We start from the raw sequence: 55954 nt of genomic DNA on the forward strand, positions 1-55954 counted from the left end.
GCGCTGATCTTTAGAGTGCCTAGACAACATGGAAAAACCTCCAAAAACTAGATTTCACTCACATTTTAACAAAAAAAGCTTGTCGATCAAGCCACTTTTTGTGGCTTTGTCGACAAGCTGAAAAGAGCTGCATGACAGCTCTTTTTTTGTCATGATGATCAGGCTTCATTCAATTCTTTTCCTAATATTTTTAAGTCGTACCGGATTCCGTCCATCTCGGCGATTCCGGGAAAGTGTCCCCATTCGGTGAAGCCGTATTTTTTGAAAAGCTTCATGCTCGGTTCATTGTGAGCGAAAATAAACGCCATTAAAGAACGGATTCCAAGCTTTGGAGCAGCTTCAAGCGCTTTTTCAAGCACCGCAGAACCCGCCCCTTTGCCGCGGTGGTCTTTATGAAGGTAAATGCTGACTTCGGCGGTTTTGGCGTAGGCGGGTCTTCCGTAAAATGATTCGAAGCTGATCCAGCCGATGATATCCCGTTTTTCATTTTCTACAATATAAAGAGGCCTTTCCTCGGTATGGCTCAAAAACCAGCTCAGCCTTTCTTCAGGTGTGACGGGTTCTGTATCTGCCGTAACCATTCGCGATGCAATGGTGGAGTTGTAAATATCGACTACTGCGGGAAGGTCTTCCCGGTTGGCGATCCGTAATTTCATTCTCTCTATCCTTTCTTCATATGTTATATCTTCGGCGTTTTTTCCGTTATCATGCATACCGGTCAATTTTCAGGTTTTAGGGCGGTTTTTACATAAAAACGAAGCAGCCGGTGCAGACTAATTTGAAAAAAAGTTTTTTGTAAATGTATATATTTTCTGAAAAGTGTTCAGAATGTTGCTGAGGTGATGAGTTATGAAAGAGGAAGAAAAGAATCGTACTTCCAAAATCACAAAGCTGCAACAGTTTTTTCGTAAACGCTGGGTATTTCCGGCCATCTATTTGACAAGTGCCGTCGTTGTATTAACCGCCGTACTTTGGTATCAATCGGCTTCTAACAACGATGTAAAAGACCAGCTTGCAGACGATGGCAAGAAATCAGCCTATGATAACCGGGATGATGCGGTAGAAGTAGGCAAACCAGTCGAAAATGTCGCAATGCCGGTTGCTGATTCTGAAAATGTTTCCGTCGTTAAAAAGTTTTTTGAAACTGACGCAACTAAAGAAGAGAAAGAAGCAGCACTTGTAAACTATAATAACACGTACAGCATGAGCAAAGGTATCGACTTGGCTGAGAAAGACGGAAAAACATTCGATGTTTCCGCATCTCTCAGCGGTACGGTCATCAAAGCTGCAAAAGACCCTGTACTGGGCTACGTTGTTGAAGTTGAACATGAAAATGGTTTATCAACTGTGTATCAGTCTCTTTCTGAAGTAAGCGTCAAACAAGGTGACAAGATTGAACAAAATCAAGTCATCGGAAAAGCAGGCAAAAATCTTTACAATGAAGAAGGCGGAAACCATGTGCATTTTGAAATCCGCAAAGACGGTGTTGCACTAAACCCGCTGAACTTCATGGACAAGCCGGTCTCCAGCATTGAAAAAGCAGTGGAGGAACAAGCGTCTGAAATGAAAGAACCTGCTCAGCCTTCTGTTGAAGAAAAGTCAAAAACAGAAGACAAAGCGAAAGATCAAACAGATGGAAAAGATGACAAAACCAAACGGGAAGATTCGTCTGAAGGGTCAGAAAATCAAGACGGAACCCAGTCTGACGATTCAAGCCAGTCATAAGGCACGCTTCCCCGAGCGCCTATCAAATACGATAGGCGCCTTTTTTGTTACAATCATAAAAAACCCGTATCAATTCGGCGGAGTCAGCCGTTTATTAAGTAAGAGGCCTCTTTTAAGGAGTGTGAATGCATTCATGAATGAGCTAGAACAGCAAGCGCTGATGAAGTATTGCATGAGAATGACAGGCGATAAATGGGATGCCGAGGATTTAGTTCAGGATACAATCCTGAAGTTATTAGAAATCAATCGAACAGACGCCTCACATGCTTATCAAAAGACGGTGGCAAAGCATAAATGGATTGACCTGCTCAGAAAAAGGAAGCGCGAAAGCTTTCTGTCTGAAGACAATCAGGTAGACGGGCGGGCAGAGCGCATGAAGGCGGCCGATGACTTCGAGCACCTGCTGAAACAGCTTTCCGGTATTTTAACACCGAAGCAATTAACGATTTTTCTGCTCAAAGATGTGTTTTCCTTTCAGCTGCACGAAATCGCCGAGACGCTCGGTAAGCCCGAATCATCCGTCAAGTCGCTTTTATTCAGATCGCGTCAGCGATTAAAAAGGCTTTCACCGGATGATCTGCAAAGGGAAGCAGCGGACGGGGATGACGAACACATTGGCCTGCTTGTTCGGGCGATATTGTATCACAACCCCGATGATCTGCTTGAATTTGCCAAACAGACATGGCTTTTCGGCGCTTCACAGCCGTCTGGCATCAGCATGATGAGGTGTGCTGCCTAGGAGGAAAAAGGCTATGAACACCATTCCTTACGTCATTGAGAAAACGGCTGCGGGTGAAAGATCGTACGATATTTTTTCCAGACTTTTAAAAGACCGAATCATTATGATCGGCTCTGAATTCAACGATGACCTCGCCAATCGGGTCACCGCCCAATTGCTGTTTTTGTCAGCCGAGGACAATGAAAAAGACATTTCGATCTATATCAACAGCCCGGGCGGATCAACTTCCGCGGGATATGCGATTTTGGATACGATGGATTATGTGAAGCCGGATGTCCGCACGATCTGCGTCGGAATGGCAGCTTCCATGGGAGCGATTCTCCTCGCCGGCGGAGCAAAGGGCAAACGTTATGCGCTCAAAAACAGCGAAATCATGATCCATCAGCCGCTCGGCGGCGTCAAAGGACAGGCGACAGACATGGAGATTTCAGCGAAGCGGATCATCAAACTGAAGGAGAAAATCGAGCGCTTCTTTCACGAACGAACGGGCCAGCCCATTGAAAAACTAAAAGCCGACATGGAACGCGATTACTTTATGGATGCGGACGAAGCGAAGGCATACGGGATTATTGATGCCGTTTTATAACATTAAAAAAGCTCCCGGCTTAACTTCAGCCGGGAGCTTCGATCTTTTTTTATAAAGCGTCAGGACCTTCCTCGCCTGTGCGGATGTTGATGGTGTTTTTAATTTCGTATATGAAGATCTTGCCGTCTCCGGGTTCCCCGGTTTTCAGGACGTTTTGCGCTGTCTCGGCCACCTTTTCAACAGGCACTTTGCTGACGACGATTTCGACTTTTAACCTTTCATACACATTGCTTTCGCGTTTGACTCCGCGGTAAAGCTCAGTATGCCCTTTTTGCAGGCCGCATCCGTGTACATTGTAAAACGTAATGGACGTTACGCCGATTTTGGCCAGCTCTGTTTTCAGCTTTTCAAAGTTTGTAGGACGAGTTACAATTTCCACTTTATACATTTGACCGCTCATACCATCACTCCTGACAAATTAATCTTGATACGCTTTTTCGCCGTGCAGCGTCAGATCGAGGCCCAATGATTCTTCATCCTCTGAGGCACGGAGTTTAAAGAAGATACTGACTATCTTAATAATAGCGTATGTGACGATTGCGACAAACAAATATGTTGCAGCAATTGCAATCAGCTGTTTCCAAAGGAGACTGATGTCTCCGTAAAAAAACCCGTTGGCACCGTCTGCGTTGACTGATGTCGTCGCGAACAAACCTGTCGCGATTCCGCCCCATGTTCCGCCGAGCCCGTGAAGTCCGAAGGCATCAAGCGCATCATCGTACCCGAACTTTTTCTTGAGCGAAAACACGCCCCAGAAACAGACGATTCCTCCGATGAGCCCGATCCATACAGATGAGAAAGGCGTGACAAAGCCTGCACCCGGCGTAATCGCGACGAGCCCCGCAATCGCTCCCGAGACGGCGCCGAGCATCGTCGGCTTTTTATTGATCAGCCACTCTGCCAAAATCCAGCCGATCAGACCCGCGGCCGCAGCCGTATTCGTATTGATAAAAGCGGTCATGGCGACTTCATCGATCGTCAGTGCGCTTCCGACATTGAAACCGAACCATCCGAACCAGATCAAAGTCGCCCCGAGCAGGGTCAGAAGGAGATTGTGAGGGGCGGTGTCGCTGATATTTTTTCGCTTGCCGAGAACAATCGCAACGACCAGGCCGGCTACCCCGGAAGAAATGTGAACGACGTTTCCGCCGGCAAAATCAATCGCTCCCAGCTCGTCAAGCCAGCCTCCGCCCCATACCCAGTGGGCGACTGGCGAATAAACGAAAACCGCCCAGAGCACCGAGAAAAGAATAAAAGCCGGAAAGCGCATGCGTTCCGCAAAGCTTCCGGAAATAATCGCAGTTGTCAGCACAGCAAATGTCAATTGGAACATCATATAAAGCGTATGCGGGATCGTCTCCGAATAATCGGCATTGGGTTCAAAACCGACACCGTGCAGTCCGATCCAATCCAACCCCCCGATCAATGGGTTTCCGGGAGCGAAAGCGAGAGAATAGCCGAACAAAATCCATATGATAGAAACGATGGCAATTGAAGATAAACTGTGCATAACGGTGCTGAGCACATTTTTGCTCCTTACCAGACCTCCGTAAAATAAAGCGATGCCCGGCGTCATCAGCCACACGAGCAAAGCGCAAAAGAACATAAATACTGTGTCCCCCATCTGCATGTTTCATTCCTCCGTAGTCATTTAGATTGAGAGCAGATCTCTTTTTCTTTCATTATAGTGACAAAAGGGAGATATCATGATGAACATGTCAGATTTCCTTACATGGTTTTTGGGAAGAAAAGCGGACAGGGAGAGGCTGAAATATCCGACGGAAGGGGGATTAAGCGGTTTTTTCAACCTCAACTGCAACGATTCGATGTCCGTCCATTTCTTTTACTTTAAAACGGTACCCTTCACTTTCGATCGCCGTTCCGGGCTTGCTTTCAATATTTTGTGTCAGCATCCAGCCGCCGATTGTATCAATCTCCTCATCTGATAAATGAATCCCGAGCAGGTCGTTTACATCGCTGACCAGTACTTTACCGTTGAGGATGTAATGGTCATCTTCGAGTTTCTGAACAGCAGATACTTCTTCAGTATCGAATTCATCGCGAATGTCGCCGACGATTTCCTCGACGATATCCTCAACCGTCACAAGGCCGGATGTTCCGCCATACTCATCTACGAGAATCGCCATATGTGTATGCTCTTTTTGCATTTTGACGAACAGCTGGTAGACGGGAATCGTTTCAATCACATGGATAACCGGATGGATATATGGCTTTAACGGTTTTGTTTCTAAAGAAAATCCGCCTGCAAGCTCCGCCAGCAGCAGTTCTTTTATATTGATCATTCCGGTGATGTGATCCTTGTCTTCCTCCATGACGGGGAAGCGGGTGTGCTTCGTTTCTTTGATGAGCTGCTTCACTTTTTTTACACTGTCGTCAAGAGATAAGACGGTCATTTCATTGCGGGGCACCATAATTTCTTTTGCCGTACGTTCGTCGAATTTAAAAATATTGTTTACATATCTCAATTCATTTTGGTTAATCTCCCCGCTTTGATAGCTTTCAGATAAAAGCGTTCGCAGCTCTTCCTCCGAATATGCCAATTCGTGTTCACCGGTCGGCTTCAGGCCGAACAGACTTGTGATCATGCGGGCTGAATGATTGAGCAGCCATATAAAAGGGAACATGATTCTATAAAACCAGATCATCGGCTGTGCAAAAAGCAGAGTAACGGTTTCCGCTTTTTGAATGGCGATCGTTTTTGGCGCCAGCTCTCCGACAACAACATTGAGATAAGTGACCGATAAAAAAGCAGCCAAAAATGAAAGAATATGTGTAATCGGCTCGTTTAATCCGATTTTGGAAAAAAGAGGATGCAGTAAGGTCTGCATCGTCGGTTCACCAAGCCATCCCAAGCCCAATGCCGTCACGGTGATTCCAAGCTGGCAGGCTGACAAGTATTCGTCAAGGTGTGAGGTTACTTCTTTTGCGGCAAGCGCGCCCTTTTTTTTCTGAATGATCAATTGATCGATCTTTGTCCGTCTTACTTTTACGATGGCGAATTCGACCGCGACGAAAAAACCCGTTAATGCGATTAATCCTGCCAATGCAATCAGCTTCAATAACTCCAATGCCCCGCCTTCTCAAAAAAGAAGGCGCCACCTCCTTTTCTATGAAAAACTCATACTGGCTTCATACCACGTGCCGCAGCGCGGCAAACATCATGTTTATTTACGCGGAGGGCGGGCAAAGAAATATAAAACGAATGGGACGGAAGAGGAGGAGACGAAATATGAGAGTTTTTCAGGGAGAGGGCTGGACATGGTATCAGCTTGGCCCTCACGAAAAAACGACAGCACAAGGGCTGATTCAGCCTGATCATTGGCCGGAATGCCGAAACTGGTTTCAAGGCGTTCCTTCGGCCAACATTAATTGCCTTGATATTAATGCTGCCGTTCAAGGCAAGGAAGCAATCTACGGTTCATATATTTACGACCAGGAAGCGGAAGTTCAACAAAACCGGACAGCATTTCATTTTTACTTAACGAAAAACTATTTTTTCACAATGAACTTAGATATCTCGCAATTTGAGGAGGCAAACAGGAGGCCGATCAATCAACACTTGAAGCGATGCAAAGATGCCCCTGAAGTATTCCTGATCTTGCTGGGCGAACTGATGAGAATGTATTTGAAGGAACTTGAGCACTTTGAAGTTTACCTCGGAAAAGTAAGATGGGGATTTCACCATGACAACAATAAAAGCATCATTGAACTGATTCATAAGCGGCGTCACGAACTGCTCGTCATAAGAGGTTTAATTTTATCGATGAAAAAGGTAGCAATGGGCCTTAAAGAAACTTTTTTAACCAAATCGTTTGATGAAATTGAACAGCGCAGGACGTTTTACGAAATCGACAGAGGCATGTCATTGATCAAAGAGTACGCGAATGAAATCAATTATTTGCTTCATTCTGAGGAAGTAGTGACATCCCACAGAGGCAATGAAATCTTTAAAGCGCTGACGATTTTTACGACGATCTTTACGCCGATGACGGCTTTCGGCGCCCTGTGGGGAATGAACTTCGAAGTCATGCCTGAACTCTCATTAAAGTACGGCTATTTATTTTCGCTTATTTTAATCGCCGGTTCGACCGTCCTTGTGTATTGGTATTTGAGAAAGAAAGGCTGGACCGGCGATTTATTGAAGGATAAAAAACGATATATCAAAAGGAAAGGGCTCTTTTAAATAGGTTTAAGCCCGGAGTATTTCGGAAAAGCACATAATAACCCCATCATAAAGGAGGAATTCCGAATGAAACTAAAGGACATCATGACAACCAATGCCGAATGCTGCGAGCGTTCTGCTCCGATTGCGGAAATTGCCGGTAAGATGCGTGATTACAATGTAGGTTCAATTCCGGTTTGCGAGAACGGAAAATTGACGGGGATCGTTTCAGACCGGGATATTGTCATCAGATGTGTAGCCGAAAATGAAACAGATGCAGCTGCTCAGGACATCATGAGCACACAGATGGTGACCGGACGCCCGGACATGTCGGCTGAAGAGGCCGGCGATCTGATGGCGGAACACCAAATTCGCAGGCTGCCGATAGTTGAAGATGGCCGTCTCGTCGGAATCGTTGCTTTGGGGGATCTCTCCGTCTCACATGCGGATGAGAAAGCGGGAGAAGCTTTAAGCGAAATTTCAAAACCGGCTTAAACAGGGTGAAGGAAGAGCATTTCAGCTCTTCCTTTTTTATGGTGCAATATCAAAGCTCCGGCTAAAATTTATTAGTGATTAATCAATAACTTAACTTCACGTTAAGTTTTCATTAAGAATGTCAATGTTTCTTTCAGTCCTTCTTGATAAGGTGTCGCGGGAATTTTTCCTATTCTCTTTTCGTATTTTTCTCCGTTTAGAATGAATGCTTCTTCTGTTAGGTACATGATTTCTACTACTTCTTTCATTACTGGATCAAATAATCCGCTTATCCGAATGGCATGTTTATTTAATGGCATGACGAATTTGTTATTGCCGGTAATTTGGCGTGCGATTTTTATGATTTCTTTACCTGAAATCAGACCGGCGCCGGGGATGTTCCAGTTTTCACCGTAAGAATCGTCTTTACTTGCGATTTTCACAATCATTTTTGCGGCATCAGGCAAATATACGTACTCCCGGGGGGTTTTTAGATTGCCGATAAAAACAGCTATTTTATTTGCAGCCATTCCGGTTAATGTAGGTTGTAAATAAGAATTTTGCGAAGTTTTTCCATAATAGTCCGGCAGTCTGACGATTAATGGTTTGGCATTTTTCCATTTCTTATCGAATATTAAGTTTTCAAAATCTACTCTTATCCTTCCTTTTTTGGTATGGGGGAGTTTCGGATGATTTTCATCTCCTTTGGCAACTTGACGGCCGTAAACATATATTCCATCCACAATCACGATTTTCTTGCCTAAAATATTTGCAGCCTTCATTACACTTTCACCGAGAAGCAGGAGTTTATCTGCCATTTCATGATATTGAACATTGGCGCATTGAAATATCACATCTGCATCTTTTGCTGCTTCAATGATGGTCTTTTCATCAAAGACATCGCCAAGCTGATAAGTTAATAGCGGTGTAGAATGATGCTCATTTATGAGCTTCTTTAGTTTATTTTCAGAACGGCCGAAAGCGGTAACCTGAATATTTCTTGACAGCAATTCTGAAACAATGGCTTGACCAGTTCCACCTGTTGCGCCTAAAACAATTGCTTTTTCCATTGAAAATTCCCCCTTAAGTTTGTTATTTATTAATCAATAACTAATCCTTAAATAAAAAACCGAAACGAATCGGTTATTTTATTCTGTTTGGCCGTGCATGATCTCCGGCAAATCTAAGAAATAGGAAATGTTGCAAAGTATCCCTCTCGCCAAGAAAGTCGTTACTTCCCTCTCTGCATTCGGAACATTCGCTTCCTGGAACCTTTCCAGCGTATAGCTTCTAATACGAGATAAGCCCGTTTTTGAACAATTTCTTATCGATTCCTCCGTAACTGATAGTCCGATGACCTGCAAGGCTATTTCATTAGGGTGTGATACAGACAACTCTTCATATGCTTTGACCATGTTTGCTACGATTTGTTCGGGGCTGGATTCGACATTTTGAAACGTTTGGAGGATCCTTTCAAAGGCCCGATCGAGCGCGGCAACGAACAACTCTTCCTTCGTCTTGAAAAACCTAAATATATAGGGCTGAGAAATACCGGCTTTTTCAGCAATGAATGCTGTCGTCGTATTATAATATCCCTTTTCTGCAAACACCTCTAATCCAGCTTCAAGTATTTGCTCCTTTCGATTTTCCTTACTCTGTCTCATGATATGCCGCCTCCTTTCATTTTGTTATTGATTGATTACTTACTAAGATCGTAACAGATTTCTTTTTAGGATTCAAGCACGTCATTTTAAAAAAATGCATCATATGGCGCAGCCGTTTTCCAATCAATCAGAATAATACGCGGATTCCATCACCGGTCCCGCTTCAGAGGCCAAAATAAAACGTGCTGCCGTTTGGCGTAATGGAGAAGCGGAGCGGTTTCAGGCAATATGAGACCGCTTGCTCCGGGCACGGTGTTTTCTCGGATTTCGGCTTCGGCCCGCTGCAGCACCCATGGAGAATGATGAATATCTTCATAGTAGACCCGGTTGTTGTGCGTGGTATACAGGCGGTATCTTTCAGTCAGCCAGTATTCGATTGACCCTTTTTGCGCGGTAAAGGGATCTGACAGCGGGCGGTAGCTCGCGCGGAAGGCCGCTTTCGAATCATCCCTTCTGCTGGAAAATTCAATATGGTTTTCTTCTTTTACAAAGTTTATCCCGGCTTGAAAATAAGGCAAGTGGAACATTGAGCGCGCGCCGGCGACGGCTAAGTGCGAAGCGGCGTCAAGACTGAAAAAATAAATGCCCGGTATGCCTTTATATGATACATATGTCCGGACATTCAGCTCGGGAAATCTGCTCATGAAAGGAAAGGGCGGCAAAAAACGGGGACGCATATTTGTCAGCAGAAAAGGCAAGATGCCGATCCACGTTTTTCCGTTGAATGTCTCCAATTCCAAGGCCGCCGGTACTTGTCCGCGAATGACTTCAGGATCAACAGCCCAATGGGCAAATAATACATGATTCCATGTTTGAGTCATCATCCACGGTCCCTCAGGCAGTGGAAAAGGGCGGTGAGAAGTATTTTTTATCATAGAACAGCTCTCCTTTGGTTCAAATTTTGAAGCGCATCCCGAACCTGTTGTACGGTTTTATGATTTCCCTTTTCGGCTAAATCAAAAACGAGGATACAAAAAACGGAGGAGTGATCTGATTTGTTCAAGCATACGAAAGTGCTGCAGTACCCTGCCAAACCTGAAAGACCCGACCCTGTCTTCGCAAAGAAAATGCAGGAGATACTCGGCGGCCAGTACGGAGAAATATCTGTGGCGATGCAATACCTTTTTCAAGGGTGGAATACGCGGGGAAATGAAAAGTATAAAGATTTGCTGATGGATACGGCGGCAGAGGAAATCGGACACGTCGAAATGATTGCGACGATGATCGCGCGGCTGCTTGAGGATGTTCCGGTTTACGAGCAGGAAAAAGCAGCAGATGATCCTGTCATCGGCGCCATTATGGGCGGAATGAACCCTCATCATGCGATCGTTTCGGGACTGGGAGCCATGCCTGAAAACAGCACCGGTGTTCCGTGGAATGCAGGCTATATCGTAGCGAGCGGCAACCTTTTGGCCGATCTTCGCGCAAATGTCAACGCTGAATCACAAGGCAGACTGCAAGTCGCACGGCTGTACGAAATGACGGATGACAAAGGCGTACAAGATATGCTCGGTTTTCTTTTGGCAAGAGATACGATGCACCAAAACCAGTGGATCGCCGCGATCAAAGAATTGGAAGAAAAAGAAGGCGTCATCGTGCCCGGTACGGTTCCGGCGGAATATGAAAAAGAAGAAGTTTCGCACACTTTATACAATTTTTCGGATGGAGAAGAAAGTGCACAGTTTGATTGGCTGAAAGGAAAGGCGCCGGACGGAGCGGAATTTCACTATGAGAGCGGCCCTGTCGCATATGGAGAAAAACCGGTCTTAAAGCCCGCTCCAAAACGAAGCCACAATACACCTGACTATGGAGAATAAAAAGAGCCGAACGGCTCTTTTTTTATTTTTTAAAATGACAAAACACTCCGTAAATATTAAAATAAGTGACAGATTTGCAGATTTTTTTATTGTCAGGTAAGCTTACTATAAAAACAACAGTAAGGAGTTAGATCATGAGTAAAGTACTTATTTTTGGCCACAAAAATCCGGATACGGATACGATTTGTTCAGCGATTGCATATGCCGAATTAAAAAAGGAGCTCGGCATTGACGCAGAGCCCGTCCGCCTCGGCGAAATCAACGGTGAAACCGAATACGCGCTTGAGAAATTCAATGCAGAAGTGCCTCGCCTTGTGAACACTGTCGCGAATGAAACAGACAGCGTGATTCTGGTTGACCATAATGAGCGCCAGCAGAGCGTCGATGACCTGGATCAGGTTCGCGTGCTTGAAGTTATCGACCACCACCGGATCGCCAATTTTGAAACGAGCGACCCTCTGTATTACCGTGCAGAGCCTGTAGGCTGCACGGCAACGATCTTAAACAAGCTCTATAAAGAAAACGGCGTCGAAATTAAAAAAGATATCGCAGGACTGATGCTGTCGGCGATCATTTCAGATTCCCTCTTATTCAAATCTCCGACTTGCACAGATGAAGATGTCAAAGCTGCAAAAGAATTGGCTGCGATTGCCGGCGTTGATGCTGACAGCTATGGACTCGATATGCTGAAAGCCGGAGCTGATTTGAGCGCAAAAACGATTCCTCAGCTTCTTTCTCTGGACGCAAAAGAGTTTACGATGGGAAGCCATAAAGTGGAGATCGCGCAGGTTAACACTGTCGATACAAACGACGTTCTCTCCCGCAAAGAGGAAGTTGACGCAGAACTTGCAAAAGTGGTGTCTGAAAAAGGATTGGATTTATTTGTGTTTGTCGTAACTGACATTTTAACAAACGACTCGGTTGTCGTCGCTTCAGGACAAGCTGCACAAGCAGTGGAAAAAGCGTTCAATGTTACATTGGCAGACAACACAGCGACACTGAAAGGCGTTGTATCCCGCAAAAAACAAATTGTTCCGCCGTTAACCGAAGCCTTAAAAGGTTAAGGAAATAAAAAAACACCCGAATCATGAGATTCGGGTGTTTTCTTATACCGTTCTGGATACCGCTTTCCGCAATTTCCGCAAGATTGATTCATAGAGTGAAATGATCCGTTCAAAAAGCGGCTGCACATACGTTGAGAATCTAAACATAACAAGTGATACGAATAAAGCGACCAAAATACTGCCCAATACGTCAACAGGGTAGTGGTGTCCGACCCAAATACGGGAAAAGCCCGTCAATAACCCGAAAGCAATCAGGCAGCTTCCAATTTTTCGATGATAAAGCCAAAAAGCGATCGAAATGGCTAACGCCCCGGTTGTATGATCGCTGGGAAATGAGGCGTCGGCAGCATGGTGAATTAATACGTCCACATGGTGAGTGACAAATGGCCTCGGCTCATAGTAAACCAATGACAGCAAATAATTTGCCGCCAATCCGAGAATACCTGTTACACCGGCCTGAAGAACGCTTATTTTATAAGAACGGTTCCCGAATATCCAGATCAAAAGCAAAATGAGCGCATACATGTAAATTGCTTTTTCTGTGATCAAAATCATGGCGCTGTCCAGGATGTGGTTGTGGTTTGCTAATTGATGAATACGTGTAAAAAGCCAATAGTTCAAAAAATCACCTTTTTAATAGAGTAGTAGTTTTTGGTCAGACAGTTAGGAGACGTATTTGATTTTGCAAAAGTTTCATTGATTACAGATCGGGCTGTATCCGCCTGCATGAAAAAAGCCGGGCATTCCCGGCCCGGCGAGGTTGAACGGCTTATTCGGCCATTGAAATATCCCGCTTCTCCTTTGCGGGTGCAGGTTTTTGGCTCCATGTATACAGAAACAGGTTGATGAGCACGAAAACGCCTGAGAATAAATAAATGTTTGAAAAACCGGCATGTGCCACAACTAACCCGAAAACATAGGATCCGACTGCGATCCCGGTATCAAACAGCGTAAAATAAGTCGCTGTGGCATAGCCGCTCCGGTGAGACGGCGAAGCCTGAATCGCCAAGGTCTGAAGGCACGGTGTGATCGATCCGTAGCCGATGCCGATGACAGCTCCGGATAGCAAAAGCATCGCACTGCTGTTTGTAAAAGCAAGCAGGAAAAGCCCGACGCAAAAAATGATAATGGACGGATAAATGACGACTCCCGGACCGACTTTATCATACAGTTTTCCCGTAAACGGCCGCGTGATCATCATTGTCACCGCGAACACCATAAAGAAATAGCTGCTTGCTTCAATAAGGCCGAGAGATTTGGCATAAACAGAGATGAAGGAAATGACGCTTGAATAACAAAACGACACGAACAATCCGACCGTGGCAATCCGAATCGCACCCTTTTCAAACATGTTGGAAAAAGACAGCCTGAACACAGCTGAACGGATGTCGTTTCCTTTAGGAATCCGGACCAGTGCTGTGCAGAGGATGGCTACAGTGACGATTCCTGAAAATAAAATAAACAGATCAGAAAAACTCATTTTATCCAGCAGATTCAAGGCGATAAACGGACCGATGACAACCGCCAAATTCATCGACATGGCAAAATAGCCCAGACCTTCTCCACGGCGGGCCGGCGGGATTAAATCGGCTGCAATTGCACTCGTCACCGTGGTGATGATGCTGAACCAAATGCCTTGGAAAAAGCGAATGCCAAGCAGCAGGTAGATATCATGAATGAAAATATAAAGAAATGATGCCAAAGTAAACAGCACGACGCTGATGAGTGCCATTCTTTTTTTGCCAAAACGCTCAATAACCGCTCCCGAAAACGGCCTTGCAAAAATCGCAGACAGCATGAAGCCGCTGATCAAAAGGCCGCCCTCTGACTCGGAGCCGCCGAGCTCCTGCATCGCATAGACCGGGAGTACGGTCAACAGTGCGTAAAAATAGACGAATATAAACAAATTAATCAAAACGACCATGATAAAATCCCTGGTCCAAATGGGCTCAGCTTGCTTCATAGGCTACAACTCCTCCTGATGTCCTTCCAATAATTGATTTAATAGCCTTTGGAATATTTTTTTATCCCGTTCTTCAAATACGGAAAGCATTTCCTCTTCAAATTCTTTCATTTTTAATTGAATGTCATCATATTTAATTTTGGCTTCTTCTGTCATCTTGACGACTTTTTCCCGTTTGTCATCACCCTGTATCCGTTCGACCCAGCCGTTTTTTTCAAGGCGGCTGACGGTTCTCGTCACAGTCGGCGCCTCGACATGCAAGTAAGTCCATATGTCTTTTTGCGTCATTGGTCCGTAGGTGTGAAGACAGTATAGGATCGACCACTGTGAACCGTAAAGGCCGTATGCTTCGAGCTGTTCATTCGTTTTTTTCGCAACCATCCGTGTGCTTTGATTGAGCTGGTGAATAATCTTTCGATTGATATGTTCCATTCCCGGACTCCTTCAAAATAGTTACCTAGGTAAATAATAAACTTTATTCATTTTACCGGAAGTCAAGATTAGTGTAAAGTTAAAATTTTTGAAACCCGAAATAAAATTATCAGAGAAACCCCTTGTCCTCCTTGAGTTTTTAGCATAATCCCATTTAAATGCTAATACACTGATACAAACCTAACAAAGAGAGTGTTTGAGGTGAGGGATCGTGGGAGTATTTCAAAATTCTACTTGGAAAAGCATAAATCGAAGAAGCTGCGCAAATAGCGAATTTTTTCACAAGACGGATCTCATTTCACACTTCTCACATCCATTTTAGGGAGGTCGAGTGGTGTGCACGATTACATCAAAGAGCGAACAATCAAGATAGGGAAGTACATCGTGGAGACGAAAAAAACGGTTCGTGTGATAGCGAAGGAGTTTGGTGTTTCCAAAAGTACCGTTCACAAGGATTTGACAGAAAGGCTGCCTGAAATTAATCCTGACCTGGCCAATGAAGTAAAAGAAATTCTTGATTATCATAAATCAATCAGACATTTGCGGGGCGGAGAAGCGACAAAACTAAAATACAAGAAAGAGGAAATCTTTGAAAGAGAACCCGTGCAATAAGGAATAATGGCTCAGAAACGAGCAGCGTTTATCAGAATTTCCCGGTATCCTCCGTAAAAAGCCACAAAAATTTTATGAAGAACTTTAATAAGCTCTCTTTTTTTTCTAATATTTATGATAAAATATATAATTAGGGCAGAATGTGGACATTGCTGTGAAACAGATTTCGAGGAGGATATAGATAGATGTTTGCAAGGGATATTGGTATTGACCTTGGTACAGCGAATGTGCTGATCCATGTCAAAGGAAAAGGTATTGTCTTAAATGAACCATCAGTCGTTGCTCTTGACAAAAACAATGGGAAAGTGCTCGCTGTCGGTGAAGAAGCAAGGAGAATGGTAGGACGTACACCTGGGAATATTGTTGCGATACGTCCATTAAAAGACGGCGTCATTGCCGATTTTGAAGTAACAGAAGCCATGCTGAAGCATTTCATTAACAAGCTGAATGTAAAAGGTCTTTTCTCAAAGCCGCGCATGCTGATTTGCTGCCCTACAAATATTACTTCTGTAGAGCAGAAGGCCATTAGAGAAGCTGCCGAAAAAAGCGGCGGAAAGCATGTATTTTTGGAGGAAGAGCCTAAGGTGGCCGCAATCGGAGCGGGAATGGATATTTTCCAGCCAAGCGGAAACATGGTAGTTGATATCGGCGGTGGAACGACAGATATCGCAGTCATCTCAATGGGCGATATTGTCACCGCCTCTTCTATTAAAATGGCCGGGGACAAGTTTGATCTTGAAATCTTAAACTACATCAAACGCGAGTACAAGCTGCTCATAGGCGAACGGACAGCCGAAGACATTAAGATTAAAGTCGCAACTGTTTTCCCAGACGCACGTCACGAGGAAATTTCCATCCGCGGCCGCGACATGGTCACAGGATTGCCGAGAACCATTACGGTAACGAGCAAAGAGGTGGAAGAAGCGCTGCGCGAATCTGTATCTGTCATTGTACAGGCTGCCAAGCAGGTGCTCGAAAGAACGCCGCCTGAGCTGTCAGCCGACATTATCGACAGAGGCGTTATCATTACAGGAGGCGGCGCATTGTTAAACGGTCTTGACCAGCTTCTTGCCGAAGAACTGAAAGTGCCGGTTCTCGTTGCTGAAAATCCGATGGATTGTGTGGCAGTCGGTACGGGTGTCATGCTTGATAACATGGACAAGCTTCCTAAGCGCAAACTGAGCTGATCAGAAGCCTCATTCTTTTTTAGAATGAGGTTTTTTATGTGAAATGCTTTAAAGGAGCCGAACGGCTGCCGATAAAAAGAGTAGTATGTTTGAATACCATTATAGAACAAATGTTCTCTGTTAGCAAATATAAATTGCAAGCCTTTCGCAAAAGAGGTTGTTTTCGATAGGAAACTCTGGAGCATGACACATATTTGAGGTGAAATGATGTTAAAAGGACTTTATACAGCAACTTCAGCAATGATCACCCAGCAGCGCCGCACAGAGATGCTGACGAATAATATCGCGAATGCAAATACGCCGGGATATAAAGAAGACCAAGGGTCAATCCGTTCTTTCCCGGAAATGCTTTTGAGCCGGATTGAATCCGATTCTTTCAAGGCCGGCAGTGCTTCTCGTTCGTTTTCAACACAGACGCCAATCGGCTCTATCAATACAGGGGTTTATATGCAGGAACTGAAGCCTCAATTCTCGCAAGGTGATCTGCAAAGCACGAATGAGCCGACAGATATCGCAATCAGCGAAACTGAAGTTCCGGTCAACGAGGAAACAAACGATAAAGCAGCGCTTTTCTACGCGGTCCGGCTTGAAAATGGGGATGTACGCTATTCAAGAAGCAGCCGTTTTTCTTTAAATGAAAATAATCAATTGACAATAAACGGCCGACTCGTCCTTTCAACGGAAAATCGGCCGATCACGGTGGGAAGCGAGAATTTTCAAGTCGCTGAGGACGGTACGGTGACTGAAAACGGCCAAAACCTGGGAAGAATCGATGTTAGAATCGCGCTCGATACGAGAAATTTAGCAAGAGAAGGCGATGATCTGTACCGTACTGAAAACGGTGAGGCGCTGCCAAGCGCAGTCGGCAATCCCGAAGTCACTTATTCTGTCAAGCAGGGGATGACCGAACGGTCGAATGTCGACGTGACGAGAGCCTATACGGAAATGACCGCTGCCTACCGCTCGTTTGAAGCCAACCAAAAAGTTCTTCAGGCTTATGATAAAAGCATGGAAAAGGCGGCCAATGAGATTGGAAGGATCGGATAAATGACCGATCGCGATCAGCGTAAATGGAGGATGTGGAAAAACGATGCTTAGATCCATGATCACGGCTTCAAACACAATGTTTGAACTGCAAAAACAAATTGATAATATCAGCCATAATCTTACAAACACCGATACAACGGGATATAAGGCAAAAAACACGAGCTTTTCGGAGCTGATCAGGCAGCAGATCGAACAGGTAAACGAGAAAAATAATGAAGTAGCGGCAAGCAGAAAGACGCCGCCCGGACTTCGCCTCGGCGTCGGAGCCGTCATGACCGACCGGCTGACGCATAAACAGGGAAGCCTTAAGGAGACGGGCCGCGATCTTGATATTGCATTGACTTCTCCTTATCAGTACTTTCAGGTCAATGTCGACGGGGAAGTGCAATATACAAGAGACGGGGCATTTTACTTAACGCCTGCGGCGGGGAACGCCAACCAGATGCAGCTGGTGACGAAAGAAGGACATGCCGTTCTTGATGAAAACGGAAATGCCATCCGCTTCAACCAGCGCTATAAACACATCAAAGTCGACGATTCAGGAAGTGTCACCGTTTCGTCAGACAATCAGGGAGAAGCGCCATTGCGTTTTAACCTGGGGATCGTCCGGGCTGTTAAACCTCAGGCTCTTACGGAGGAAGGAAGCAATCTTTTTTCTGTCAGCGATGAATTGAGAGCAACGGCTCTTATCAATCTGAACGGAGCCGGGCGGCAGGACATTTCTCTAAAACAGGGTTTTCTCGAAGCATCAAATGTCGATGTATCGAAGGAAATGACCGATCTGATCTCTTCGCAGCGGTCTTATCAAATGAATTCCCGCGCCATCACGATGGGCGATCAAATGATGGGGCTGATCAATTCAGTACGTTAGCACAGCAAACAGGAGCCGGCCAAACGACGTTTGGTTCAGGCTCTTTTTATTTTCATTCTCAGCGTTTTAAACCGGTTGTACCTCATCTTTTGTTGAAAAAGATTCCGTTTCATAATATACTTCCAGATGTACAGAATAAGGCACTGACATATCATTCTATACATATTTTTCGAAAAAGGAGATGTCAAGGCAATGCTTGATGCTCAGCAAATTAAAGAAATCATTCCCCACCGCTATCCGTTTCTGCTGGTAGACCGTGTGACAGAAGTAGAGGAAGGAAAACGGGCCGCGGGTTATAAAAATGTGACAGTAAATGAAGAGTTCTTTAACGGACACTTTCCGGATTATCCGGTGATGCCTGGTGTTTTAATTGTTGAAGCGCTTGCGCAAGTTGGTGCAGTGGCGCTTTTGATGAAGGAAGAAAACCGCGGAAGGCTCGCGTTTTTTGCGGGAATTGACAGCTGCCGTTTCAAAAAGCAGGTAAAACCGGGCGATCAGCTCCATCTTGAGCTTGAAGTGCTTCGTTTCCGCGGTTCCATCGGCAAAGGAAAAGGAGTCGCAAAAGTAGACGGAGAAGTCGTGTGTGAAGCCGAATTGATGTTCTCTCTTGGTGAAAAGCAGGAATAATGTAAACAGAATGGGTTTTCGTAAAAGCCCATTTGTTTTTTTATCATGAAAGCGAAAAGGTGATCATTCATGTGGAAAGAATTTAAAAGTTTTGCGATTAGGGGAAATGTAATCGATCTTGCAATCGGTGTTATTATAGGAGGCGCTTTTGGAAAAATCGTGACTTCGCTTGTCAATGATTTGATGATGCCGCTCCTCGGCCTTCTGCTGGGAGGCCTGGATTTTTCCGCGCTGTCGTTCACATTTGTTGATGCCGAAATTAAATATGGGTTATTCATTCAGTCGATCGTCAATTTCTTTATTATTTCGTTTTCCATTTTTCTATTTATCCGTTATATCTCGAAGCTGAAGAAGAAGGATGCCGAAGAAGAAAAAGCTGCTCCTGATCCGCAGGAAGAATTGCTTAAGGAAATACGGGATTTGTTAAAAGAGCAGACGAGACGTTCTTAAAGCTATAAATGAAAAGGCTGTCCGGCGAAGACAGCCTTTTCTATATATTTTGCTTAAATGCTTCAAGAAGCCGGTCTCCGGAATATCCTTCTTTCATTAAATCTTCCAAAATCTTGTCGGAGCCTTTCCTCAGCTTTGAGCTGACCATTTTGCCATCTAATAAGACGGAAACATGCTCGCCTAGCACCGTGATGTTTTTGACCTTCGCTAACAGCTGTGCTGGGCGGTTGCTTTTTTTCGTGATCGTTACATATGCTTTCACTTCTTTGCCTTCCTGAAGGAGGTATTCGAAAAAATACCGGTATTCTTTCGAAACCAGCCCTTCAACCATCCAGTGGTTTTCTCCGTCTTCTTTATTAATGATAAGGCCGTCGATCAGCGGGAACTCCTCAAGCCGCTTTGAAGTTTCATCCTGGCGGACAATTTTTAAATCAATAAGCCTAAAGGTTTTCACTAGTATCACCTCACAAGCTTCCATAGTTGTATAACCATTATAGCACATTCGCTCGGGAGAACTCTTGACCCTGGTTTGCTTCTTCAATAGGAGCATATTCATATTTTAAATTTTGCAAAAAGTATTTTATATTGCTTTATTTTTATTTATACTTTAGGTGATATTGAGCAGGAGGTGACTTATGAACCATTTTTACTTAAAGGAAGTATTTGTGATCGCAAGCAATCCAGCTGCTGACTGCCGTCAATATATGCCTATGATTTGCTTTTCAGCCGGTAACAAAAAGCACGAAATCAGCACGTATGCGAATGAAGGCATCGTGTTTCGCTATGAAACAAAGGACAGAATGGAAATATACGAATTTCAAGTAACGCTTAAACAGAAAGAGTTGTCATTTCGTCTGTATGCTTGGGACGGGGGCTCATATGTCCGCGTATACTCAGAGCGGTGGCTGTCATCTCCTGTTTTTTTTCAGTTTCTGAAAAATACGTATTTCTCAAATAACAATGAAATGATTTTTTTGATTAATGGCAGAAAAAAGCAAAAATTATGACATGAACCCGGGTTTTTTCCGGGTTATTTTTCATTTATGAGGATTTTGCTTAAAAACCGTTCTCTTATAAACTGGAGATACCCGAACAGGAAGGGAGGGACGAAATGTTTAATGAGATCATGCTGGTCGGGCGATTGACAAAAGATCCCGAACTTCGGTATACATCTGACGGTGTCCCTGTTGCAAATGTGACGCTGGCTGTCAGCAGGCCTTTCAAAAATGCAGCAGGCGAAATTGAAGCGGACTTTGTCAATTGCACTCTGTGGCGCAAAACTGCCGTGAACACAGCCGAATATTGCGAAAAAGGCTCCATCATCGGGCTGAGCGGAAGAATCCAGACCCGCCAATACGTCAATTCAGAAGGCGAACGCGTCTTTATTACAGAAGTTGTCGCCCGGTCAGTCAGATTTTTGGGAGAAAGCCGAAAAGCGCAGGAGCCGGCGGATGCTTAAACCGCAAGATTCCTTCTATAAACTCCTTTCTTAAAAAAAATCAATCAATATCCCCTTTTTTATCCCCCTTTATGGCCGGTTTTGAATGACCGGTTTTTTTATTTTAGACAAAAAATAGACAAATTTAAATTGACGTCCAAAAATTCCGTATGTATAATGTAAGCGAATACAACAACAAATGATCAACGCTTGCACAAATGTGCAAAAGTAAAGGGTGATCTTATGGAAATGAAGGATGATAAACGCCTTCTGATCAAAGTCTGCAAAATGTACTACGAAGAGGATATGACACAGAGCCAGATTGCAAAAGCAACAGGGATATACAGAACAACCGTCGGACGCATGCTGAAAAAAGCGCGCGAGGAAGGAATCGTTAAAATCACGATCGATGACCATGTCGGGACACACTACGATTTGGAACGGGAGCTCGAACAGCTGCTTGGGCTTAAAGAAGTGTACATATGCGACGCAAAACCGGAACAAACAGCTGAAGACAAGAAGAAACTCGTCGGCAAAGCAGGAGCCGAAATCTTAAAACGCGTCGTGAAAGACGGGGATACGGTAGGCTTCGCATGGGGGACGACGATGGCGGGAATGATCGGGGAGTTTCACGGTGTTAAAAAACGGAGCGCTTCATTCGTGCCGCTTGTCGGCGGTCCGGGCGCCATGGATACGAAATATCACGTGAACAGCATCGTCTACAGCATCGCCGGTGACTTTGGAGGCACACCCTACTTTATAGATGCGGCAGCCGTTGTCGAAAAAAAAGAAACGAAAGAGGAAATCGTCAAGTCCCACTATTTCAAAAAAATAGAAAGTCTGTGGAACGGCCTTACCGTGGCAGCTGTCGGAATCGGAGCGCCGCTTAGTTCTTCAAATATGATCTGGACCGGATTTTACGGCGATCAGGATATCGAGCGCCTTGAAGATAAACATGCAGTCGGAGATATATGCTCGCGCTTCTTTGATCGTTCGGGAGCATTAGTAGAGACAGAGATTCATGACAGAACCATCGCGATAGACATCAACCGGTTAAAGGACTTGGAGTATTCCATCGGTCTTGCCGAATCCCATGAAAAAGTTCCTTCCATTATCGGGGCTGCAAAAGGCCGCTATATTAATATTTTAGTGACAACTGCCGAAACAGCCAGAGAAATTGCCGAGGAGGTGAGAAATCAATCATGATCATTTACTTTATCATCGCCCTTGGAGCTGCATGGCTTCTCCAAAGCGTTTTTGGTTTTTTGCAAATCAGGCATTTCAACCGAACGTTCGCCGCGTACAGACGTATGGGGAGAGTCGCGATCGGAAGGAAGACCGGCTTATTCAGAGCCGGAACGGTCGTCCTGTTTGTCATTGACAAGCGCAATAAAATTTTGAAGGCATCAAAAATGCAAGGTGTCACCGTCTTTTCAAGAATCAGGCCTTTAAAAGGGTTTGAAGGAAAGTATTTGCTGAAGATCGGACAAGCGGAGCTTGCCCGGCACGACCGCCTCACACGGCTCGCAATTGAAGACGCCTTGAGAACATTCGACATCATCACGAAAGGGGGTGATGTCCCGCAGAAGAAAACACGGCTTCAAAAACTGATGAGCTTTCAAATCAAAAAAAGAGGTGAAATATGAAAAACGTAACATGGCTTGCGGAAAAGTTTATGGATTTATTCAGGCATGGCGGAGAAGTGTTTGTCAGTATGCTTACAGACATTGTTCCTTTATTGATTATGCTGCTTGTCGCCATGAATGCCCTGATACGCCTGATAGGAGAAAAGCGCGTCGAAGCGCTCGCGAGGAAGTCGGGAAAAAATCCATTGACCAGATACATGGTTTTGCCTGTCATCGGTACGTTCATGCTTGCAAATCCAATGACGCTGTCGCTTGGCAGGTTCTTGCCTGAAAAATACAAGCCGAGCTATTATGCGGCTGCATCCTATTCCTGTCACACGCATAACGGACTTTTCCCGCACGTGAATCCGGGCGAGCTGTTTGTTTTCCTCGGGATTGCCGCAGGGATTACGACGCTCGGGCATGAAACGACAGAGCTTGCTCTCCGCTATCTTTTGGTCGGGATTGTGACAAACTTTCTCAGGGGCTGGGTAACGGATATGACAACGGCTTATGTCGCGAAACAGCAGGGCATTGCCTTGAAAGATTCGGTTGATCTTAAATAAGAAAGGCGGTTTAGGAGATGAGTTCCTATCGTTCGGTTGAAGTTTCAAAAGGGCCGGGGGGGTTTGGCGGGCCTCTGGTGATCACGCCTGATGAAGAGAGAAATAAAATCGTGTACGTCACCGGCGGAAACAAACCCGATTTTGCGGATCACTTAGCTGAGCTGACGGGATGCACCCTGGTCGACGGCTTTAAAACGACAGTACCCGAAAGCGAAATGGCCGCTGTGATCATCGACTGCGGAGGGACGCTGCGCTGCGGACTTTACCCGCAAAAGCGCATTCCGACGATCAATGTGATGGCGACCGGGAAAAGCGGGCCGCTTGCCGCCCATATTACAGAAGATATATATGTTTCCGGAGTAAAAAAAGAGAATATTAAACTGCTGGGAGCTGTGGAGGAGCCTGAACAGTCTAATATTCCAGAAGAAAAACAAATACAAAATAAACAAAACCATTATAGCACAGAGAAAAAAATTAGTGAACAGCAGTCGCCGAAAGGGATAATGGCGACAATCGGGATGGCCATGGGATCGGTCGTCAGCACGTTTTATCAAGCGGGACGGGAAGCGATTGAAACCGTTATCAAAACAATTCTTCCGTTCATGGCTTTTGTGGCGCTATTGATCGGCATCATTAAAGAGTCAGGCATCGGAGACATTTTTGCCAAGTATTTATCACCATTTGCAGGATCACTGCCCGGATTGCTATTAATCTCGCTTGTTTGTTCATTTCCGCTGCTTTCCCCGTTCCTTGGACCAGGGGCGGTGATTGCACAAGTTGTCGGTTCTCTGATCGGTGTCGAGATTGGCAAAGGAAACATTCCGCCGAATTTGGCGCTGCCGGCTTTATTTGCGATCAATTCGCAAGCCGCTGCCGACTTTGTTCCAGTCGGTCTGGGTCTTGCGGAAGCGGAAGTCGAAACGGTTGAAGTCGGGGTGCCGTCGGTGCTGTATTCGCGTTTTCTGACAGGAGCGCCAACCGTTTTCATTGCTTGGCTGGCCAGCTTTGGCATGTATGACAGCTGAGGTTTTCTTAAGGAGGGAGAATCATGGTCATGCTGTATGAAACAAAAATAAACAGAATCGGAGCTCAAGCAGCGGCATTTACAGAAGAAAAAATGCTCATCTTATTTGGCGAAGGTGCTCCGGATGAATTGAAAGATTATTGTTTATCAATTGATATAAATCCTGTAGAAGGCGAATTCAAGGAAGGTGATGAGCTTTTGCTGGGCGGCGAGTCCTACAAAATCACAGCCGTTGGCGGAGCTGTTCGTCAGAACCTGGCGAATCTCGGGCATATTACGCTGAAATTTGACGGATCAGCTTCAGCCGAGCTGCCGGGAACACTGTACCTTGAACGAAAAGAACAACTGCCGGAGGTTTCAGCAGGAGACTGTATTCAAGTTAAAAGATTCTCATAAGGAGCGGGTGCAATATGGAGATGAATAAAGGAAAAGTGGCATTGATATGCGGCGGCGGCCAAAGTCTCGGAGAAGCGCTGTCCTACCGCATGGCAGAGGCGGGATATGACATCGCGGTCGCAGACATCAACGGCGAGAACGCCGAGAGGACGGCTGATCATGCAGCCGGTCAATACGGAGTCAAATCGCTGTGGATTCAAGCGGATTTTACAAAGGAAGCCGATGTGAAAAAAATGATCGGCAGGGTCACGGACGAATTCGAAAAAATCGATGTGATGGTGTACAGTGCGGGAATCGCCAAAAGCAATAAGATCACAGATTTTGAACTGGAAGACTGGGAACGAACCATTGAAGTCAATTTGACCGGGTATTTTCTTTGTGCGAGGGAAACGTCAAAGGTCATGATTGAGCAGGGAAGCGGGTCAATTATTCAAATCAACTCCAAATCGGGAAAAGTCGGCAGCAAGCATAATACAGCTTATTCAGCTTCCAAATTTGGAGGCGTCGGTCTCACTCAAAGCCTCGCGCTTGATCTTGCCGAACACAACATTCGCGTGAACAGCATTATGCCGGGGAATTTGTTAAAATCGCCAATGTTTCAAAGCTTGATCCCGCAATACGCGAAAAAGCTCGGCATTCCGGAGAGCAAAGTAGAGCGCGTGTATACCGAAAAAGTGCCGCTTGGGCGGGGCTGTACGTATGATGACATCGCCAATGCCATCCTATTTTACGCTTCTGACCAGGCATCCTATATGACGGGTCAATCGATCAATGTAACCGGAGGGCAGGTCATGCATTAAAACACGAGGGGGATGCGATAATGAACATGCTGATTGATTCAGCGCATATACCGGAGATTGAAAGATTGCTGGATTCAATTCCCGCTGGCGGCGTCACAACAAACCCGACGCTGATCGCAAGGGAAAAGCAGCCCTTTAAACAGCAGATTCAAGATATTCGGCGGCTCCTTCCCGAACATCTGCCTCTCCATGCCCAGGTGATCGCCGACCACTGGCGGGATATGGCTGATCAGGCGAAGGCGCTCTATAACTGGCTAGATGGAAACGTGTCGGTGAAAATTCCGGTGACGGCACAAGGGCTTTACGCGATCAGAAAGCTTGCGGCTGAAAACATCCAGCCACCGGGACAACGGTTTATACCGCTGCACAGGCTGTACTGGCGGCAAAAGCAGGCGCCTTCTATGTCGCGCCGTATGTCAATCGCATTGATCAAGAGTATGGTAATGGGGCGGGCGTTGTCAAAACGATTGTCGGCTTATTCAACACATACCGTTTAAATTGCAAAGTGCTAGCGGCAAGCTTTAAACATAACCGTCAAATTCTTGCCGTCATGGAAGCGGGGAGTCATGAGGCGACAGTCAGTCCTGAGCTTTTAAGCCATTTGGCTGACCATCCGGCTGCAGACCGTGATATCCATGCGTTTCGTGAAATTTGGCACTCTCAATATGGAACATTTTCATTTTAGTTAGCGAGCCTGAGGGCCGGGAAACCGGCCCCAGGCTTTATTTTTGCTTACCATTACTTATGTGTTCTTGATTTATTCGGTGAAATTGCTTATAATCACTTATAAATGATGAATTTTACTTGCGTAAAGAAGGAATGATCGAGTGTATCAAGAGGAAAGGTTAATTTCCATCATCGACTATTTAAAAGAGCATAAACGGATTTCCGTTGAACAAATTTGTTCTTTATTCGGAGTTTCAAGAGATACGGCAAGGCGGGATCTGGTCAAACTGCAAGAGCAAGGCGCCATTATCAGAACAAGGGGCGGGGCGATTATGCCTACCGTTCATGATGAGGTCAAAGACTATTCGGGCAGGCTTGGTATGGTTTCCGAAGAAAAAAGCATGATTGGAAAAGCAGCCGCTTCTTTAATCAGAGAAGGTGACCGCATTATTTTGGACGCTTCCACGACAGTCCAATCATGCGCCGAGCATTTGCCGGATATCAATTGCACGATCATCACCAATTCGATTAACCTTGCGGATGTTCTTTCCTCTAGAAAAGGGGCTGATATCCACCTGCTTGGAGGAAAGCTTCAAAAAGAGCACCGCTTTTTGTACGGCGCCTCCGTCATTGAAAAACTGTCATGCTATCACGTTGATAAAGCACTGATCGGTGTGGTCGGGGTTTCTGAACACGGGCTTACAATCGCCCATGAGGAGGACGGAATGGTGAAACGGAAAATGATTTCCCAAGCAAAGCAGGTCATAGCGCTTGCCGACCATTCGAAAATCGGGAGAACGGATTTTTACCGGTATGCTGAACTCAGTGATATCGACCTTCTCATTACAGACCGACTGCCGTCGAAACCGTTTCAGAAACTGCTTGATGAGCACGATGTGGAGCTGCTCGTGGCTGAACATCTCGATACTTAAGGGGGAATACAGCAGATGAAAATGATTGCGGTCGATTTAGACGGGACGCTGTTAAACAGTGAAAGCAAGATCTCAAAGGAAAACATCGATGCGATTAAAAAAGCGCGGGAACACGGGATTGAAGTAGTGGTTGCCACTGGGAGAGCATCCTTTGATGTTCAAGCGATTTTTGAGCCGACAGGTATTAAAACATGGATTATCAGTGCCAACGGAGCGGTGATTCATGATCCTGAAGGCCGCCTTTACCACTCGGTGCCGCTTAACCGGAAACGGGCGGAAGGAATTCTTCAATGGCTTGAAGAAAAGAATTACTATTATGAGGTATTCAGCGATGAAGCGATCTTCACGCCGCAAAACGGCCGCGAGCTGCTTGACATTGAGCTGGACCGCTTGAAAAGCGCAAATCCCGAGGCCGATCTTTCAAGACTGGAACTCGCGGCTGAACAGCAGCTCAGCCAAAACGGATACGCGTACATCAGCTCCTATACCGACCTGTTTTTAGCCGGAAAGGATGTCAATGTATATAACATATTAGCTTTTTCTTTTCATAAAGAAAAGCTGGAAACAGGCTGGCAGCAATTTAAAGATGCACAAGATATTACGCTTGTTACTTCAGCCGAGCATAACTTTGAAATTGAGCATCTTCAGGCGTCAAAAGGGCTTGCATTGGAAAAGCTTTCACGCAAGCTCGGCATTTCCCTTCAGGAAACAGCTGCCGTCGGAGACAGCCTTAATGATTTTTCGATGCTGAAGATCGCAGGGAAAAGCTTTGCCATGGGCAATGCGCGCGAAGACATTAAAGAGATGGCTGATGAGGTAACGCTCACTAATGATGAAAATGGCGTCGCTCACATCCTGCATCAGCTGATTGAACAGCAAGTCAAACCGGTTTAATTCGTACATCCTTTCAAATCGGCGTGATGCCGGTACACGGCAGCGTAACGATTGAAGGAGTGCGGTTAAGCAGCGGATGTTATTGATCCGCGGGCCGCCGACATTGTCGGCGGCCTTTTTAATGTGGTCTGACCCGGCGGTTATGACTTTTGATTCATTGTTGATAATGGCTAATTTTGTTACTATTTAACTATTCATTGAATTTGAAATGATAGGATCACCTGGTCAAAAGGAGAATGACAAAAATGAAAAAGCCGTTTCAATTACCTGAAAAAATGGCCCGATACCGCGGGCAGTTCGAACAATCAGCGCGGGATTTTTTGAAGCTGAACACGAGAAAAGGAAAAACAGGCCGATATGAAAGCAAACTGGCCGGCGATCCTTATTTTCCAAAGTCTGAACAGTATCCTGTCGATTCACAGGGAAAGCCGATGAAACTGCTTGCGCAAATTAATTTTTCAGAGATGCCCCGCCTTGAGAATTTCCCGGAATCCGGTATTCTGCTTTTTTTTATCTCTGTCAGTGATGATGTTTACGGTTTGAATTTTGACGATCCGTGTGAACAGTCGAGTTTTCGCATCAAGTATTTTGAGAATGTCATCGAAAATAAAGACGAGCTTGTCGACGATTTTTCGTTTGTGAAGCTTGAGGACGAGCTGGCATTTCCGATTGGATGCGAAGCTTCAATCACGCCTGACATAGGGTCTGAACTTGTCTCTGCGTCTGACTTTCAATTTGAGCGATACGCGGGAACGGATGCTTGGACATTTTTTGAGCAATTCGGCGATCAAGAGGAAGCGGTGTTCGAAGAATACCATGAAATGTACGGCGGCTTCTCCCATAAGATCGGGGGCTACGCAGCCTTCACGCAAGATGATCCGCGGGAAGGCGATTTTCAAGAACATACCGTTCTGCTTTTGCAAATTGATTCTGATGAGGACATTGAGGCGATGTGGGGAGATGTCGGAATTGCGAATTTTTTTATAAGGCCTGATGATTTAAAGAATAAGGACTTTTCAAACGTATTGTATAATTGGGACTGTCATTAAGGGGCGCCGCAAACACAAAAAACAGCTGTCTATAACAGACAGCTGTTTTATTTAACCCGTAATAGCCGAAGCGTTCAGGGTAAATAATTCCTCAAGTTCATGCTCAGAAAGTTCGGTGATCCAATTTTCGCTTTGGATGATTTGATCGTTGAGCGATTGCTTCGATTCGAGCATTTGGTCGATTTTTTCTTCAATTGTGCCGGTGGTGATCAGTTTATGAACGTGGACGAACCGCTTCTGTCCAATTCTGTAGGCGCGGTCTGTCGCCTGATTTTCAACTGCGGGATTCCACCATCTGTCATAATGGATGACGTGATTGGCGGCCGTCAAATTGAGGCCTGTGCCCCCGGCTTTTAATGATAAGATCAGAATCGGAAATTCCTTGTTCTGAAACTGCTCCACCATTTTGTCCCGTTCAAGCTTGGATAAACTGCCGTTCAGAAACTTGACCGGTTCGCCGAATGACTTCTCGAGCAGACGCTTCATCATATCTCCCATCCCGAGATATTGGGTGAAAATCAGGCAGCTTTCATCGCTTTCGCGAATCGTCTTCGTCAGCTCCAGCAGTTTTTCGAGTTTGACTGACCTTCCGTTAAGGAGCTCGCTCCCGGTCTCTTTTAAGTAAAGGGCAGGGTGGCCGCAGATTTGTTTGAGCTTGCCGAGCATGCTTAAGATGAGAGCTTTGCGCTGCATTCCGGCGAGGCTTGACATATGTTCAAACGTATCTTTGACAAGCTGTTCATATAGTGAAGCCTGTTCTGCTGAGAGCGGGATGAACTCTTTTTCTTCCTGTTTTTCAGGCAGGTTGAGCGCGACTTCCTTGTCCTGCTTTGTCCGTCTTAATAAAAACGGTTTGATCAGCTGCTGGAGCTGTTCGATCCGTTTTTCGTCGCGGTCTTTTTCAATCGGCAGGACAAAACGCTTATGGAAGCTGCCGAGGCTTCCGAGATAGCCTTTGTTCATGAAATCGTAGATCGACCACAGCTCCGTCAGGCGGTTTTCCATCGGAGTCCCGCTGAGCGCGATATGATGCAGGCCTTTCAGCTTTCTGATTGAACGGGATTGCTTCGTGTGCGCATTTTTTATGTTTTGGGCTTCGTCAAGGCAGATGCAGTTCCAGGCGACGCTGCTGAGATCGTCAAAGTCGGATTGGGCGAGGCCGTATGACGTCAAGACGATATCCGCATCTTTGTAAGATTCCTGAAACGCTTCACCTTTAGGGCGTTTTGGCCCGTAATGGAGCGCTGCCTTCAGGCCGGGCGCGAAGGTCTCAAGCTCGCGCTGCCAGTTCCCGAGGACGGAAGTCGGTGCAATGATGAGAGACGGCGTTTGTTGTCCCTGTTCTTTTAAATAGGCGAAATAGGCGATCATCTGGATGGTTTTTCCGAGCCCCATATCATCTGCCAAGCAGGCGCCGAAGCCGCAGTTTCTGAGAAAAATCAGCCAGTTCAAACCGTCTTCCTGATAAGCTCTGAGCGTTCCGTGAAAATATTTGCTGACCGGGTATGACGGGAGATCATCGCGCTGGCTCAGCTTTCTGATCATGTTTTTCAGCTGATAGGACAGTTCAAACCGCACATCGCTGAATGCGGAAGCATCGAACAGATCATCTTCCTCGCGGGTTTCGCCCCGCTCCGTCAGCTCGCGCGCCAGGATGTCAGACATATGAAGCCCCTCTGTTTCTGCTCGCTCCATCAGCTTTTTCATTTGTTTGATAAAATTCGGATCGATTTTGATCCACTGCCCGCGTATGTTGACAAGCCGTCTTTTATTGGCGACAAGCTGCTCGAATTCCTCCTCTGTGAGTTCGATTCCATTAGTCGCAAAACGCCAGTTGAAGTCCATCAATGCATTCATTCCGACAAAAGACTCGCCGCGGGGCGCCGATGACACTTTCGCTTTCAGCAGCATATTGCTGTCTCTCACGATTTGCCACCATGACGGCAGCAGAATTTCAATCCCCATGTTGACAAGTGTTTCGCTTGCTTCGGATAGGAAAATCCATGCTTCCTCTTCCGTTAAAAGCGTCGTCCCCGATTCGATCGTCAGCCAGGGCACGATTTGGCGGAATCTGTCTTGTTCGCGGGCGATTTTGTCAGCGTATGCCTGCCACGATTTTTTCAGCCTGTTCAAGCCTTCAAAGAACTGAATGGCGCCGTTTTTTTTGTCGCGCAAAAACAGTTCGATTTTCCAATCGTCTCCGTCAAAGTCAGGTTCATTTAAGCGGAGTCCGACGGTAAACGGCACAGGGTTTTCATGCCAGCCGATCGTTTCAAGAAAATCGTCTTCATCGAGAAAGTGTCCCTGAAATGTGGTGACGGCGGGAGAATGTGCGACAATCGATTCCCATTTTGCTTTTAACTCGTCATTGTAGTTAATGTAGTCTTCGACAGCGTGTGAAAACCATTCAGCTGTATAGCCTTCCAAAATCCCTTCTTTATCTTTCCAGCGCAACACCTCTTGCTTCCATGCTTCATAGTCGGGAAGAAAGTCTTCATCTGCGATAAACTCATAAATGGTGGAAGCCGTTTTCATCAAAGGTTCGGTTTCCTCGGTGAGGATGATGTCGCTGTAAGAATTAAATGAGTTTTTGCCGAGAAATTCGACCGCCATCCACGGGGACAGCAGAACCGCCGGAGTATCTAAACCGGCATCTTCGAGAAACGTTCCGTAAAAAGACGATTCGTGCCACTGAAACAAATGCCTTTCCATTTCATTTCGCGTGAGAAACTGATGATCCCCGTCATGACAAGATAAAATAAATGTATAGTCTTCTGATTGTTCGACATGTATCACGATTTCCTTAAGACTCGCCATCGATCAACTTTCCTTTCTTAAGCTCCTCCTGGAAGGCTCTCAGCCGTTTATAGCGGGCTGAAAACTGCTCCATAAACCGATTCCAGACATCCTGTTTTTTCGATTTTTTATAAAGGGTGCGCAGCTTTTTTAATTGTTTGACGGCTTCTTTGTAGCTTGAGCGGTTTTTTTGTTCAACCAGCCCGGAAATTTCTCTATGATAGGAAGGAATCAATGCTTCAGGAGCCGCTGCTGCAATATCTTTCAAGGCGTTCTGCCCGATCTCAGAGATTGAAAAACCGACAAGGCTGTGGATCTCCATCCACTCCGTAAAGCGGTTTTTGTTATATAAAAAATGGCTGTATTCAGTAAACGTATAAGGAAGGCACTTTTTGCAATACCGTTCATATACATGCTCTTCTTTTGCGTTTTTGCTGTAATCGCTCAGAAACAGGAAGAATTCGCTCAATGCATCGCGTATTTCCCGGTACGGCTTATCCAGTCTGCAGAAGCCGGCTGCAAGCTGCTCAAGGTGTTCATACCATTTTTTCAGGCGCTTCCAGTCTTTTTTGGCGGTCATGACACTGAGCCATTGAAACGTATACGGAAGAATCTCCGGTGAAAACGATCCGGCTTGATCAAGAATCACATCGTCGTTTTTCAGCAGAAATTCAAGATGCAGCCTGCCGAATTGTATTTCAGGGGACGGCTCCATATCGTTCAGTACATCGAGTTCCTGCTTCAGCCAGTTGGGCCGTGACAGAAGCGCACTCCAGATTTCCCCGAAAATCCGCAGCCTTTCATACTGGAAAATGTCTTTCTTGAGCAGCAGTTCCCGAATCACGCCGGGGGTTTTTTCTAAAAACGGATCAAGGGAGAACGATAGCGCATATGTTTTCAGTTCATCGATCGAGCTGTAGATCGTATCCATCAGCTGTTCGATATAAGGATTCAGTGAGTAAAAATCCTTTTCAGGATCGATGCGCCCTTTCTCGACGAGCGAATGCATGGCAAGCCATGTCGCAAGAGCCGCGTGGATTTGATACATTTTTTTCAGCTCCGGCTCCGCAGGCGTCCGCTTTTTTAAAGCTGAAAAATACCCGTAGTAAAGGTATTGCATCGTTTGCTGGTTTTTTGGCGTTTGCTCCTCCCATCGTCTGAACTCCGTTTTGAAAAACGAGGTCCATTGATCGAGCGTGTGGCTGCGGGGCTTCATTCCGCGCTGAAGCTGTCCGAGAATCTCCCGGTTTTCGCGGCGTTTTTGCGCTTCTTTCCAAAACTCCGTAAACGTTCCCAATCGATCATATTGTGCATATAGATATAAGTAAACGGCAAGCACATGCCGGCAGATGTTTTGAGCAGGGCAGGAACAGCTGCTTTTTTTAACGTCGGCGAGGTCGATGAAGACCTTCACCGGGACCACGTCCTGGACGTAAGCGCTGACCGTATGCCCGCTCATCGGCTTGACCCGATAGACGGAATCCTGTCTGTATAAAATAAGGGCTTTTTTCATGAGCTGGATGTTTTCTTCTGTGCACGGCAGTACATGCTTAAACTGTTCAGCTGCATCCATGACAACCGTTTTTGAGATCATGTCTTGAAGCATGTCTATCGCTCCTAACCGAATGGCTTTTAAAAAGTTTCCAATCTCTCTATTATAGCTTAATCAATCCGTCCAAAAAAGATTTTCTCTGGAAAAGGACATAAAAACGGACGGGTGTCGAATAATGTAATAGACTATGGCAAATCGATTCTTTACATCATATAATTTGAAATATAATCAGAAATGTTTTAATTTATGGAAGCTGAAAGGAAAAGGATATGGATGACAAGGAATTGAATCAGGAAGAATTTTTGAGAATTCTTATGCATGCGTATGACGTTGGTGAAAAATCAAAAGACATAACGACGAAAGAACTTCTTGAAGATCTCATTCTTCATATCAAAAATGGATATACGACGTAAAAGGTGTGCAAACTGCGGTTTGTACACTTTTTCGTTCAGCAAAAAGTGTGCAGGTCCTGCAAAAGTCGATATTTAATACCATATAAAGACGCGGTTCCCCAGGTATCTCCCGTTATTTGTCAGGATTCATTTCTTCCGGAAACGAAATAACCATGTATAATCAAAGGTAGGTGTTTAATTTGCTGAAAATTTGAATAAATACACGAATCCTAGAGGGAGGCTTTTATGAGAGATCATATCGGCTTTAAAGATGTGTTCATCGTTTTGAAAAAAAGATTCGTTCTGATCGCACTGATCACCATTGCGGCCGCTCTGTCCAGCGCTGCCGTCAACTTTTATTGGCTCACACCCGTCTATCAGGCATCCGCCCAAATCCTCATCAACGGCCGTCAAACATCGAACTTCACCGACATTCAGACCAACCTTGAACTTATCAACACGTACAACGTCATTATGAAAAGCCCGATTATCTTAAATAAGGTTAAAGACGAACTTAACCTTCCGGAAACGGCTGAAGACCTGAAGCAAAAAGTCACGGTTATCAGCGAAAATGAATCACAGATTGTCAGTATCTCCGCGACTGACAAGGATTATTCCAAGGCGGCGGACATCGCGAACACAGTCGTTGCCATATTTCAAAGGGACATTGACGGCATTATGGGTGAAAATACCGAAGTCAGCCTTGTTGCCAAAGCCAATCCCGATCATTCGCCTGCTCCCGTCAGCCCGAACAAGAAGTTCAACACCGCTGTTTTTACAGGATTAAGCCTGCTGTTTGGCGCAGGGCTTGCATTTTTGCTCGAGCTTATGAAAAATACCGTTCGAAATGAAGAAGACATCGAAAAAGAGCTGAACGTTCACGTGTTGGGAAATATTCTGTATGTGAAACCGAAAAAAGGACAGGCCCCGAAGCTGGAAAGCTTTGTCGGCAAAGATCATACATTCTAAAACGTGAAAACACGGGGAGGTCGCCTATGATCGATATTCATTGCCACATTCTTGCGGACGTTGATGATGGAGCAGCATGTATGAATGACAGTATAGAAATGGCTAAACAGGCTGCCCGTCAAGGGATTCATACGATTATCGCCACACCTCACCACCGAAACGGTGTATACGAACACCAAAAAGAGGCCATCCTTGCAGCTGTTTCGGGTTTAAAGACGAGGGTGCAAAAGGAAAACATCCCGGTTCTCATTACCCCCGGACAGGAAATCCGCCTGTACGGCGAATTGAAGCGCGATCTTGAGCGCGGCAGACTGCTCAGTCTCGCCGGCACAAAGTATTTGCTGATTGAACTTCCTTACCACCATGTTCCGCGGTATGCTGAAAAGCTGCTATTCGATCTCCAATTAAATGGTTACATTCCGATTATCGCACACCCCGAGCGGAACCTTGAATTGATGGAAAATCCCGATCTGCTGTACCGCCTCGTCCAAAACGGAGCGTGTGTCCAGCTGACATGTTCAAGTCTTGCCGGCCGCTTTGGCAGAAGCGTCAAACGGCTCGCCCGCCGCTTTCTTGAAGCGAACCTCGTCCACTTTATCGCATCAGACGCCCACAACCTCACGACCCGATCCTTCTTTTTTGATGCAGTAGAAAACGATTACGGCTGCGATTTCTTGAACGTCTTTACAGAAAACGCAGGCCTGCTCCTGGAAAACCGGGAGATTCATAAAGAAACACCGCGACCCGTCAAAAAGAAGAAGCTGATGGGCCTGCTGTGAAAGTTATTAGAATGTCAGCGCCGGTTATGCGGCGCTGATTTTTTATATCATCCGATGGAAAGCGACCGGACGTCCCCCCTCTACAACAACGGAATGACAAGCCCGCCGTAAGCAAAGGCGGCCACAATCAGGAAAGCCGGATGGACGCGGAACTTCGTCAAAGCCACCAAAGAGATCAGCGCGATGACAAGTGATTGAACCAAGCCGATCGACTGGATCGCGTCACCGCTGATTTCCCACGTCAAAAGAAGCATCATCATGGCGATAACCGGCTGAACCGACAAGGTCATTCCTTTGACGATTGGCGACTGGCGGTAGCGGCCGATCAGCTTGAGCAGCAAAATGAGCGCGATGGCTGAAGGCAGTACAGTTGCGGCAAGAGCAATAAAGACACCGGGCCATCCGAGCACGCTGTAGCCGACATAAGCGGCGATTTTTGTGGCGATCGGGCCCGGCAGAGCGTTTGCAAGCGCAAGCATGTTTGAAAATTCCTCTTTTGACAGCCAGTGAAAATGCTGAACAACTTCTTCAAAATTAAGCGGAATTGAAGCCGGCCCGCCCCCGTAGCCCAATAAGTTTGCAATTAAGAAGGCCCAAAATAAATAAAAGATAATCATGAAGCGGACACTCCTTTATCCTTTTCCCGGGCCGCTTTTCTTTTTAATTTAAAGTGGAACGCGCCATACGTTAAAAACAGGATGACAATGATGCCGGGGTGGATGGAGAACACCTGAAGACCCAAAAACGCAAGAATAAAGAAAAGTAAGCCGGCCAGCAAGCCGAAGCCTTTCAATGCTTTTTGCCCAAATTCGTAAGCCATAATGCCGAGCATGACGGCGATGACAGGGGTGACAGCGCCGATCATGCCGCTGACGATTTTTGAGTGGCTGAGCACATTAACGGCTGCGAACAAGGCGGCCATCGCAGCGCACGTCGGCATGATATGGGCTGCTGTGGCAACGATAGCACCCGGAACGCCTTTGACTTTATGACCTAAATATGCCGACATTTTTGTAGCGATCGGCCCGGGCAGCGCATTGGCGATCGCCAAAATTTCCCCGAATTCATCATCATCGATCCATTTGAACTTAGAAACGGCTTCATGACGGATCAGCGGGATAACGGACGGGCCGCCGCCAAATCCCAATATCCCCGTTCTTGTCATTGCGATGATCAGTTCCCGGTAAGGGTGCTTCATTTCCGTTTCCTCCTATTCAGTTAAAGCTTCATTCCCATTCGGCTCTTATATCGTTTAATCAGCATCTGGCAGTCGACGCTCACAACGCCCTTCAAGGGGTACAGGCGCTTCGTCAAAAATTCCTCCATCTCCTGATCATTTGCGAAAATGCCGTGCATATGCAGCTTGCTCGGCCCTGTCATATGATAGAGGCTTGTCACGGCAGGCTCCTTTTCCAAAGCAACGGCAACAGCCTCTAAATATTGGGGTTCGACTTCAACGTTGAAAAACACCGATACGTGAATCCCAACCTTGACTGGATTGATGACAGCTGTGAATTTTTCAATAATGCCTTCTTCAATCAAGTTGTTGATCCGCGTCTGTACAGCAACTCTTGAGAGTCCCACGCGCTTTCCCAAATCGGTATAAGAGATTCTTCCTTCCTCATGCAAGATCGAAAGGATTTTTTTATCCGTTTCATCAAGAATTAAATTTGGCATATGGTAGTCGAGGCTCACAAATGTCCCTTCCTTTCTGTTTGGTTATTATCATTCGAAATTACTTGTCAATCGCATTTTAAATGAACATTTTGTAAATTGTATCATAATACGGGTTTCGATATGAATCATTTTAACGTTTTTTTAATACTTATTGAAAAAGGGTGTTAGTTTTTCTTCCCTGAAAGTAGCGCCTCTTTTAACGGGCCACTATACTTCAAAAGACAAATGGATGCTTGAAAGGAAGGAAGGAGCTATGGAGAAGCTGAAGATCGGTTCGAAACAAATGGTTGTCAGTCCTCATTATCTCGCTTCGCTTGCAGGCAGCAGCATCATGGAGAAGGGAGGAAACGCGTTTGACGCGGCTGTTGCAGTAAGCGCGTGCCTTGCTGTTGTCTATCCGCATATGACAGGACTCGGAGGGGATGCCTTTTGGCTGATGTATCACAATGGAAGCGGTGAGATTAAAGGGTACAATGGCAGCGGGCGGTCGGGGCGGAAAGCGGACCGGGATCAGTATAAAGGAGAGCGCGCCATTCCGGTCAGGGGCATGAAGAGTGCGATTACCGTGCCGGGGATGGTGGACAGCTGGGCCGAAATACTGGCTGCGTACGGCCGTTTATCGCTTCGAGAGGTGCTGAAGCCGGCGATCAAGTATGCAGAAAAGGGTTTCCCGGTCTCGCCGGATCAATGTCAAAACACGGTGAAAAACGCTGAATGGCTTTCCGGTATGCCGATCACTGCAGATATTTATCTTCCGGAAGGAAAACCGCCTTCTCCGGGTGAGCGCTTTGTGCAAAAAGAGCTCGCGCGTACTTTGGGGATGATCGCTGAGAAAGGAAGAGACGCCTTTTATAAAGGAGAAATTGCCCAAGCTTCAGCAGCCTATCTGCAAAACAACGGGGGGATCTTGACCCTTGAAGATTTCGAGCGGCATCAAGGGGAATGGGTGTCTCCGCTTTCATCTACATACAGAGGATATGCGATCTATCAAATGCCTCCGAATTCACAAGGATTTACCGGTCTTATGACATTGAATATTTTGGAAAACTACGACTTTGGCACGATCGAGCACGGTTCTTTCGAGTATTATCATCTGCTCATCGAAGCATTGAAATTAAGCTTTTCCGACCGCAACAAAGTATTGACTGACCCGGAATTCTCCCAAATACCGCTTGGACGTCTGTTGGACAAAGGGTATGCTCGGGAGCTGGCCGCAAAAATTGGATGGCCGGCACTTCAGGCGGAGAGCCGGCCGCTCGGCGGCGATACAGCTTATGCTGCAGCAGTAGACGAAGACGGTAATGCTGTTTCGTTTATTCAAAGTTTGTATTTCGAATTCGGCTCAGGTGTGACAGCTGGAGATACCGGCGTTATTTTGCAGAACAGAGGGTCGTTTTTCTCGCTTGATCCCGACCATGTCAATACGCTGGAGCCGGGAAAAAGAACTTTTCATACGCTGATGCCCGCCATGGCGTTTAGAGGCGGCAAGCCGAAATTCCTTTACGGGACGAAGGGGGGAGAAGGACAGCCGCAGACGCAGACAGCTCTTATTACGAGAATGATAGATTACGGGATGGATCCGCAAACAGCTGTTCATGAACCGAGATGGGTGTGGGGCAGAACATGGGGAGAGCGGGTGGAAGGTGTAAGAATAGAAGGCAGAGTGGCGCCCGGAGTGATTGAAAAACTGCGAAAGCATGGGCATCATGTAACCGTTGTCGGCGACTTTGACGATGTGATGGGTCATGCCGGAATCATTGAGATTGATGATCAAGGTTTCCTGAGAGGGGGAAGCGATCCGAGAAGCGATGGGGCAGCAATCGGCATTTAACTACGTTTTCAAAAGGCGCAAGCGCCAATACGAGGAAAAAACCCCGTGAACAAGGAGGATTTGTCCACGGGGTTTTTTCTATCCGGCTATGAGTGTTGATCCGAGATTTCGATGAAATGCTTAAGCGCCGGATTGCGGTTGTCTTTTCGATGTGCGGTAATCCATTCTGCGCGAAGGGGAAAGTCTTCGATTTCTTTGTATACAACATCAAGGTTAAATAATCGTTTAGCCGCTGTAGGAACGACGGCGATTCCCATTCCGGCCGATACGAGGCCGATCACCATTTGGTATTCTGTAGCTTCCTGAGCGATGTTGGGGATAAACCCGGCTTTTTCACACAAGAAATTGAATTCCGTGTATAAAGAGGGCCACGCTTCTTTGGCAATGACAATCAGCGATTCGTCTTCAAGATCTTTCAAATGTACCCGGGGTTTTTCTGTCAGCGGGTGGTGTTTCGGAAGTGCAAGGACACAGTGGCTTTTCTTCACCGTGTATGACTTCAGTTCGTCGTTTCCCAACGGGGGATGCAGCACCCCGATGTCAATATGTCCGTTTAGCAGTGCATCGACCTGATTGGGGGTTGAAAGCTCACGAAGATCAATCTGCACGGACGGGAACCGGTTTCGGTATTCCCTGATGATGGGAGGCATGATCTCGTATGTTGCGGAGCCGACAAAGCCGATCACGAGTCTGCCCAGCTCCCCGCGGGCCGTTCGCTGAGCCATGTCGACGGCCTGATCAATCTGGGAAAGTCCTTCCTTGATTTGTTTTAAAAAGACCCCGCCTGCCGCCGTCAGCCTGACGGCTCTTTTTGACCTCTTCAGCAAGGTGACACCTATTTCACTTTCTAGCTGTTTAATCTGCTGGCTGAGCGGAGGCTGAGTCATGTTCAGCCGAAGAGCTGCTTTTCCGAAATGCAGTTCTTCGGCAACAACCATAAAATAACGAAGATGGCGCAGCTCCATTATTCACTCATTCCTTTCTGAATGCGATTTCAGTCGTTTTACATATTAATTGTAAGACAAAGAAGTATTGGAAAACAATTTCCACAAGATGTATATTTAATAATACAATAAATTTATTAAAAATTCATTGTAAATGAATGAAAATGGAGGAGTGAGGGCTTTGAATAATGTAGCCGCTAAAAATGAAACTCTTACTGTAAGAGGAGCAGAGCTTGTGGTGGATAGTCTCATTCAGCAAGGTGTCACTCATGTTTTCGGTATTCCGGGAGCAAAAATCGATGCGGTGTTTGACGTATTGAAAGACAAGGGGCCTGAATTGATTGTTTGTCGTCACGAGCAGAATGCAGCATTTATGGCGGCGGCAGTCGGACGATTGACTGGAAAGCCCGGTGTTTGCCTGGTGACTTCAGGTCCGGGAGCGTCTAATTTAGCGACCGGTCTTGTAACAGCCAATACAGAAGGAGATCCGGTTGTTGCCCTGGCGGGTGCTGTAAAAAGAGCGGATCGTCTCAAAAAAACTCATCAATCGATGGATAATGCGGCGTTGTTTCAGCCGATTACGAAATATAGCGCAGAAGTGGAAGATGCGAACAACATACCTGAGGCTGTAACCAATGCATTCAGAGCGGCAGCATCTGGACAGGCTGGCGCAGCGTTTCTCAGCTTTCCGCAGGACGTTACGGCCGGTCCGGCAACTGCCAAGCCGGTAAAAACCATGCCGGCGCCGAAGCTGGGCGCGGCTCCGGACGAACAAATCAGCGCGGCCATCGCCAAAATTCACAATGCGAACCTTCCTGTCGTGCTTGTCGGGATGAAAGGCGGAAGACCTGAAGCGATTGAAGCGGTTCGCCGTCTGCTAAGGAAAGTGAAGCTGCCGTTTGTTGAAACATACCAAGCAGCGGGTACGCTGTCTCACGATTTGGAAGACCAGTACTTCGGCCGGATCGGATTATTCCGCAATCAGCCCGGAGATCTTTTGTTGGAAAAAGCGGATGTCGTTTTGACGGTCGGCTATGATCCGATTGAATACGACCCCGTCTTTTGGAATGGAAAAGGCGAGCGCAGCGTGATTCATCTTGATGAAATACAAGCCGATATCGATCATGACTATCAGCCTGAAATTGAGCTGATCGGCGATATCGCAGAGACATTAAACCATATTGAACATGATTCTCTGCCGGTTTCCATCGATGAATCATTTGCACCTGTGCTTGATTATTTGAAAAAAGCGCTGGATGAGCAAAGCGAGCCGCCTAAAGAAACAAAAACGGATCTTGTTCATCCGCTGCAAATCGTTCGCGATTTGCGTGATTTGCTGAGTGATGACATAACAGTGACTTGCGACATCGGCTCCCATGCGATATGGATGTCGAGATATTTCCGCACCTACCGTCCGTATGGACTGCTGACTTCAAACGGCATGCAGACGCTGGGCGTTGCTTTGCCGTGGGCGATCGCAGCAACACTGGTTAATCAGGGACAGAAAGTCGTGTCTGTTTCCGGGGACGGGGGCTTCCTGTTCTCCGCGATGGAGCTTGAGACAGCGGTCAGATTAAAAGCGCCGATCGTTCATATTGTCTGGAATGACAGCACATACGATATGGTTGCGTTCCAGCAGGAGATGAAATACAAGCGGACGTCCGGAGTCGACTTCGGCGGAATCGATATTGTAAAATATGCTGAAAGCTTTGGAGCAAAAGGTTTAAGGGTCAATTCGCCTGACGAATTGGCAGAGGTGCTTAAAGCTGGTCTTGATGCAGAGGGTCCGGTTGTCATTGATATTCCGGTTGATTACAGCGACAACATTCATTTGGCCGATCAGCGTTTCCCAAAAAACTTTGAGGAACATTTTAATAAAGAAGCCTCTAAGCAATCTTGATCACAGCAAGTCCAGTCACTACGAACAAAATCAAGGGAGTGAAAAGAGGAAAATGAAAAGTGCAAGCAAACAAAAAGTGGTACAGCCCGTTGACAAGAACCTCGACCAGGTCTTTCAGGTCTCAACGATGATATCTTTATTGGACGGAATTTATGACGGGGATTTTTACATGTCTGAAGCAAAGGAGCACGGAGACTTCGGAATTGGAACGTTCAACCGGCTCGACGGCGAGCTGATCGGTTTTGACGGTGAGTTTTACCGTCTTCGTTCCGATGGAAAAGCCTATCCTGTTCAAGGAAGCGATTGTTCTCCATTTTGCTCGCTGGCTTTCTTCCGGCCGGATATCTATCACGAAATCAAGCAGCGGATGCCGCTTGAGGCGTTCGAAGAAGAAATGAAACGGATCATGCCGAGTGAAAACCTGTTTTATGCGATCCGCATGGACGGAACCTTTAAGAAAGTCAAAACGAGAACGGTTGAACTGCAGGAAAAACCGTACGTGCCGATGGTTGATGCGGTAAAATCGCAGCCGATCTTTGATTTTAATGATATTAAAGGGACGATCGTCGGCTTTTGGACACCGCAATATGCCAACGGAATCGCAGTTTCCGGCTTCCATCTTCACTTTATTGATGAAGACCGCAATGTGGGCGGACACGTTTTCGATTATGAAATCGAAGAATGCACGGTGCAAATTTCTCAAAAACTCAATATGAATCTCAGATTGCCGAATACGCAAGATTTCTTTAAAGCGGATCTCAATAAACACGATCTTACAGCAGGAATCGAAGCGGCCGAAGGCAATCCCGAGTAAAAGAAAAAGCCCTCTTTGAAAAAGGGGGGCTTTTTTGCTTTCGCTAAGCTTCCTTAAACATACTGTGAACACAGCAATGACGCGTATGCTGAGGGCCGGAATCCAGCGGGGCGTTTTGTTTATGCTTTCACTCCGGCAATCAATACCGCTTTCAGACAAAAAGACACCGGATGCCCGTTTTCATCGTGGACAATATTAAACATGTCGCGGCACGACTGGGATGCCTCTGACAAATGGGCTTGTATGGCTGCCTTTCTTTGTTCAGGCACGGCGCCTCTTCGAAGCCAGCTCTCGTAATCGATTGGAAGATTCCATCTCTCCCGGACAGCAAAATCAAGTCCGTTCTCTTCAAACAGCTTTTGCCATTCGCTCTCTGAATACTCCCTTACGTGTGACGGATCTCTCAATTGATTGAGCCGGTTGATGAATCGGTCCAAAGCTTCGTTCTCCGGAGCACAGTGATCGATGAGGAGAAAGGAGCCGCCTTGTTTCAATACGCGCGCTATTTCCTGCATGGAACGGACGATCTCCGGGAAATGATGGGCCGCATACCGGCATGTGACAATATCAAAAGATTCGTCTGCAAAATCCAATTGTGCTGCATCGCTTTGTTGAAAAACCACATTTTCAGCTTTTTTCTGTTCGGCAAATTGAGCGGCGGTTTGAACCATTTTTTTTGTAATATCGATTCCTGTGCAATGTTTGACAAAAGGTGAAAAGGCAATGGCTGTATGTCCCGCTCCGGTTCCGATATCGAGCAGGGTTTCATCCCCGTTCAGAGAACGGCAGCTGACCATGGCATCAAGATCTTTTCCCGATGAGAACAGTGGCTCATCGCGGTATTGCTCCGGATTTTTTGAAAATTGCTGTTGTGCGCTTGTTTTCATTTGTATCACCCTCCTATCGGCTATGTTTTTATATTAGGGGAGTCGACAGCGATCAGTCTAAGATATAAAATGTATGAAAATGATAGGCGGAAACTATGGGGGTGCGGGAATTGGATATGAGGCTTTTTGAATACGCGGCAGAGATTTTCAAAAAAGGCAGTTTTACAAAGGCGGCTGCCAGCCTGCATATCGCTCAGCCTTCACTGAGCCAGCAAATTAAAAAGCTGGAAGGCGAGCTCGGCTTTCCGCTGTTTTACAGAAACAGAGAGGGGGTTTCGCCGACTCCCCAAGGGATGCGGTTCATCCGAAAAGCGCAGGATATTTTGCGGTCAAGAGATGAACTGCTGTGTGAAATGCGCGATCAGCTCGAGGAAATGGGGACGGAGTTATCGATCGGCGTTCCCGCTGTCACGGGAGGGTATCTTCTTCCGCCGCTCCTGAAAGCCTTTCTGAAAAAGCATCCGAACGTACAGGTTCAGCTGACAGAAGACTCACCGGCGGCATTGGAAAAAATGACGGAAAACGGGACGGTAGATCTGTCGATTCTCCCTTTGCCGATTGAAAATGACAGACTCGCAATCCGGCCGATACTAACCGAGCCGCTTTTTTTAGCGATTCCAAATGAAAGAGAAAACTGGATGACCGGCCAATTACGGAAGCTCATGGATTCGGTCCGGCCGCATGCCGAAAAAACCCCCCTTGCTTTGAAAACGGCCGAGGATGTGCCATTTATTTTATTAAAAGAAGGCTACGGCTTCCGCAGGATCGTGCTCGATTTATGTGCGGAGGAGGGATTTCAACCGAAGATGACCTTCAAAACAAGCAGCATTGAAACCGCCCAATCCCTCGTTGAACACGGAATGGGGGTCACGGTCGTGCCCCGGATGGTCATGCGGCAAGGGTCTGACAGGATCGTCTATGTTCCTTTGCAATCCGATCCGTCCCGGACGCTTGTGTTTGCTTATCCGGAAACATGCTATTTGAGCCGGGCGGCAAGGGCTTTTATGGAGACGGCCAAAAAAAATCAGACCTCTATGTATGAAGAGGTCTGATTTCTTCGTTACTTTTTCGTTTCCAGTTTGAGCGGTGCGGGTATCGTTTTTTCAACTTTTTTGCCGTTCAAAATATCGCGGGCCGCTTGTATGGCGAGCTTGCCGATCAATTCAGGCTGCTGGGCGATCGTGGCCGACATGTCTCCGGCCTGAACCGCTTTAACCGCATCTTCATTGCCGTCGAAGCCGACGACAAGAATCTCTTTTCCTGAGCTTCTGATCGCTTCAATCGCGCCGAGCGCCATTTCGTCATTATGGGCGAAAACCGCCTGGATATCAGGGTTTCCTTGAAGGAGGTTCTCCATGACGTTCAACCCTTTTGTCCGGTCAAAGTCGGCTGTTTGCTTGGCGATGACATTCAGCTTGTCATCAGCGGTCTTATGAAAACCTGAGCCCCGTTCCCTTGTTGCCGATGCGCCGGGGACGCCTTCAAGCTCAGCCACTTTTGCGCCTTTGCCGAGCTGCTGCACGATAAAGTCCGCTGCCATTTGTCCGCCTTTTACGTTATCTGAAGCGACAAGCGTTTCTACTTTTCCGTTTTCAGCGGAGCGGTCAAGGGTGACGACCGGAATGCCGAGCGAATTGGCCGATTGGACTGCCGTTGAGATGGCGGAGGAGTCCGCCGGATTGATTAATAAAGCGTCAACTCCTTGCTGAAGAAGATCTTCCACATCATTCGTCTGCTTTGCCGAATCGTCCTGCGCATCCACGACAATCACTTCAATCCCTTGTTTCTTGGCTTCTTTGACAACTCCGTTCTTTAATGAAACGAAAAACGGATTTTTCAAAGTTGAGACAGATAAACCGATTTTGATATCCGTTCCTTTTTCTTTATTCGGCTTTGCCCATTCCGGCGGCTCCAGCGAGCAGGCGGACAGAAACAGAAGCGCCAATGCGGTGAAAACCGTTAATGTTTTTTTCATCAGTATATACCCCTCCTTAAGCGGATTTCTTGCGGTCCAGCAGGACTGCGATCAAAATGACGACACCTTTGACGACCATTTGGAAAAAGGAAGAGACGCCAAGCAGGTTCAAGCCGTTATTCAACGTTCCGATAATCAGGACGCCGATGAGTGTGCCGGCAATTCGTCCTCTTCCTCCGGCAAGGCTTGTACCGCCTAATACGACGGCGGCAATGGCGTCAAGCTCATAGGAAGTGCCTGCCGTCGGCTGGGCTGAGTTAAGCCGTGACGTCAAGATGGCTCCAGCCAACGCGGATAATAGGCCGGCAAGAGAATAAATCACCATTTTGACGCGCGGAACTTTAATGCCCGAGATCAGGGCCGCTTTTTCATTTCCGCCGATTGCATACGTGCGGCGGCCGAAAGGCGTTTTATGAAGGATCACCCAGAGGATGATAAAGGCGGCCGCCATTGTAATCGCAGGGACGGGGATGCCTAAAAAGTAACCGCGCCCGAAAAGCTGGAAGCCGTAGTGATTGCCGAGCCCAGTAATCGGATTGCCGTCTGTGTAAACCATCGTCAATCCGCGGAAAATCGTCATTGTGGCAAGCGTTGCGATGAACGGGGCCATTTTACCTTTCGTGATTAACAGCCCGTTGACCAAGCCGAGCAGGGCTCCGATCAGGCAGCCGATGATGACGGCGAAAACAGGATCGATGCCGCCGGCGATCATTCCGGCAATCAATGCGCTCGACAGTGCCAAAATTGCTCCGACGGAAAGGTCGATGCCGCCGGTCAAAATGACAAAGGTCATGCCAAACGCGATCAGCGCATTAATAGCGACTTGTCTTAACAAGTTTAAAATATTTAACGGTTCTAAAAAGCTCGGATTTAATAATGATACGATGACGACGAGAATGATCAGACCGAGAAACGGACCGAGCTTTTGCATTACAGAATCGACATTAAGGCTTTTTCTCACAGCCGGTTGAGTTTTCATGTTACCGCCCTCCTGTAGCGAGTGTCATAATTCGTTCTTGCGTGGCATCATTTCTTGATAGCTCACCGCTTAGCGTTCCTTCATGGATCACAAGGACGCGGTCGCTCATCCCGAGAATCTCGGAAAGCTCTGAAGAGACCATGACGATCGCGACGCCGCGGTCTGTCAGCTCGTTCATCAGCTGATAAATCTCCCTTTTCGCGCCGACATCGACGCCTCGGGTTGGCTCATCCAAAATCAGCACTTTAGGACCGATGCCGATCCATTTGGCGATGACCACTTTTTGCTGGTTCCCTCCTGAAAGGTTTCGCGCGTGGGTTTCCGGCGATTCCGTTTTGATCGTCAGCCGCTTGATCAATAGTTCAACAAATTCCTGCTCGCTTTTTTTGTCAATCCATCCTTTCGGTGAAAAGCTGGCGAGATTCGGAAGGGCGATATTTTCCCTGATGGACGTGTCGAGCACAAGTCCTTCATCCTTGCGGTTCTCGGTAATAAAGCCGATTCCCTTTTGAACGGCATCGCTCGGTTTTTTGAGCGTTGCTTTTTTGCCTTCGATGAAAATATCTCCTGAGTCAAGCGGATCGAGCCCGAAAACCGCCCTCATCAGCTCTGTGCGCCCTGCTCCCATCAGTCCTGAAATCCCGACGATTTCTCCGGAGCGGACGGAAAAGCTGATATTTTGGAAGACTCCTTTTTTGGATGCCTGCTTGATTTCGAGAACGACGCGTCCCGGATTTGGCTGTCTTTCAGGATAGCGTTCGGTCAGCTCCCGTCCGACCATCTTTTTTACCACTTCATGAAAGTCGGTGTCGGGAATTCGTTTCGTGTCCACCGTTTTTCCGTCGCGCATCACCGTGATCCGGTCGCAAATCGTGAAGATTTCTTCCATACGGTGGGATATATAGACGATGGAGACGCCGTTTTTCTTTAATGCTCTGATGACGCCGAACAGTTTTTCAATTTCTCTTTCTGTTAACGCTGCCGTCGGTTCGTCCATGATGATCACTTTCGCGTCTGTCATGAGCGCTTTGGCGATTTCGATCATTTGCTGCTGGCCGACGGAACAGTCTCCGGCTTCTTTTTCAAGAGAAATTGAGACTCCGAGTCTTTCAAGCTGCTCTTTTGCTAGCGCTTTCATTTTCTTGTTATTTAAAAATCCAAGTTTGGAAGACAGCTCTCTGCCGATAAACAGATTTTCCAAAACGGTCATTTCAGGCCAAATGTTCAGCTCCTGATGGATAAAGGCGATGCCGTTCTGTTCGGCTTCCTTTGGATCTGAAAAATACGTTTCTTTTTCGTCGATCTCGATCGTTCCGCTGTCCAGCCTGTGAAGTCCTGTCAACAGATTCATGAGTGTCGACTTTCCGGCGCCGTTTTCTCCCATTAAAGCGTGAACTTCACCTTCCTGAAGTTCGAAAGAAACGCCGGACAGCACCTGATTTTGGCCAAAAGCTTTAAAAATGTCCTTCATTTTAATATGCATGGGCTATCCCTTCTTTCCAGATGTAGAATGTAAACATCTAAAAGATCACTCCCGCGTGCAAGATGCAATTTGCATAAGGTGTTGCTTCCCCTGTGCGAATGACCGCTTTTGCATGGCTCGTCGCCTTTTTGAATGCTTCGTGCGGGATATAGTCAATTTTCCGGTTTGAAAATTCCGCTTTTAAAAATGCGGCTTGTTCGGGATTGACGCTTTCTATCTCTTGGGCTGCCGTCACTTTTTCGACGGCCATTTCATCGGCGATAAGCTTTGTGACCTCTTGAAATCCGGGCGTACCCAATGTCAGTGCAAGATCGATTTTGGGGACGCCGGGAGGAACGGGCAGACCGGCGTCCGCGATGACGATGGTATCGGTATGCCCGAGATCGGCCAGCAATTTTGCGATATGGCTGTTTAATATCCCGTGTTTTTTCATGACAGTTCACGCTCCACTTCTTCCCGTTTTGGCATGCCGCCTTGTGCGCCGAATTTCAGAACCGACAGGGAAGCCGCCCGGTTCGCAAAGCGCAAGGCAGATTCGATGCTTTGTCCTTCGGAAAGCGCAACGGCCAATCCCGCATTGAAGGTGTCTCCGGCTCCCGTCGTATCAAGTGCATTGACAGGGAATGAAGGAACGATCCTTTCTTCCAGACCATTGTGATAGCGGACTCCGTTTTTCCCTTCTGTGATGAACAGCTTCTCCGGATAGCGCTTTAACGCTTCCTCCCGGGACATGCCCTGAAACAGTACCGAAGCTTCATGCTCGTTTGGTGTGATGTAGGCCGCATGTTCGATCGTTTCCGGGCGAATCGGACGGGCTGGTGCAGGATTCAGCAGGAGGGGAATGCCGAGCGAGCTGCACAGTCCGCTGACATAGTCGACGGTTTCTTCCGGAATTTCCTGCTGAATCAAAACGATATCAGCCTGTTTAATTGCAGGCAGCGCGTTTTGAACGTATTCAGGTGTGACATGGTCATTTGCCCCTTTGACGACGATAATACTGTTGTCGCCGTCTGCGAGAACGATATGTGCGGTGCCGCTTTCTTGACCTGTAACCGGTTCCACATAGTCTGTTACAACCCCATTGGCTTGAAAATTGTCGAGGATGGCTTTTCCGTAATGGTCATCGCCGACACAGCCGATCATATGGACCTCGGCACAAAGCCGGGCCGCGGCGACCGCCTGGTTGGCGCCCTTTCCGCCCGGAACCGTTTTAAAAGATTCGCCAAGCACCGTTTCTCCGGCGGCCGGCCGCTTGGGCGATGTCACGACTAAATCCATCGAAGAGCTGCCAATCACGCATATTTTACTCATTGTCATTCCGCCTTTCTTGTCGTTTGTCTTTCAATAAAGGCAACCGGCATCTGCACTGCCGATTGTTCAATATATTCATTTTTCATTAATCTCAGCAGCAGTTTTGCCGCTTCTTTTCCCATTTCATAGGCGGGCTGCCTGATCGTTGATAAAGAGGGGAAAAGCAATTCGCTTTGCGGAATGTCATCAAAGCCGATAATCTGCAGTTCGTCGGGAACTTTGATCTTCCGTTTTAAGGCTTCATGCAAAACGGCTGTCGCCACAATGTCATTGCTTGCGATCACGCCGTCTGTTTCCGGGTAGGTGGCAAACAGCTCCGCTGCCCGTTTTTGGGCCTCCGGAAATGAAAATGTCTCGGTTTTCATGACATGAAAATCGATATCGGCCCCGCTTAGCATCTCCAGCGCTCCGTTGAAACGGTCTCTTGCAGTCTGAAGGTGGGCCGGTCCTTTAATCAGCGTAATCTTTTTCGCGTTCCTCCTGACCATTTCAGCCGCTGCGATTCTGCCGCCTTCGCGGCTGTCTGCGAATACAGCCGGCGCATTTTCACCCGTCCGGTCAAGGAAGACGATCGGCATGGACAAGTCTTGATAATTTGGCGCATCCGGATAATTGGTCGCTGAAATGACTCCGACCACATGATTTTGTTTAAACGTCTGCAGATAATCAAGTTCTTTTTCCAGATTTTCATCGCTGTTTCCGAATATGAGCCGAAAGCCGAGGCGGTGGATCTCATCTTCAACGCCGCGGGCAAGCTGAGGAAAGAACGGGTTTGTGATATCCGGCAGCAGCAGTCCGATCAGTCTGGACTCCCTTTTATAGAGAGACCTGGCTACTTCATTCGGGTAGTAATTCAGTTCTTCCATCGCTTTTAACACGCGTGTCCTCGTGTCTTCATGGACGTATCCGGTCTCATTTAATACCCGGGAAACCGTAGCGACAGATACTTTTGCAGCAAGTGCGACGTCTTTAATCGTAGCCAAAAAAGACTTCTCCTCTCTATTTGTGTAACCGTTTACATAAAGATTATCATGATCCATTTAAAATCACAATAAAAAAAAGCTCAGACAGTGAAATTTTTAGCCGGGTTGGGATATAGAGACATATACAGGTGTGTTTAATAGAAATAACCTTCATTCGGCATAAATTGCCGAATACAGTAACAATGAGAATAGTAAGAAAAATTAAAAATGTTAAAGTTTGATGAATTATCGTTGAAAAAAATTAATGGCTTTTTAAATCTTAGGATTTTAACCTAAAATCTGAAGAAATAAGGTGAATCGAACGGCTCACAAAATATTTGGAGCTGCCAATGAATCCCGCTTTATGCTAAAAGAAATTTTCGTTCTTAGATAGGTGATCTGATTGTCATAGGACGCATTTGTTTTGACGAGGAAACATTGGTGACTTTTTAACCTGTTGGAAAAGAGCGAAAATACAAAAAGAAGGGAGATATTCCGATTGAAAGCCCATTTATAGGGGATTACAGCCGGGGAAAAAAGAGATCCTGAATCCATCCTTGAATCTTTCATCAGAAATAGGGAGAAAAGTACAAAAATCATAATGTCGAATTTTGAAAGCGCATACTTAAAACGGTGATAAAAAACGGATAGGAATTAAGAACTTTCGATTTCCAAAAATATCAACAAAAAGATAGGCATTAATGACTCGGGCGAGGTGATCTTTGTCACGGAAAATTTCGTCGCCTTCTGTTACATAATGCCGATTGTGATTTCATAGTGAACCTATATACTGATGAATGAATTTACATATCAGATTCCAAGAAGGAGATGTAGACAAACAATGTGGGTAATGCTATTAGCCTGTGTGATCGTTGTTGGGATCGGCATTTATGAAAAAAGGCGCCACCAGCAAAACATCGATGCGCTGCCTGTCCGAGTGAACATCAACGGGATACGCGGAAAGTCCACGGTGACAAGATTAACAACAGGGATATTAATCGAGGCAGGCTACAAAACAGTAGGAAAAACAACCGGGACAGACGCAAGGATGATTTATTGGGACACACCGGAAGAGAAGCCGATCAAAAGAAAGCCTCAAGGGCCGAATATCGGAGAGCAGAAGGAGGTTATGAAAGAAACGGTGGAAAGAGGGGCCAATGCAATTGTCAGTGAGTGCATGGCCGTTAACCCTGATTACCAAATCATCTTTCAGGAAGAATTGCTTCAGGCTAATATTGGTGTGATCGTGAACGTGCTGGAGGATCACATGGATGTGATGGGACCGACTTTGGATGAAATTGCAGAAGCTTTCACAGCAACCATTCCTTATAATGGACATTTAGTGATCACTGATAGTGAGTATACCGATTTCTTTAAACAAATTGCAAAAGAAAGGAACACAAAAGTCATCGTCGCGGACAATTCTAAAATAACAGATGAATACCTCAGACAATTTGAGTACATGGTATTCCCTGATAATGCGTCTCTTGCGCTCGGTGTTGCTCAAGCGTTGGGCATTGACGAAGAAACCGCCTTTAAAGGCATGCTGAATGCGCCGCCTGATCCGGGAGCGATGAGAATTCTGCCGCTGATGAACGCCAAAAATCCCGGACATTTCGTCAACGGTTTTGCGGCCAATGACGCAGCTTCCACTTTAAACATATGGAAGCGTGTAAAGGAAATAGGCTATCCTACGGATCAGCCGATCGTCATTATGAACTGCCGCGCCGACAGGGTAGACAGAACACAGCAGTTTGCGGAAGATGTCCTTCCTTATATTGAAGCAAGTGAACTTGTGCTGATTGGAGAAACAACAGAACCGATCGTCAAAGCATATGAAGCAGGCAAAATTCCTGCGGACAAGCTGTTTGATTTTGAGTACAAATCAACGGAAGAAATCATGTTCATGCTGAAAAACAAGCTCGAGGGCCGCGTCATTTACGGAGTCGGAAATATCCACGGAGCAGCGGAGCCTCTCATTGAAAAAATACAAGATTACAAGATTAAGCAGCTCGTTAGCTAGGAGGAAGAAAACACAATGTTTGGATCAGATTTATATATCGCCCTCATTTTAGGAGTCTTACTCAGTTTGATTTTTGCAGAGAAAACGGGAATTGTACCAGCCGGCCTTGTCGTACCGGGTTATTTGGGACTTGTGTTCAATCAGCCGATTTTCATGTTGCTCGTTCTTTTTGTCAGTTTGCTGACGTACGTCATCGTGAAATTCGGACTTTCAAAAATTATGATTCTATACGGACGCAGAAAATTCGCAGCGATGCTGATTACGGGAATTCTATTGAAAATCGGTTTTGATTTTATCTATCCGGTGATGCCGTTTGAAATTGCCGAATTCAGGGGAATCGGAATCATCGTGCCGGGGCTGATCGCGAATACCATTCAAAGACAGGGATTAACGATTACGCTTGGAAGTACGCTTTTATTGAGCGGAGCAACATTCGTCATTATGTATGCTTACTATCTAATCTAAAGTTAGGTGTGTCAAATCGATGAAAAAACAACTGAACTTTCAGGAAAAACTGCTGAAGCTGACGAAGCAGGAGAAAAAGAAAACAAATAAGCATGTCTTTATCGTATTGCCCGCTATTTTCTGTTTAATGTTTGTCTTCACTTGGGTCGGAAGCGCCAAAACTCCTTCGCAAATGGACAAAAAAGAAGATACCAAGCTCACAGCTACCTTTATGGGCGATATCATGATGGGAAGAAACGTAGAAAAAGTGACAAACATGCACGGGTCGGAAAGTGTCTTCAAAAATGTGAAGCCGTACTTTGATGTGTCAGATTTTATCACAGGAAACTTTGAAAACCCTGTAACCAATGTAAAGAACTATCAAGAGGCAGAAAAGAACATCCATCTGCAAACGAATCAAGAATCAGTCGAAACATTGAAAAAGCTGAACTTCAGCGTACTGAACTTTGCCAACAACCATGCGATGGACTACGGGGAAGACGGTTTGAAGGATACGCTGAATAAATTCTCAAATGAGGACTTGGAGCTTGTCGGAGCAGGCAATAATCTCGAAGACGCGAAACAGCACGTATCCTATCAGGATGTGAACGGTGTAAAAATCGCAACGCTCGGTTTTACAGACGTCTACACGAAGAACTTTACAGCCAAAAAGAACAGAGGCGGAGTGCTGCCGCTCAGCCCGAAAATCTTTATTCCAATGATCGCGGAAGCATCCAAAAAAGCGGATCTTGTCCTAGTTCATGTGCACTGGGGACAAGAATATGACAATGAACCGAACGACAGACAGAAGGATCTGGCCAAGGCGATTGCAGATGCCGGAGCAGATGTCATTATCGGCGCTCATCCCCATGTTCTCGAACCGATCGAAGTGTATAACGGTACTGTGATTTTCTACAGCCTCGGTAACTTTGTGTTTGATCAGGGCTGGTCAAGAACACGGGACAGCGCGCTTGTACAATACCATTTAATGAATGACGGCAAAGGGCGCTTTGAGGTAACGCCTCTCAACATTCGTGAAGCAACGCCGACGCCTTTAGGCAAAAGCGATTTCTTAAAACGAAAAGTGATCTTCCGCCAATTGACAAAAGGAACAAACCTCGACTGGAAAGAAGAGAACGGAAAATTGACGTTTGAAGTCGATCATGCGGACAAACTGAAAAATAACAAAAACGGAGTGGTGAACAAATGAAATTTGTCAGAGCCATTTGGCCGTTCGTAGGTTTAGTTTTGATCATTGCATTCATGTCTGCTTTCAAGTATTCTGATGAATTGTCAAACGATGAAAAAGCTAAAATCTCAACGGAAATCCAAAAAGTGAATCAGCAGGATCAAACAACAGAAAACAAGCAATAACAGTGCAAAAGAGAGTGCCGCCGGCGCTCTCTTTTTGTGTGCTGATTCCGGTTATAAAAGACCTGTGAAAAGCGGCCGGTTTGAAAAGGATACACGACAATTTTCTTAACCGGTCAGTGTATAAAGTTTTATAGAAAATCAGGAGGATATATACATGGTTTTGGGGCTCATGTTTATTGTATTCTTTTGAAGGGAATAAAAACTGACAAATTTCGACTGATTTAAAAATGCATCACCTTACCAATTCGGGATGGGAACTGCACCTTATGTACATGACCTCTTTAGAACATTTCCCTTCATCTATTTAATCCGCGCTTACGTGTGTAAAAAGCTGATCATGCTGTGCTAAGCGTTTCTTCTCGCTATGACGCTGCTGTACACGCAAAAAAGCCCTTTAAATATCCCAATTGAATGACGATGAAAGAGGAAAGAAGAGGAGGAACAGATCAATTGATAAAAAAAGCGGCAAACAAAAAGTTGGTTTTGTTTTGTGGAATTGCGGTGTTTTGGATGTCTTTATGTTTAACGAATCACAATGCGGTACACGCCGATACGATCGGCGAGAAAATAGCGGAAACCGCCAGACAGCTTGAAGGTGCGAAATACAGCTACGGCGGAGAGAAGCCGAAAACGGGGTTTGACTCGTCCGGCTTTGTACAATATGTGTTTCAATCGCTCGATATTACGCTTCCAAGAACGGTAAAGGAACAATCGACTCTTGGAAGCAGTGTCGGCCGTCAGCAGCTCGAAAAGGGGGATCTTGTCTTTTTCAAGAATGCCGAGCTGGAATCGGACGGACCGACACATGTCGCCATCTATTTGGGAAATGATCAAATCATCCACAGCACAAAATCAAACGGAGTTGTCGTGACAAAGCTTGAAGGCAGCTCTTACTGGAGCTCGGGGTATTTTAAAGCGAAAAGGATCACAAAAGAGCCTGAGATTTCTATGGATCCTGTCGTCCAAAAAGCAAAAAGCTATGTCGGTGTTCCTTATGTATTTGGAGGTAACTCTCCGGATCTCGGATTTGACTGTTCAGGGTTGACCCAATACGTTTTCAGAGAGGTGCTCGGTGTTTATTTGCCAAGGTCGGCGGAACAGCAATGGGCGGTCGGTCAAAAGGTGAAGCTTGAAGATATCCGGCCGGGTGATGTTTTGTTTTTCAGCAATACGTACAAACCGGGAATATCCCATAACGCCATCTATGCCGGGGGCGGGCGGTTTATCCATGCGAGCCGTTCAAATAAAGTGACGATCTCTTACTTGTCGGCTTCCTATTGGCAGAAGAAGTTCACAGGAGCCAGACGTTTTGACAACATGTCCCTGCCGAAAAATTCGATTGTATCCGAAGCCATCAGGCATATCGGCGAAGTCGGCTATCAAAAAGGCGGCACATCGCCTAAAGAAGGCTTTGATACGGCAGGGTTTATCCAATATGTCTATAAAACGGCGGCAGGAGTGGAGCTTCCGCGGTATGCTGATAAACAATACAGTACAGGTAAGAAAATTACAAAACAGGAGCTTGAGCCTGGAGACATCGTGTTCTTTAAAGGAACCACTGTTTTGAATCCCGCCATCTATATCGGAAACGGCCAGGTCGTTCTTGTCACCTTGTCTGCCGGTGTAACGACAGCAGATATGGAGACGAGCGCCTATTGGAAAGATAAATACGCCGGAAGCGTCAGAATTGAGTAGCAGAAACAGCAGAAAACCGCTCGAAAATGGACTCGAGCGGTTTTCTTATTTATTGATATTCATTTTCCAGCAGTTTGTTAATGAAATAAGCGACGCCGTTTTCGTCATTGCTTTTCGTGATAAACGTGCTCATATGCTTTAGCTCATCGATTGCATTGCCCATCGCGATCCGATGTCCGGCTTCCTCAAACATTGACAGGTCGTTCGGGCTGTCGCCGATCGCGTAGATGTCTTTTTTCCCGATTCCGTAGTGGCGGGCCAGCTCTTTTAAAGCGCGGCCTTTGCCGGATTCATCAGGCAGAATCTCGATGATATGTCTTCCGGAAGAAGTGAGTC

Annotated in this window: 62 protein-coding genes and 1 pseudogene (1 of these 63 cut by a window edge); 38 read left to right on the forward strand and 25 right to left on the reverse strand. The window is 46.3% G+C overall.

Annotation, left to right across the window (positions count from 1 at the left end):
• Positions 1-158 precede the first annotated feature (158 nt).
• Positions 159-656 (reverse strand): GNAT family N-acetyltransferase, encoded by a 498-nt coding sequence (locus BTA31_RS19835; protein ID WP_076793669.1) that lies wholly within the window; start codon positions 654-656, stop codon positions 159-161.
• A 193-nt stretch (positions 657-849) separates the two neighbouring features.
• Between BTA31_RS19835 and BTA31_RS19840 the strand changes: the two genes are divergently transcribed.
• From BTA31_RS19840 to BTA31_RS19850, 3 genes are all read left to right on the forward strand, one after another.
• Positions 850-1725 carry a stage II sporulation protein SpoIIQ gene (locus tag BTA31_RS19840; protein WP_043925113.1) on the forward strand — a complete coding sequence of 292 codons (876 nt, stop codon included), beginning with the start codon at positions 850-852 and terminating at the stop codon, positions 1723-1725.
• Positions 1726-1858: 133 nt separating this feature from the next.
• A complete protein-coding gene (locus BTA31_RS19845) occupies positions 1859-2464 on the forward strand; it encodes an RNA polymerase sigma factor (RefSeq protein ID WP_076793618.1) in 606 nt (201 codons plus the stop codon).
• Between the two features lie 13 nt (positions 2465-2477).
• A complete protein-coding gene (locus BTA31_RS19850) occupies positions 2478-3050 on the forward strand; it encodes an ATP-dependent Clp protease proteolytic subunit (RefSeq protein ID WP_043925111.1) in 573 nt (190 codons plus the stop codon).
• 49 nt (positions 3051-3099) lie between these two features.
• On the opposite strand, the gene BTA31_RS19855 is transcribed toward BTA31_RS19850, so the two are convergent.
• The 3 genes from BTA31_RS19855 to BTA31_RS19865 form a co-directional block, all read right to left on the reverse strand.
• Positions 3100-3450, reverse strand: coding sequence for a P-II family nitrogen regulator (locus tag BTA31_RS19855; protein WP_003185936.1), 351 nt, complete (start codon positions 3448-3450; stop codon positions 3100-3102).
• Positions 3451-3468: 18 nt separating this feature from the next.
• On the reverse strand, positions 3469-4680 hold the full coding sequence (locus BTA31_RS19860; RefSeq protein ID WP_076793619.1) for an ammonium transporter: 1212 nt from the start codon (positions 4678-4680) through the stop codon (positions 3469-3471).
• Positions 4681-4840: 160 nt separating this feature from the next.
• Complete coding sequence (locus BTA31_RS19865; RefSeq protein WP_076793620.1) at positions 4841-6139, reverse strand: hemolysin family protein; 1299 nt, start codon at positions 6137-6139, stop codon at positions 4841-4843.
• 161 nt (positions 6140-6300) lie between these two features.
• Here BTA31_RS19865 and BTA31_RS19870 point away from each other — a divergent pair, with 161 nt between their 5' ends.
• Together BTA31_RS19870 and BTA31_RS19875 are read left to right on the forward strand one after the other, a co-directional pair.
• The gene (locus BTA31_RS19870; RefSeq protein ID WP_076793621.1) at positions 6301-7254 is read left to right on the forward strand and encodes a magnesium transporter CorA family protein; all 954 of its coding nucleotides are present in this window, start codon (positions 6301-6303) and stop codon (positions 7252-7254) included.
• 66 nt (positions 7255-7320) lie between these two features.
• Positions 7321-7728 (forward strand): CBS domain-containing protein, encoded by a 408-nt coding sequence (locus tag BTA31_RS19875; RefSeq protein WP_043925107.1) that lies wholly within the window; start codon positions 7321-7323, stop codon positions 7726-7728.
• Between the two features lie 101 nt (positions 7729-7829).
• Here the strand turns inward: BTA31_RS19875 and BTA31_RS19880 are convergent, their stop codons facing one another.
• The 3 genes from BTA31_RS19880 to BTA31_RS19890 all read right to left on the reverse strand — a co-directional run bounded on the left by BTA31_RS19880 (position 7830) and on the right by BTA31_RS19890 (position 10246).
• Positions 7830-8777: an SDR family NAD(P)-dependent oxidoreductase gene (locus tag BTA31_RS19880; RefSeq protein ID WP_076793622.1), complete on the reverse strand. Its 948-nt coding sequence runs from the start codon at positions 8775-8777 to the stop codon at positions 7830-7832.
• Positions 8778-8855: 78 nt separating this feature from the next.
• Positions 8856-9371: a TetR/AcrR family transcriptional regulator gene (locus tag BTA31_RS19885; protein ID WP_043925105.1), complete on the reverse strand. Its 516-nt coding sequence runs from the start codon at positions 9369-9371 to the stop codon at positions 8856-8858.
• Positions 9372-9520: 149 nt separating this feature from the next.
• Positions 9521-10246, reverse strand: a complete 726-nt coding sequence (locus BTA31_RS19890) for a YqjF family protein (RefSeq protein ID WP_076793623.1) — start codon at positions 10244-10246, stop codon at positions 9521-9523.
• Between the two features lie 120 nt (positions 10247-10366).
• Between BTA31_RS19890 and BTA31_RS19895 the strand changes: the two genes are divergently transcribed.
• Complete coding sequence (locus tag BTA31_RS19895; RefSeq protein WP_076793624.1) at positions 10367-11188, forward strand: manganese catalase; 822 nt, start codon at positions 10367-10369, stop codon at positions 11186-11188.
• A gap of 134 nt (positions 11189-11322) precedes the next feature.
• Positions 11323-12252, forward strand: a complete 930-nt coding sequence (locus BTA31_RS19900; protein WP_076793625.1) for a manganese-dependent inorganic pyrophosphatase — start codon at positions 11323-11325, stop codon at positions 12250-12252.
• A 42-nt stretch (positions 12253-12294) separates the two neighbouring features.
• Here BTA31_RS19900 and BTA31_RS19905 read toward each other — a convergent pair whose 3' ends face one another.
• From BTA31_RS19905 to BTA31_RS19915, 3 genes are all read right to left on the reverse strand, one after another.
• Positions 12295-12873 carry an undecaprenyl-diphosphatase gene (locus tag BTA31_RS19905; RefSeq protein ID WP_076793626.1) on the reverse strand — a complete coding sequence of 193 codons (579 nt, stop codon included), beginning with the start codon at positions 12871-12873 and terminating at the stop codon, positions 12295-12297.
• Positions 12874-13021: 148 nt separating this feature from the next.
• Positions 13022-14215, reverse strand: a complete 1194-nt coding sequence (locus BTA31_RS19910; RefSeq protein WP_076793627.1) for an MFS transporter — start codon at positions 14213-14215, stop codon at positions 13022-13024.
• Positions 14216-14218: 3 nt separating this feature from the next.
• Complete coding sequence (locus BTA31_RS19915) at positions 14219-14647, reverse strand: MarR family winged helix-turn-helix transcriptional regulator (protein ID WP_076793628.1); 429 nt, start codon at positions 14645-14647, stop codon at positions 14219-14221.
• 336 nt (positions 14648-14983) lie between these two features.
• On the opposite strand from BTA31_RS19915, the gene spoIIID reads away from it, so the two are divergent.
• The 6 genes from spoIIID to mscL all read left to right on the forward strand — a co-directional run bounded on the left by spoIIID (position 14984) and on the right by mscL (position 19441).
• Positions 14984-15259 carry a sporulation transcriptional regulator SpoIIID gene (gene spoIIID / locus BTA31_RS19925; protein WP_003185911.1) on the forward strand — a complete coding sequence of 92 codons (276 nt, stop codon included), beginning with the start codon at positions 14984-14986 and terminating at the stop codon, positions 15257-15259.
• Positions 15260-15444: 185 nt separating this feature from the next.
• Entirely contained in the window at positions 15445-16446 is a 1002-nt protein-coding gene (gene mbl, locus BTA31_RS19930; protein ID WP_076793630.1) for a cell shape-determining protein Mbl, read from the forward strand.
• A gap of 207 nt (positions 16447-16653) precedes the next feature.
• Positions 16654-17493 (forward strand): flagellar hook-basal body protein, encoded by an 840-nt coding sequence (locus BTA31_RS19935; RefSeq protein ID WP_076793631.1) that lies wholly within the window; start codon positions 16654-16656, stop codon positions 17491-17493.
• Positions 17494-17536: 43 nt separating this feature from the next.
• The gene (locus BTA31_RS19940) at positions 17537-18364 is read left to right on the forward strand and encodes a flagellar hook-basal body protein (RefSeq protein ID WP_076793632.1); all 828 of its coding nucleotides are present in this window, start codon (positions 17537-17539) and stop codon (positions 18362-18364) included.
• 192 nt (positions 18365-18556) lie between these two features.
• Entirely contained in the window at positions 18557-18991 is a 435-nt protein-coding gene (gene fabZ / locus BTA31_RS19945) for a 3-hydroxyacyl-ACP dehydratase FabZ (RefSeq protein ID WP_003185902.1), read from the forward strand.
• Positions 18992-19060: 69 nt separating this feature from the next.
• The gene (mscL, locus tag BTA31_RS19950; RefSeq protein WP_043925095.1) at positions 19061-19441 is read left to right on the forward strand and encodes a large conductance mechanosensitive channel protein MscL; all 381 of its coding nucleotides are present in this window, start codon (positions 19061-19063) and stop codon (positions 19439-19441) included.
• Between the two features lie 40 nt (positions 19442-19481).
• On the opposite strand, the gene BTA31_RS19955 is transcribed toward mscL, so the two are convergent.
• Positions 19482-19895: a YwpF-like family protein gene (locus BTA31_RS19955; protein WP_043925094.1), complete on the reverse strand. Its 414-nt coding sequence runs from the start codon at positions 19893-19895 to the stop codon at positions 19482-19484.
• A 181-nt stretch (positions 19896-20076) separates the two neighbouring features.
• Between BTA31_RS19955 and BTA31_RS19960 the strand changes: the two genes are divergently transcribed.
• The 13 genes and pseudogenes from BTA31_RS19960 to BTA31_RS20015 all read left to right on the forward strand — a co-directional run bounded on the left by BTA31_RS19960 (position 20077) and on the right by BTA31_RS20015 (position 28831).
• Positions 20077-20448: a hypothetical protein gene (locus BTA31_RS19960; protein WP_043925092.1), complete on the forward strand. Its 372-nt coding sequence runs from the start codon at positions 20077-20079 to the stop codon at positions 20446-20448.
• 104 nt (positions 20449-20552) lie between these two features.
• Positions 20553-20900 carry a single-stranded DNA-binding protein gene (gene ssb, locus BTA31_RS19965; protein ID WP_043925090.1) on the forward strand — a complete coding sequence of 116 codons (348 nt, stop codon included), beginning with the start codon at positions 20553-20555 and terminating at the stop codon, positions 20898-20900.
• 222 nt (positions 20901-21122) lie between these two features.
• A complete protein-coding gene (locus tag BTA31_RS19970) occupies positions 21123-22085 on the forward strand; it encodes a sugar-binding transcriptional regulator (protein WP_076793633.1) in 963 nt (320 codons plus the stop codon).
• Positions 22082-22525, forward strand: coding sequence for a transcriptional regulator GutM (locus BTA31_RS19975; protein WP_076793634.1), 444 nt, complete (start codon positions 22082-22084; stop codon positions 22523-22525). The genes BTA31_RS19970 and BTA31_RS19975 overlap by 4 nt, the downstream gene beginning before the upstream one ends.
• Positions 22522-23070 (forward strand): PTS glucitol/sorbitol transporter subunit IIC, encoded by a 549-nt coding sequence (gene srlA, locus BTA31_RS19980; protein ID WP_076793635.1) that lies wholly within the window; start codon positions 22522-22524, stop codon positions 23068-23070. The genes BTA31_RS19975 and srlA overlap by 4 nt, the downstream gene beginning before the upstream one ends.
• 17 nt (positions 23071-23087) lie before the next feature.
• Positions 23088-24095, forward strand: a complete 1008-nt coding sequence (srlE, locus tag BTA31_RS19985; protein ID WP_076793636.1) for a PTS glucitol/sorbitol transporter subunit IIB — start codon at positions 23088-23090, stop codon at positions 24093-24095.
• 23 nt (positions 24096-24118) lie between these two features.
• Positions 24119-24490, forward strand: coding sequence for a PTS glucitol/sorbitol transporter subunit IIA (locus BTA31_RS19990; RefSeq protein ID WP_076793637.1), 372 nt, complete (start codon positions 24119-24121; stop codon positions 24488-24490).
• A gap of 14 nt (positions 24491-24504) precedes the next feature.
• Positions 24505-25290 (forward strand): sorbitol-6-phosphate dehydrogenase, encoded by a 786-nt coding sequence (srlD, locus tag BTA31_RS19995; RefSeq protein WP_076793638.1) that lies wholly within the window; start codon positions 24505-24507, stop codon positions 25288-25290.
• 26 nt (positions 25291-25316) lie between these two features.
• Positions 25317-25568 (forward strand): annotated as a pseudogene (locus BTA31_RS23590) (transaldolase family protein); the annotation flags it as partial.
• A gap of 98 nt (positions 25569-25666) precedes the next feature.
• Positions 25667-25975, forward strand: coding sequence for a transaldolase family protein (locus tag BTA31_RS23595; RefSeq protein ID WP_275667512.1), 309 nt, complete (start codon positions 25667-25669; stop codon positions 25973-25975).
• A gap of 142 nt (positions 25976-26117) precedes the next feature.
• A complete protein-coding gene (locus BTA31_RS20005) occupies positions 26118-26888 on the forward strand; it encodes a DeoR/GlpR family DNA-binding transcription regulator (protein WP_076793639.1) in 771 nt (256 codons plus the stop codon).
• 15 nt (positions 26889-26903) lie between these two features.
• A complete protein-coding gene (locus BTA31_RS20010) occupies positions 26904-27782 on the forward strand; it encodes a Cof-type HAD-IIB family hydrolase (protein ID WP_076793640.1) in 879 nt (292 codons plus the stop codon).
• Between the two features lie 245 nt (positions 27783-28027).
• Positions 28028-28831: a YwqG family protein gene (locus BTA31_RS20015; protein ID WP_076793641.1), complete on the forward strand. Its 804-nt coding sequence runs from the start codon at positions 28028-28030 to the stop codon at positions 28829-28831.
• A gap of 51 nt (positions 28832-28882) precedes the next feature.
• On the opposite strand, the gene BTA31_RS20020 is transcribed toward BTA31_RS20015, so the two are convergent.
• Together BTA31_RS20020 and BTA31_RS20025 are read right to left on the reverse strand one after the other, a co-directional pair.
• Positions 28883-31648 (reverse strand): DEAD/DEAH box helicase, encoded by a 2766-nt coding sequence (locus BTA31_RS20020; RefSeq protein ID WP_076793642.1) that lies wholly within the window; start codon positions 31646-31648, stop codon positions 28883-28885.
• A complete protein-coding gene (locus tag BTA31_RS20025; protein ID WP_076793643.1) occupies positions 31635-33233 on the reverse strand; it encodes an SWIM zinc finger family protein in 1599 nt (532 codons plus the stop codon). The genes BTA31_RS20020 and BTA31_RS20025 overlap by 14 nt, the downstream gene beginning before the upstream one ends.
• Before the next feature lie 215 nt (positions 33234-33448).
• Here BTA31_RS20025 and BTA31_RS22635 point away from each other — a divergent pair, with 215 nt between their 5' ends.
• From BTA31_RS22635 to BTA31_RS20035, 3 genes are all read left to right on the forward strand, one after another.
• Entirely contained in the window at positions 33449-33592 is a 144-nt protein-coding gene (locus BTA31_RS22635) for a YwzD family small protein (RefSeq protein ID WP_003185866.1), read from the forward strand.
• Between the two features lie 225 nt (positions 33593-33817).
• Positions 33818-34540: a YveK family protein gene (locus tag BTA31_RS20030; RefSeq protein ID WP_076793644.1), complete on the forward strand. Its 723-nt coding sequence runs from the start codon at positions 33818-33820 to the stop codon at positions 34538-34540.
• 26 nt (positions 34541-34566) lie between these two features.
• A complete protein-coding gene (locus BTA31_RS20035; protein ID WP_076793645.1) occupies positions 34567-35319 on the forward strand; it encodes a tyrosine-protein phosphatase in 753 nt (250 codons plus the stop codon).
• 80 nt (positions 35320-35399) lie between these two features.
• On the opposite strand, the gene BTA31_RS20040 is transcribed toward BTA31_RS20035, so the two are convergent.
• From BTA31_RS20040 to BTA31_RS20050, 3 genes are read right to left on the reverse strand one after another with little or no spacing between them, the layout of a single operon-like run.
• Entirely contained in the window at positions 35400-35936 is a 537-nt protein-coding gene (locus tag BTA31_RS20040; protein WP_076793646.1) for a chromate efflux transporter ChrA, read from the reverse strand.
• The gene (locus BTA31_RS20045) at positions 35933-36517 is read right to left on the reverse strand and encodes a chromate efflux transporter ChrB (protein ID WP_043926536.1); all 585 of its coding nucleotides are present in this window, start codon (positions 36515-36517) and stop codon (positions 35933-35935) included. The genes BTA31_RS20040 and BTA31_RS20045 overlap by 4 nt, the downstream gene beginning before the upstream one ends.
• Before the next feature lie 20 nt (positions 36518-36537).
• Positions 36538-36996, reverse strand: coding sequence for a chromate efflux transcriptional regulator ChrS (locus BTA31_RS20050; protein ID WP_202604308.1), 459 nt, complete (start codon positions 36994-36996; stop codon positions 36538-36540).
• A 253-nt stretch (positions 36997-37249) separates the two neighbouring features.
• On the opposite strand from BTA31_RS20050, the gene ggt reads away from it, so the two are divergent.
• Positions 37250-38827: a gamma-glutamyltransferase gene (ggt, locus tag BTA31_RS20055; RefSeq protein ID WP_076793647.1), complete on the forward strand. Its 1578-nt coding sequence runs from the start codon at positions 37250-37252 to the stop codon at positions 38825-38827.
• Between the two features lie 86 nt (positions 38828-38913).
• Here ggt and alsR read toward each other — a convergent pair whose 3' ends face one another.
• Entirely contained in the window at positions 38914-39792 is an 879-nt protein-coding gene (gene alsR / locus BTA31_RS20060; RefSeq protein WP_076793648.1) for an acetoin biosynthesis transcriptional regulator AlsR, read from the reverse strand.
• Between the two features lie 160 nt (positions 39793-39952).
• Here alsR and alsS point away from each other — a divergent pair, with 160 nt between their 5' ends.
• Complete coding sequence (gene alsS, locus BTA31_RS20065; RefSeq protein WP_076793649.1) at positions 39953-41671, forward strand: acetolactate synthase AlsS; 1719 nt, start codon at positions 39953-39955, stop codon at positions 41669-41671.
• A 52-nt stretch (positions 41672-41723) separates the two neighbouring features.
• Entirely contained in the window at positions 41724-42485 is a 762-nt protein-coding gene (gene budA, locus BTA31_RS20070; protein ID WP_076793650.1) for an acetolactate decarboxylase, read from the forward strand.
• A gap of 119 nt (positions 42486-42604) precedes the next feature.
• On the opposite strand, the gene BTA31_RS20075 is transcribed toward budA, so the two are convergent.
• Positions 42605-43372, reverse strand: a complete 768-nt coding sequence (locus tag BTA31_RS20075) for a class I SAM-dependent methyltransferase (RefSeq protein ID WP_076793651.1) — start codon at positions 43370-43372, stop codon at positions 42605-42607.
• 110 nt (positions 43373-43482) lie between these two features.
• On the opposite strand from BTA31_RS20075, the gene BTA31_RS20080 reads away from it, so the two are divergent.
• Positions 43483-44424 carry a LysR family transcriptional regulator gene (locus BTA31_RS20080; RefSeq protein WP_076793670.1) on the forward strand — a complete coding sequence of 314 codons (942 nt, stop codon included), beginning with the start codon at positions 43483-43485 and terminating at the stop codon, positions 44422-44424.
• A gap of 8 nt (positions 44425-44432) precedes the next feature.
• On the opposite strand, the gene rbsB is transcribed toward BTA31_RS20080, so the two are convergent.
• Genes rbsB through BTA31_RS20110 form a run of 6 tightly spaced genes read right to left on the reverse strand, consistent with a single transcriptional unit; the run spans position 44433 to position 50103 of the window.
• Positions 44433-45347: a ribose ABC transporter substrate-binding protein RbsB gene (gene rbsB, locus BTA31_RS20085; RefSeq protein ID WP_043926530.1), complete on the reverse strand. Its 915-nt coding sequence runs from the start codon at positions 45345-45347 to the stop codon at positions 44433-44435.
• 16 nt (positions 45348-45363) lie between these two features.
• A complete protein-coding gene (rbsC, locus tag BTA31_RS20090; RefSeq protein WP_076793652.1) occupies positions 45364-46326 on the reverse strand; it encodes a ribose ABC transporter permease RbsC in 963 nt (320 codons plus the stop codon).
• 1 nt (position 46327) lies between these two features.
• Positions 46328-47809 carry a sugar ABC transporter ATP-binding protein gene (locus tag BTA31_RS20095; protein WP_076793653.1) on the reverse strand — a complete coding sequence of 494 codons (1482 nt, stop codon included), beginning with the start codon at positions 47807-47809 and terminating at the stop codon, positions 46328-46330.
• 37 nt (positions 47810-47846) lie between these two features.
• A complete protein-coding gene (rbsD, locus tag BTA31_RS20100) occupies positions 47847-48242 on the reverse strand; it encodes a D-ribose pyranase (protein WP_043926527.1) in 396 nt (131 codons plus the stop codon).
• On the reverse strand, positions 48239-49120 hold the full coding sequence (rbsK, locus tag BTA31_RS20105; RefSeq protein WP_076793654.1) for a ribokinase: 882 nt from the start codon (positions 49118-49120) through the stop codon (positions 48239-48241). The genes rbsD and rbsK overlap by 4 nt, the downstream gene beginning before the upstream one ends.
• Positions 49121-49122: 2 nt before the next feature.
• Positions 49123-50103: a LacI family DNA-binding transcriptional regulator gene (locus tag BTA31_RS20110; protein ID WP_043926525.1), complete on the reverse strand. Its 981-nt coding sequence runs from the start codon at positions 50101-50103 to the stop codon at positions 49123-49125.
• Between the two features lie 820 nt (positions 50104-50923).
• On the opposite strand from BTA31_RS20110, the gene pgsB reads away from it, so the two are divergent.
• The 5 genes from pgsB to BTA31_RS20130 all read left to right on the forward strand — a co-directional run bounded on the left by pgsB (position 50924) and on the right by BTA31_RS20130 (position 55618).
• A complete protein-coding gene (gene pgsB / locus BTA31_RS20115) occupies positions 50924-52105 on the forward strand; it encodes a poly-gamma-glutamate synthase PgsB (protein ID WP_043926524.1) in 1182 nt (393 codons plus the stop codon).
• A 15-nt stretch (positions 52106-52120) separates the two neighbouring features.
• Entirely contained in the window at positions 52121-52570 is a 450-nt protein-coding gene (gene pgsC, locus BTA31_RS20120) for a poly-gamma-glutamate biosynthesis protein PgsC (protein ID WP_003185831.1), read from the forward strand.
• A gap of 19 nt (positions 52571-52589) precedes the next feature.
• The gene (locus tag BTA31_RS20125; RefSeq protein WP_043926523.1) at positions 52590-53759 is read left to right on the forward strand and encodes a CapA family protein; all 1170 of its coding nucleotides are present in this window, start codon (positions 52590-52592) and stop codon (positions 53757-53759) included.
• Complete coding sequence (locus tag BTA31_RS23110) at positions 53756-53923, forward strand: hypothetical protein (RefSeq protein ID WP_003185826.1); 168 nt, start codon at positions 53756-53758, stop codon at positions 53921-53923. The genes BTA31_RS20125 and BTA31_RS23110 overlap by 4 nt, the downstream gene beginning before the upstream one ends.
• 450 nt (positions 53924-54373) lie before the next feature.
• Entirely contained in the window at positions 54374-55618 is a 1245-nt protein-coding gene (locus tag BTA31_RS20130) for a C40 family peptidase (RefSeq protein ID WP_076793655.1), read from the forward strand.
• A gap of 49 nt (positions 55619-55667) precedes the next feature.
• Here BTA31_RS20130 and BTA31_RS20135 read toward each other — a convergent pair whose 3' ends face one another.
• Positions 55668-55954, reverse strand: partial view of a Cof-type HAD-IIB family hydrolase gene (locus BTA31_RS20135; protein ID WP_076793656.1) — the 3' portion only. It continues 574 nt past the right edge of the window; only the last 287 of its 861 coding nucleotides appear in the window; the start codon falls outside the window, past its right edge; it ends in the stop codon at positions 55668-55670.

This window comes from Bacillus haynesii (assembly GCF_001969855.1).
In the GTDB taxonomy this organism is placed as follows: Bacteria; Bacillota; Bacilli; order Bacillales; family Bacillaceae; genus Bacillus; species Bacillus haynesii.

Bases quoted from the DNA above. Each gene is read 5' to 3' on its own strand.
- BTA31_RS19970 (WP_076793633.1), top strand. From the start codon at position 21,123: ATGGAAATGAAGGATGATAAACGCCTTCTGATCAAAGTCTGCAAAATG.
- ggt (WP_076793647.1), top strand. From the start codon at position 37,250: ATGGAGAAGCTGAAGATCGGTTCGAAACAAATGGTTGTCAGTCCTCAT.
- srlA (WP_076793635.1), top strand. From the start codon at position 22,522: ATGAAAAACGTAACATGGCTTGCGGAAAAGTTTATGGATTTATTCAGG.
- BTA31_RS20050 (WP_202604308.1), bottom strand. From the start codon at position 36,996: ATGCCAAATTTAATTCTTGATGAAACGGATAAAAAAATCCTTTCGATC.
- BTA31_RS20125 (WP_043926523.1), top strand. From the start codon at position 52,590: ATGAAAAAACAACTGAACTTTCAGGAAAAACTGCTGAAGCTGACGAAG.
- BTA31_RS20095 (WP_076793653.1), bottom strand. From the start codon at position 47,809: ATGCATATTAAAATGAAGGACATTTTTAAAGCTTTTGGCCAAAATCAG.
- budA (WP_076793650.1), top strand. From the start codon at position 41,724: ATGAAAAGTGCAAGCAAACAAAAAGTGGTACAGCCCGTTGACAAGAAC.
- rbsK (WP_076793654.1), bottom strand. From the start codon at position 49,120: ATGAGTAAAATATGCGTGATTGGCAGCTCTTCGATGGATTTAGTCGTG.
- BTA31_RS19855 (WP_003185936.1), bottom strand. From the start codon at position 3,450: ATGAGCGGTCAAATGTATAAAGTGGAAATTGTAACTCGTCCTACAAAC.
- BTA31_RS19975 (WP_076793634.1), top strand. From the start codon at position 22,082: ATGATCATTTACTTTATCATCGCCCTTGGAGCTGCATGGCTTCTCCAA.
- alsR (WP_076793648.1), bottom strand. From the start codon at position 39,792: ATGGAGCTGCGCCATCTTCGTTATTTTATGGTTGTTGCCGAAGAACTG.
- rbsD (WP_043926527.1), bottom strand. From the start codon at position 48,242: ATGAAAAAACACGGGATATTAAACAGCCATATCGCAAAATTGCTGGCC.
- BTA31_RS19910 (WP_076793627.1), bottom strand. From the start codon at position 14,215: ATGAAGCAAGCTGAGCCCATTTGGACCAGGGATTTTATCATGGTCGTT.
- mscL (WP_043925095.1), top strand. From the start codon at position 19,061: ATGTGGAAAGAATTTAAAAGTTTTGCGATTAGGGGAAATGTAATCGAT.
- BTA31_RS19860 (WP_076793619.1), bottom strand. From the start codon at position 4,680: ATGCAGATGGGGGACACAGTATTTATGTTCTTTTGCGCTTTGCTCGTG.
- BTA31_RS19890 (WP_076793623.1), bottom strand. From the start codon at position 10,246: ATGATAAAAAATACTTCTCACCGCCCTTTTCCACTGCCTGAGGGACCG.
- ssb (WP_043925090.1), top strand. From the start codon at position 20,553: ATGTTTAATGAGATCATGCTGGTCGGGCGATTGACAAAAGATCCCGAA.
- pgsC (WP_003185831.1), top strand. From the start codon at position 52,121: ATGTTTGGATCAGATTTATATATCGCCCTCATTTTAGGAGTCTTACTC.
- rbsB (WP_043926530.1), bottom strand. From the start codon at position 45,347: ATGAAAAAAACATTAACGGTTTTCACCGCATTGGCGCTTCTGTTTCTG.
- BTA31_RS20075 (WP_076793651.1), bottom strand. From the start codon at position 43,372: ATGAAAACAAGCGCACAACAGCAATTTTCAAAAAATCCGGAGCAATAC.
- pgsB (WP_043926524.1), top strand. From the start codon at position 50,924: ATGTGGGTAATGCTATTAGCCTGTGTGATCGTTGTTGGGATCGGCATT.
- srlE (WP_076793636.1), top strand. From the start codon at position 23,088: ATGAGTTCCTATCGTTCGGTTGAAGTTTCAAAAGGGCCGGGGGGGTTT.
- srlD (WP_076793638.1), top strand. From the start codon at position 24,505: ATGGAGATGAATAAAGGAAAAGTGGCATTGATATGCGGCGGCGGCCAA.
- BTA31_RS20025 (WP_076793643.1), bottom strand. From the start codon at position 33,233: ATGCTTCAAGACATGATCTCAAAAACGGTTGTCATGGATGCAGCTGAA.
- BTA31_RS19940 (WP_076793632.1), top strand. From the start codon at position 17,537: ATGCTTAGATCCATGATCACGGCTTCAAACACAATGTTTGAACTGCAA.
- BTA31_RS19835 (WP_076793669.1), bottom strand. From the start codon at position 656: ATGAAATTACGGATCGCCAACCGGGAAGACCTTCCCGCAGTAGTCGAT.
- BTA31_RS22635 (WP_003185866.1), top strand. From the start codon at position 33,449: ATGGATGACAAGGAATTGAATCAGGAAGAATTTTTGAGAATTCTTATG.
- BTA31_RS23110 (WP_003185826.1), top strand. From the start codon at position 53,756: ATGAAATTTGTCAGAGCCATTTGGCCGTTCGTAGGTTTAGTTTTGATC.
- BTA31_RS19990 (WP_076793637.1), top strand. From the start codon at position 24,119: ATGGTCATGCTGTATGAAACAAAAATAAACAGAATCGGAGCTCAAGCA.
- BTA31_RS19900 (WP_076793625.1), top strand. From the start codon at position 11,323: ATGAGTAAAGTACTTATTTTTGGCCACAAAAATCCGGATACGGATACG.
- BTA31_RS20015 (WP_076793641.1), top strand. From the start codon at position 28,028: ATGAAAAAGCCGTTTCAATTACCTGAAAAAATGGCCCGATACCGCGGG.
- BTA31_RS19960 (WP_043925092.1), top strand. From the start codon at position 20,077: ATGAACCATTTTTACTTAAAGGAAGTATTTGTGATCGCAAGCAATCCA.
- BTA31_RS19875 (WP_043925107.1), top strand. From the start codon at position 7,321: ATGAAACTAAAGGACATCATGACAACCAATGCCGAATGCTGCGAGCGT.
- rbsC (WP_076793652.1), bottom strand. From the start codon at position 46,326: ATGAAAACTCAACCGGCTGTGAGAAAAAGCCTTAATGTCGATTCTGTA.
- BTA31_RS19880 (WP_076793622.1), bottom strand. From the start codon at position 8,777: ATGGAAAAAGCAATTGTTTTAGGCGCAACAGGTGGAACTGGTCAAGCC.
- BTA31_RS19850 (WP_043925111.1), top strand. From the start codon at position 2,478: ATGAACACCATTCCTTACGTCATTGAGAAAACGGCTGCGGGTGAAAGA.
- BTA31_RS19840 (WP_043925113.1), top strand. From the start codon at position 850: ATGAAAGAGGAAGAAAAGAATCGTACTTCCAAAATCACAAAGCTGCAA.
- BTA31_RS19885 (WP_043925105.1), bottom strand. From the start codon at position 9,371: ATGAGACAGAGTAAGGAAAATCGAAAGGAGCAAATACTTGAAGCTGGA.
- fabZ (WP_003185902.1), top strand. From the start codon at position 18,557: ATGCTTGATGCTCAGCAAATTAAAGAAATCATTCCCCACCGCTATCCG.
- BTA31_RS19845 (WP_076793618.1), top strand. From the start codon at position 1,859: ATGAATGAGCTAGAACAGCAAGCGCTGATGAAGTATTGCATGAGAATG.
- BTA31_RS20040 (WP_076793646.1), bottom strand. From the start codon at position 35,936: ATGATTATCTTTTATTTATTTTGGGCCTTCTTAATTGCAAACTTATTG.
- BTA31_RS19915 (WP_076793628.1), bottom strand. From the start codon at position 14,647: ATGGAACATATCAATCGAAAGATTATTCACCAGCTCAATCAAAGCACA.
- BTA31_RS20020 (WP_076793642.1), bottom strand. From the start codon at position 31,648: ATGGCGAGTCTTAAGGAAATCGTGATACATGTCGAACAATCAGAAGAC.
- BTA31_RS20045 (WP_043926536.1), bottom strand. From the start codon at position 36,517: ATGAAGCACCCTTACCGGGAACTGATCATCGCAATGACAAGAACGGGG.
- BTA31_RS20010 (WP_076793640.1), top strand. From the start codon at position 26,904: ATGAAAATGATTGCGGTCGATTTAGACGGGACGCTGTTAAACAGTGAA.
- mbl (WP_076793630.1), top strand. From the start codon at position 15,445: ATGTTTGCAAGGGATATTGGTATTGACCTTGGTACAGCGAATGTGCTG.
- BTA31_RS20035 (WP_076793645.1), top strand. From the start codon at position 34,567: ATGATCGATATTCATTGCCACATTCTTGCGGACGTTGATGATGGAGCA.
- BTA31_RS19870 (WP_076793621.1), top strand. From the start codon at position 6,301: ATGAGAGTTTTTCAGGGAGAGGGCTGGACATGGTATCAGCTTGGCCCT.
- BTA31_RS19935 (WP_076793631.1), top strand. From the start codon at position 16,654: ATGTTAAAAGGACTTTATACAGCAACTTCAGCAATGATCACCCAGCAG.
- BTA31_RS20030 (WP_076793644.1), top strand. From the start codon at position 33,818: ATGAGAGATCATATCGGCTTTAAAGATGTGTTCATCGTTTTGAAAAAA.